At 42.0% G+C, this 47,330-nt stretch carries 45 protein-coding genes and 5 pseudogenes; 25 read left to right on the top strand and 25 right to left on the bottom strand.

Annotated elements, in window-relative coordinates; all coding sequences use genetic code 11:
• Window positions 1–837: ParM/StbA family protein (locus H6H03_RS32100; protein WP_190959080.1), on the bottom strand; the 837-nt coding region annotated here is incomplete at its 3' end.
• A 408-nt stretch (window positions 838–1,245) separates the two neighbouring features.
• Here H6H03_RS32100 and mobV point away from each other — a divergent pair.
• Complete coding sequence (gene mobV / locus H6H03_RS32095) at window positions 1,246–3,045, top strand: MobV family relaxase (RefSeq protein ID WP_190959079.1); 1,800 nt, start codon at window positions 1,246–1,248, stop codon at window positions 3,043–3,045.
• A 528-nt stretch (window positions 3,046–3,573) separates the two neighbouring features.
• On the opposite strand, the gene H6H03_RS42145 is transcribed toward mobV, so the two are convergent.
• Window positions 3,574–3,822 carry a hypothetical protein gene (locus H6H03_RS42145; RefSeq protein ID WP_390842911.1) on the bottom strand — a complete coding sequence of 83 codons (249 nt, stop codon included), beginning with the start codon at window positions 3,820–3,822 and terminating at the stop codon, window positions 3,574–3,576.
• Window positions 3,823–3,891: 69 nt separating this feature from the next.
• On the opposite strand from H6H03_RS42145, the gene H6H03_RS42280 reads away from it, so the two are divergent.
• The gene (locus H6H03_RS42280; RefSeq protein WP_449289995.1) at window positions 3,892–4,248 is read left to right on the top strand and encodes a tyrosine-type recombinase/integrase; all 357 of its coding nucleotides are present in this window, start codon (window positions 3,892–3,894) and stop codon (window positions 4,246–4,248) included.
• Between the two features lie 541 nt (window positions 4,249–4,789).
• Here H6H03_RS42280 and H6H03_RS42275 read toward each other — a convergent pair.
• From H6H03_RS42275 to H6H03_RS42265, 3 pseudogenes are all read right to left on the bottom strand, one after another.
• A pseudogene (locus tag H6H03_RS42275) lies at window positions 4,790–5,851 on the bottom strand (pentapeptide repeat-containing protein); the annotation flags it as partial.
• Window positions 5,821–5,901 (bottom strand): annotated as a pseudogene (locus tag H6H03_RS42270) (hypothetical protein); the annotation flags it as partial. The pseudogenes H6H03_RS42275 and H6H03_RS42270, both read right to left, overlap by 31 nt.
• Window positions 5,864–6,475 (bottom strand): annotated as a pseudogene (locus H6H03_RS42265) (pentapeptide repeat-containing protein); the annotation flags it as partial. The pseudogenes H6H03_RS42270 and H6H03_RS42265, both read right to left, overlap by 38 nt.
• A 322-nt stretch (window positions 6,476–6,797) precedes the next feature.
• Between H6H03_RS42265 and H6H03_RS32080 the strand changes: the two are divergent.
• The gene (locus H6H03_RS32080) at window positions 6,798–7,004 is read left to right on the top strand and encodes a hypothetical protein (protein WP_190959077.1); all 207 of its coding nucleotides are present in this window, start codon (window positions 6,798–6,800) and stop codon (window positions 7,002–7,004) included.
• Window positions 7,005–7,104: 100 nt separating this feature from the next.
• Entirely contained in the window at window positions 7,105–7,260 is a 156-nt protein-coding gene (locus tag H6H03_RS32075; protein ID WP_190959076.1) for a hypothetical protein, read from the top strand.
• Window positions 7,261–7,687: 427 nt separating this feature from the next.
• Here the strand turns inward: H6H03_RS32075 and H6H03_RS32070 are convergent, their stop codons facing one another.
• On the bottom strand, window positions 7,688–8,044 hold the full coding sequence (locus tag H6H03_RS32070; protein ID WP_190959075.1) for a hypothetical protein: 357 nt from the start codon (window positions 8,042–8,044) through the stop codon (window positions 7,688–7,690).
• A 758-nt stretch (window positions 8,045–8,802) separates the two neighbouring features.
• Window positions 8,803–8,868: pseudogene (locus H6H03_RS32065) on the bottom strand (photosystem I iron-sulfur center protein PsaC); the annotation flags it as partial.
• 174 nt (window positions 8,869–9,042) lie between these two features.
• Between H6H03_RS32065 and H6H03_RS32060 the strand changes: the two are divergent.
• Window positions 9,043–9,183, top strand: a complete 141-nt coding sequence (locus H6H03_RS32060) for a hypothetical protein (protein WP_190959074.1) — start codon at window positions 9,043–9,045, stop codon at window positions 9,181–9,183.
• Between the two features lie 39 nt (window positions 9,184–9,222).
• On the opposite strand, the gene H6H03_RS32055 is transcribed toward H6H03_RS32060, so the two are convergent.
• Window positions 9,223–10,356, bottom strand: coding sequence for a tetratricopeptide repeat protein (locus tag H6H03_RS32055; RefSeq protein WP_190959073.1), 1,134 nt, complete (start codon window positions 10,354–10,356; stop codon window positions 9,223–9,225).
• Window positions 10,357–10,361: 5 nt separating this feature from the next.
• Window positions 10,362–11,915, bottom strand: coding sequence for a tetratricopeptide repeat protein (locus H6H03_RS32050; protein ID WP_190959072.1), 1,554 nt, complete (start codon window positions 11,913–11,915; stop codon window positions 10,362–10,364).
• A 432-nt stretch (window positions 11,916–12,347) separates the two neighbouring features.
• Between H6H03_RS32050 and H6H03_RS32045 the strand changes: the two genes are divergently transcribed.
• The 3 genes from H6H03_RS32045 to H6H03_RS40725 all read left to right on the top strand — a co-directional run bounded on the left by H6H03_RS32045 (window position 12,348) and on the right by H6H03_RS40725 (window position 15,386).
• Window positions 12,348–12,845, top strand: a complete 498-nt coding sequence (locus H6H03_RS32045; protein WP_190959071.1) for a hypothetical protein — start codon at window positions 12,348–12,350, stop codon at window positions 12,843–12,845.
• 87 nt (window positions 12,846–12,932) lie between these two features.
• Window positions 12,933–13,973, top strand: coding sequence for an NB-ARC domain-containing protein (locus H6H03_RS40730; protein ID WP_313931977.1), 1,041 nt, complete (start codon window positions 12,933–12,935; stop codon window positions 13,971–13,973).
• 36 nt (window positions 13,974–14,009) lie between these two features.
• Window positions 14,010–15,386 carry a tetratricopeptide repeat protein gene (locus tag H6H03_RS40725; RefSeq protein ID WP_190959070.1) on the top strand — a complete coding sequence of 459 codons (1,377 nt, stop codon included), beginning with the start codon at window positions 14,010–14,012 and terminating at the stop codon, window positions 15,384–15,386.
• 141 nt (window positions 15,387–15,527) lie between these two features.
• On the opposite strand, the gene H6H03_RS32030 is transcribed toward H6H03_RS40725, so the two are convergent.
• From H6H03_RS32030 to H6H03_RS32010, 5 genes are all read right to left on the bottom strand, one after another.
• Window positions 15,528–16,559, bottom strand: coding sequence for an IS701 family transposase (locus H6H03_RS32030; RefSeq protein ID WP_190959084.1), 1,032 nt, complete (start codon window positions 16,557–16,559; stop codon window positions 15,528–15,530).
• A 131-nt stretch (window positions 16,560–16,690) separates the two neighbouring features.
• Window positions 16,691–19,924, bottom strand: coding sequence for a primase-like DNA-binding domain-containing protein (locus H6H03_RS32025; RefSeq protein WP_190959069.1), 3,234 nt, complete (start codon window positions 19,922–19,924; stop codon window positions 16,691–16,693).
• Window positions 19,924–20,163, bottom strand: coding sequence for a hypothetical protein (locus H6H03_RS32020; protein WP_190959068.1), 240 nt, complete (start codon window positions 20,161–20,163; stop codon window positions 19,924–19,926). Before H6H03_RS32020 ends, H6H03_RS32025 begins: the two co-directional genes overlap by 1 nt.
• 277 nt (window positions 20,164–20,440) lie before the next feature.
• Window positions 20,441–21,166 (bottom strand): hypothetical protein, encoded by a 726-nt coding sequence (locus tag H6H03_RS32015; RefSeq protein ID WP_190959067.1) that lies wholly within the window; start codon window positions 21,164–21,166, stop codon window positions 20,441–20,443.
• Between the two features lie 402 nt (window positions 21,167–21,568).
• Window positions 21,569–21,748, bottom strand: a complete 180-nt coding sequence (locus H6H03_RS32010) for a ribbon-helix-helix domain-containing protein (protein WP_190959066.1) — start codon at window positions 21,746–21,748, stop codon at window positions 21,569–21,571.
• Between the two features lie 276 nt (window positions 21,749–22,024).
• Between H6H03_RS32010 and H6H03_RS32005 the strand changes: the two genes are divergently transcribed.
• The 14 genes from H6H03_RS32005 (at window position 22,025) to H6H03_RS31930 (ending at window position 34,887) form a co-directional block, all read left to right on the top strand.
• Window positions 22,025–23,140 carry a ParM/StbA family protein gene (locus H6H03_RS32005; protein ID WP_190959065.1) on the top strand — a complete coding sequence of 372 codons (1,116 nt, stop codon included), beginning with the start codon at window positions 22,025–22,027 and terminating at the stop codon, window positions 23,138–23,140.
• A gap of 3 nt (window positions 23,141–23,143) precedes the next feature.
• Window positions 23,144–23,377, top strand: coding sequence for a hypothetical protein (locus H6H03_RS32000; protein WP_190959064.1), 234 nt, complete (start codon window positions 23,144–23,146; stop codon window positions 23,375–23,377).
• Window positions 23,374–23,598, top strand: coding sequence for a hypothetical protein (locus H6H03_RS31995; RefSeq protein ID WP_190959063.1), 225 nt, complete (start codon window positions 23,374–23,376; stop codon window positions 23,596–23,598). Before H6H03_RS32000 ends, H6H03_RS31995 begins: the two co-directional genes overlap by 4 nt.
• Window positions 23,595–23,870, top strand: coding sequence for a hypothetical protein (locus H6H03_RS31990; protein ID WP_190959062.1), 276 nt, complete (start codon window positions 23,595–23,597; stop codon window positions 23,868–23,870). The genes H6H03_RS31995 and H6H03_RS31990 overlap by 4 nt, the downstream gene beginning before the upstream one ends.
• 310 nt (window positions 23,871–24,180) lie before the next feature.
• On the top strand, window positions 24,181–24,378 hold the full coding sequence (locus tag H6H03_RS31985) for a hypothetical protein (protein WP_190959061.1): 198 nt from the start codon (window positions 24,181–24,183) through the stop codon (window positions 24,376–24,378).
• An 84-nt stretch (window positions 24,379–24,462) separates the two neighbouring features.
• Window positions 24,463–24,765 (top strand): hypothetical protein, encoded by a 303-nt coding sequence (locus H6H03_RS31980; protein ID WP_190959060.1) that lies wholly within the window; start codon window positions 24,463–24,465, stop codon window positions 24,763–24,765.
• Between the two features lie 13 nt (window positions 24,766–24,778).
• Window positions 24,779–25,495 carry a hypothetical protein gene (locus H6H03_RS31975; RefSeq protein ID WP_190959059.1) on the top strand — a complete coding sequence of 239 codons (717 nt, stop codon included), beginning with the start codon at window positions 24,779–24,781 and terminating at the stop codon, window positions 25,493–25,495.
• Between the two features lie 26 nt (window positions 25,496–25,521).
• Complete coding sequence (locus H6H03_RS31970) at window positions 25,522–26,058, top strand: hypothetical protein (RefSeq protein WP_190959058.1); 537 nt, start codon at window positions 25,522–25,524, stop codon at window positions 26,056–26,058.
• Window positions 26,055–27,899 carry a hypothetical protein gene (locus H6H03_RS31965; RefSeq protein WP_190959057.1) on the top strand — a complete coding sequence of 615 codons (1,845 nt, stop codon included), beginning with the start codon at window positions 26,055–26,057 and terminating at the stop codon, window positions 27,897–27,899. Before H6H03_RS31970 ends, H6H03_RS31965 begins: the two co-directional genes overlap by 4 nt.
• Before the next feature lie 225 nt (window positions 27,900–28,124).
• The gene (locus H6H03_RS31960) at window positions 28,125–28,796 is read left to right on the top strand and encodes a response regulator (protein ID WP_190959056.1); all 672 of its coding nucleotides are present in this window, start codon (window positions 28,125–28,127) and stop codon (window positions 28,794–28,796) included.
• Between the two features lie 149 nt (window positions 28,797–28,945).
• Window positions 28,946–31,036 (top strand): pentapeptide repeat-containing protein, encoded by a 2,091-nt coding sequence (locus H6H03_RS31955; RefSeq protein WP_190959083.1) that lies wholly within the window; start codon window positions 28,946–28,948, stop codon window positions 31,034–31,036.
• A gap of 9 nt (window positions 31,037–31,045) precedes the next feature.
• Window positions 31,046–33,349: an NACHT domain-containing protein gene (locus H6H03_RS42260; RefSeq protein ID WP_277926212.1), complete on the top strand. Its 2,304-nt coding sequence runs from the start codon at window positions 31,046–31,048 to the stop codon at window positions 33,347–33,349.
• Window positions 33,350–33,576: 227 nt separating this feature from the next.
• Entirely contained in the window at window positions 33,577–34,041 is a 465-nt protein-coding gene (locus H6H03_RS31935) for a hypothetical protein (protein ID WP_190959055.1), read from the top strand.
• Window positions 34,042–34,062: 21 nt separating this feature from the next.
• Entirely contained in the window at window positions 34,063–34,887 is an 825-nt protein-coding gene (locus H6H03_RS31930; protein ID WP_190959054.1) for a competence protein CoiA, read from the top strand.
• 201 nt (window positions 34,888–35,088) lie between these two features.
• Here the strand turns inward: H6H03_RS31930 and H6H03_RS31925 are convergent, their stop codons facing one another.
• Window positions 35,089–35,694 carry a hypothetical protein gene (locus H6H03_RS31925; protein WP_190959053.1) on the bottom strand — a complete coding sequence of 202 codons (606 nt, stop codon included), beginning with the start codon at window positions 35,692–35,694 and terminating at the stop codon, window positions 35,089–35,091.
• Between the two features lie 660 nt (window positions 35,695–36,354).
• Between H6H03_RS31925 and H6H03_RS31920 the strand changes: the two genes are divergently transcribed.
• Together H6H03_RS31920 and H6H03_RS31915 are read left to right on the top strand one after the other, a co-directional pair.
• Window positions 36,355–36,801, top strand: a complete 447-nt coding sequence (locus H6H03_RS31920) for a four helix bundle protein (RefSeq protein ID WP_190959052.1) — start codon at window positions 36,355–36,357, stop codon at window positions 36,799–36,801.
• A 58-nt stretch (window positions 36,802–36,859) separates the two neighbouring features.
• Window positions 36,860–37,852: a tyrosine-type recombinase/integrase gene (locus tag H6H03_RS31915; protein ID WP_190959051.1), complete on the top strand. Its 993-nt coding sequence runs from the start codon at window positions 36,860–36,862 to the stop codon at window positions 37,850–37,852.
• Between the two features lie 95 nt (window positions 37,853–37,947).
• Here the strand turns inward: H6H03_RS31915 and H6H03_RS31910 are convergent, their stop codons facing one another.
• On the bottom strand, window positions 37,948–39,348 hold the full coding sequence (locus H6H03_RS31910) for a GIY-YIG nuclease family protein (RefSeq protein WP_190959050.1): 1,401 nt from the start codon (window positions 39,346–39,348) through the stop codon (window positions 37,948–37,950).
• Window positions 39,349–39,583: 235 nt separating this feature from the next.
• On the opposite strand from H6H03_RS31910, the gene H6H03_RS31905 reads away from it, so the two are divergent.
• Window positions 39,584–40,651, top strand: coding sequence for a PDDEXK nuclease domain-containing protein (locus tag H6H03_RS31905; protein ID WP_313931975.1), 1,068 nt, complete (start codon window positions 39,584–39,586; stop codon window positions 40,649–40,651).
• An 88-nt stretch (window positions 40,652–40,739) separates the two neighbouring features.
• Here H6H03_RS31905 and H6H03_RS31900 read toward each other — a convergent pair whose 3' ends face one another.
• The 9 genes and pseudogenes from H6H03_RS31900 to H6H03_RS31860 all read right to left on the bottom strand — a co-directional run.
• On the bottom strand, window positions 40,740–40,967 hold the full coding sequence (locus H6H03_RS31900) for a hypothetical protein (RefSeq protein ID WP_096649161.1): 228 nt from the start codon (window positions 40,965–40,967) through the stop codon (window positions 40,740–40,742).
• Between the two features lie 83 nt (window positions 40,968–41,050).
• Window positions 41,051–42,001 (bottom strand): ParB/RepB/Spo0J family partition protein, encoded by a 951-nt coding sequence (locus H6H03_RS31895; RefSeq protein ID WP_190959049.1) that lies wholly within the window; start codon window positions 41,999–42,001, stop codon window positions 41,051–41,053.
• A 197-nt stretch (window positions 42,002–42,198) separates the two neighbouring features.
• Window positions 42,199–42,954, bottom strand: coding sequence for a ParA family protein (locus tag H6H03_RS31890; RefSeq protein ID WP_096649218.1), 756 nt, complete (start codon window positions 42,952–42,954; stop codon window positions 42,199–42,201).
• A 950-nt stretch (window positions 42,955–43,904) separates the two neighbouring features.
• Complete coding sequence (locus H6H03_RS31885; RefSeq protein WP_190959048.1) at window positions 43,905–44,171, bottom strand: hypothetical protein; 267 nt, start codon at window positions 44,169–44,171, stop codon at window positions 43,905–43,907.
• 213 nt (window positions 44,172–44,384) lie between these two features.
• Entirely contained in the window at window positions 44,385–44,693 is a 309-nt protein-coding gene (locus H6H03_RS31880) for a hypothetical protein (protein ID WP_190959047.1), read from the bottom strand.
• A gap of 435 nt (window positions 44,694–45,128) precedes the next feature.
• On the bottom strand, window positions 45,129–45,806 hold the full coding sequence (locus H6H03_RS31875) for a hypothetical protein (protein ID WP_190959046.1): 678 nt from the start codon (window positions 45,804–45,806) through the stop codon (window positions 45,129–45,131).
• 82 nt (window positions 45,807–45,888) lie between these two features.
• The gene (locus H6H03_RS31870) at window positions 45,889–46,551 is read right to left on the bottom strand and encodes a hypothetical protein (protein WP_190959045.1); all 663 of its coding nucleotides are present in this window, start codon (window positions 46,549–46,551) and stop codon (window positions 45,889–45,891) included.
• Between the two features lie 78 nt (window positions 46,552–46,629).
• Entirely contained in the window at window positions 46,630–47,094 is a 465-nt protein-coding gene (locus H6H03_RS31865; protein ID WP_190959044.1) for a hypothetical protein, read from the bottom strand.
• A pseudogene (locus H6H03_RS31860) lies at window positions 47,091–47,330 on the bottom strand (ParM/StbA family protein); the annotation flags it as partial. The pseudogene H6H03_RS31860 and the gene H6H03_RS31865, both read right to left, overlap by 4 nt.

Below are 47,330 nucleotides of genomic sequence, written 5' to 3'. Positions count from 1 at the left end.
ACTTGCTAGAGCTTGTATTTGGTCAAAAGTTATCCAATTAGGGCGTGCCGAGTGATTACGGTCTTTGCTGTAGACCTTATTAATAATCGTGTAGCGTGCATCAAATACAGCATTTGCTAAACGCTCTCGGTCTAAACCACTGGTCATATCCAGCACGATATCCAACATATTGGCAAAGCCCAACAGTGGACTATCGCCCAGCTTCAGTTGCCCCCGGTCAAAATAAAGTGCTGTCGTGTTCCTGTGACCGAACATTAATACAGCTAGTTGTTGATTGCGTAACCAGTCTACCCCCTGCTGTTTGATTCGCAGTGCTGCTAATCCCCCACCTTCAGGACGGCACAAGAAACGCTCTAGGTTCACCTTTAAATATTGTTTGCGTACCGTAAAATTAGCCAGCATCACCCGTAACTGTTCTTCAAAGCGACGGCGATCGCTGTACTCATTCCACGGCAGAAGTAACGCCAACTCTAAGTTAATTTGTTTTTTCGCCGTCACCTTAACTAAGCTGAGTTCAACAATTAAGCCAACAGCACTCAATACTTTCCACAAGGCATTCTCATATTTGAGTTCCTTGATCCGGTCAAGCGGATCAAAGTTAGCCGCGAACTCACCCAACACCACCACTCTGTTATTCCACTCAACCCACAGTTGTTGATCTGGTGAAGGGCTACCAATCCAGCCCAAGCGTTCCATGAAAAAATTGAGTTTATCCTTAGTAATCTCTTCTATCGCTGGTGGCAGCAGAACATAATTTGGTTTAGTCTGGTCATCCACTTGATAAATTATCTTAGTTTGTGACCCGCCAACGTCCACGCTAAGGTAAATGTCAGTCATGCAAATAGCTGGTTAAAGTAATGACTTTATGATGACGCATTTTTAGAGCAAGTTGGCACAGAACCAGTACACATTTATCACCAATCCTGCACAAACTGGCACACAAGACTGACCCCGACCCATGAGTGTCAGTGGTGATTTCGCCGTACTCAATTGTGCAGGTTTGCTCTAAAGCTGTGCTAAAAAGGCACTATTGTGTGCCAACTTGTGCCAATGGCTTTCGGTTGGTGGACGGTAGCCGCAGAATTTCGGTTAGGGGTACTAGTATGGTAGTGTACTCACTACACTTCCGCGCCCGCTGGGTGGGCTGCGCCCATCCTTCGCTCCGCTCAGGACGCAGAAGTTTCGTTCGCCCCTTCGGGGAGTTTGCACACCCTTGGCACAACTGTTGTAATCGAGAGTAAATCAATGGTGGCTTTGGCGATTCTGCGCGTTGAAAAACTCAAATCTTTCGGCAATGTCGGGGGTAGCGAGAAGCATACCGCCCGTTTACAAGATACCCCAAACGCCGACAACACTAAAAAAAATATCCGGTTGATTGGTACTGAGGACGGTACAGCACTGGAAGATTTAGTCAAAACCAAGATAGCCAGCACCACAAAGCACAAACCCCGCAAGGATGCCGTGCTGTGTAGTGAGATATTTTTATCGGCATCGCCCGAATATTTTCGCCCTCATGACCCATCTGTTGCTGGTGAGTGGGAACAAGACCGCATGGTACAGTTTGCTGGAGCTTCTAGACAATGGCTAATCAACAACTATGGTGATAAGTGTGTCCGGGCAGAATTACACTTGGATGAAGCTACTCCCCACATTCATGCTTACATCGTCCCCATCAACGACAAAACTAAACAGCTAAGTCACAAGGAAATGTTCGGCGGTGATGGTCGTGTTGGCAGCATTAAACTGTCCAAGCTGCAAGATAGTTATGCTGCTGCACTCGCTCCTTTGGGCATTGAACGGGGGGTTAAGGGCAGTAAGGCCACCCACACCAAAGTAAAGGAGTATTACCAAGCTGTTAACAGCGAACCATTCACCGCAGTCTGGGAGAATAACCAATTAGCACCCACACCCTTTGAATCAGCTAGGACTTACATTGCCCGGATTCAGCAGAGTGACGATTTCCAAGCGATTAATCACCAATTGGCTGACCGCGCTTTCATGCTTGAGCGATTATCCCGTGCTGAGCAACGGGCAAGAGCCAGTGAGAAGGAACGACAACGTTTAGAAAAAGAAGTGCGCTCACTTGAATTGAAAACCCAACAACTGCGGGACTTGGCCTTGGAGGATGTCGCCTGGGAGTTGGGGCTAAATTACGATCGCTCCAAGTGGAGGGGTCACAGTCACATCATTAATATAGATGGCTCAAAATTTTACGACTTCTCACCCCAAGAGCAGAAAGGCGGCGGCGGTGCGATTGATTTGGTGATGCACGTACAGGGGTGCAATTTTCGTTCTGCGATCGCTTGGCTGGGTGACCGCTTTGGTGAAGCTGGGGCACAAAGAGCAGCGATGGCTCATGCTAAAAAAGCAGCGGCTGACATTATCCAGACTGAACCACGTCCCCAATTCACTCCACCCGTTGAAGATAAAGCTAACTGGTCTGCTGTTGAACATTACCTTACCCAACAACGGGGCATCCCCGATGATTGTGTGCAAATGCTTCATAACCAGGGGCTAGTTTACGCTGATGACCAACAAAACGCTGTTTTTGTCATGCGGAATCTTGATGGTCAACGTAACGGTGCATTCCTACGGGGAACAAGGGGAGAGAACAACAGATTTCTTGGTTACTCTAAGGGTACTAAGCGCAGTGATAGCTGGTTTTACTTCAGTTTGGGGGGAAAGGCTAACGATAAAACCTCAACAGCGATTTTGTGCAAATCCCCCATCGATGCTATCTCAAGAGCCATGCTGGAATATCTTATAAGGGGAGATGCCCCACCCGAACGAACAGCTTATATAGCTATTGATGACATCAAGAGCTTACCACTTGAGCGATTGCAGAAAGTTCCTAATATACTGGTGGCGTTTGGTAACGATAAAACCACAGATGCGGTGGCACAGCGTGTATTAGAACTACTGCCACAGTCCCAAATCAAAAAATCTAAGGCACATGATTGGAATCAGCAGCTTATTGATTATGGGCGACAGTTACGGCAACAGCAGCAGCAACGGCAGCACGAAGAAGATGATTTGAGTCTTTAAAAGCTCTTTTGTAGTGCTAGTGTAGTTTTTTAGTAGTTATTTTTTCTATTACTCTTCCAATCAAATCAGTTTTCGCTCAAAAACTTTCCGCCAATTTTGGCGTACTGTGCGTCAAAATTCCCAAATTGGTCAAATTTTATTTTGTCAAAATTGGGCGCTGTTTAGTCACGAATAGTTTCAACTTGGCAACGATTTGGTCACTGACAGCCATTATTTTCTGAAAAAATTTTTTCACCTCTTGAAAAAACACGATTTGGCAACAGCTTGTTTGAATTTGGTAACAATTTGGCAACGATTTGGTCATCAAGCAACAGTTTGGTAATCATCGGGTTTTTCTTGGCTGATAATTAGTTTCTATTTGGCATTATTTGGTATTAATTTAATACCAAATTAGTGACCACGATCCTTGAATTAGTCGATGACAATGATGACGCTTAAAGCAGGAATTTCAGACAGAAAAATAATTTTTCGGTTCGCAAGTCATACAGCGGCCCACCAGGGCAAAGTTTCCCGGTGCTGTTGAGTGCGTTATTCACGCTTATTATTCTCTGTTAACAAAATAGTCACGCACCTACCTACATATATATAAGGTAAGTGCGTGACTAAATATCCTTGAATGCTACTCTCACCGCGATCGCACGAAAGTTCGGTGTCTGCCTCTTCAGTGCTTGCCGTATTCGTGAATGCTACACTCTGTTGACCCAAGATATTTACACACTCAAAAGGCAGGTCAGACCCCGGCTGATTATCAGGAAGGCGAACACTAAAGGGAAGCATACACACGCTCAATACCAGTGATTGAAGACTTGCGGCGATTGTTGGCTGAGTATTACCCGCTCTCCGGCGATGATTATCTGTTCCCTGGTCGTAGCGATGGGCATATCAGCGAAGACAAGCGCCGCTAGGATTTTGAGAGAAGCTTGCAAACAAGCCGGGATAATTGGCGTGAGTACCCACAGCTTTAGAAGGACTGCATTAACTCAGATGAGTAATGCTGGCATACCGTTGAGAGTGATTCAGGAGATATCAGGGCATCGGAATTTGGAGCAGTTGCAGAGATATTTGGAAGTGTCAGACGAGCAGGTGTTAGGTGCGGCTGCGAGTTTGGCGATGTTGTCGCCTGTGGGTAGAAGTGGTGTAGAACTGGGGGTTGATGAAAAGCTAGAAATTGATGCTTCAATCCCTAATAGGGATTTAGGTTAATTGCAATCGATTGCAGCCTTGACGATCGCCGCTTTTACTCTGTTTCAATCCCTAATAGGGATTTTGGTTAATTGCAATGTTCTGGATAGTGCGATCGCATAGCATCAGCCATGTTTCAATCCCTAATAGGGATTTAGGTTAATTGCAATAATTCTAATATCATTACAGTTAGTGCTGGGGATAACGAGTTTCAATCCCTAATAGGGATTTTGGTTAATTGCAATCGCAAACTTCCTACTGTACGAGCTACTCTGCACCTACAAGTTTCAATCCCTAATAGAGATTTTGGTTAATTACAATATTTTCAAACTCAATTACTTGATGAAATTCTCCCAAGTTTCAATCCCTAATAGGGATTTGTGTTAATTGCAGTGGCTTGCGGCTGGAAGCTTTACTTTATTTGGTTTTTCGAGGTTCGGTTGCGCGGATGGGTAAATCATAACACAACAGTTTCTAATTTGGCTAAATATGAATCCCTGAAAGGCAGACCCCATAAGGTGCGCGGATGGTTGAGAAGCAAGGTTGATAACAACCAACTCAGTTAACTACCTGGTTGTAGCCAAGCTTTAATAACTGCTTTTGCAACTTTAAGATACTTATTTTCTAAAATAAATTCATCAATCGCTGTTTCACCCCCTGCCTGGAATGCGCCAACAACACGGCGCTTGAAACTAGGTGTAGTTTCGTCATTAACGTAAGCAACTTTCTCAGCCTCAGTAGCAGTGGGGTTGGTTTCCTCTAATTGTTTGAGAAGTTTTTGAATTTCTGCTGCTGCTTCAGCAAGATTTTGCTTTTGGTCAGACGTGTAGTTAGTTATGTTTCCATGTATCTCTTGTGCATTAACTGCCTGAGCATCTATAAAAGCCCCACCAAACTGAGGATTATAAAAGTTATTATTAGAAACTTTTCCAGAGTTTTGTGCCATAGCTTTTTGCACTGTTTGTTGTTGATTAAGTAAGTAAAATAAGTTATTAATATTTTCTTGCTGTCTTTGAACTTGTTCGCCGTAATGTATTATTTGTAAATCTTTGCTGCTAATTTCTGCCTTGTATCTCTCTTCTAAAACTTTATGGGCAAACTCATATCCCTGTAAAAAATCGCTATGAATCTTTGGCTTATCTACACTAGCGGAGACATTGACCCTAATAACAACTACACCATCGCCTTTATTCTCAATACTTTGTATAGCTAACTCTTCGTCTGCATTTTCAACTTGAATTTTTCTAAATGAGTAAGCAAAGGCTTCCCAGTCAACTCCATTGCGAAAGATGAGGTCAATGGTATTCAAAGCTTTTTGAAATAGCTTGGTAAACTCTCCTGGTGCAAACTCTCCGCTACTTGGACGGCGTTCTTGATTGTCATTTTTCAAATAGACATACTGACAATCAATATTATCCAGCTTCGTAGCACTATTGATATTCCAGTCTTCCAAACAAGCACCCGTAAACTTTGCGTTTGTAAAATTTGTTCCTAATGCTTGAGTTTTACTTAAGTTAGCCTCGCTGATGTCAGCCCCGCTAAGGTCAAGTCCACTGAGGTCAAGTCTACTGAGGTTAGCCCCGCTGAGGTTAGCCTCGCTGAGGTCAAGTCTACTGAGGTTAGCCCCACTGAGGTCAGTCTGGCTGAGGTCAGCCTTAGTGAGGTTAGCCTCAGTGAGAATAGCTCCAGTGAGATTAGCCCCGCGGAGGTTAGCCTGGGTGAGGTTAGCCCCGTGGAGGTTAGCCTGCCTGAGGTTAGCCCCGCTAAGGTCAAGTCCGCTAAGGTCAAGTCCACTAAGGTCAAGTCCGCTGAGGTTAGCCTGGCTGAGGTTAGCCCCGTTGAGGTCAGCCTGGCTGAGGTCAGCCTCGCTGAGGTTAGCCCCGTGGAGGTTAGCCTGGCTGAGGTTAGCCCCGCTGAGGTTAGCCCCAATGAGGTCAGCCTGGGTGAGGTTAGCCCCGCCGAGGTTAGCCTGGGTGAGGTCAGCCACGCGGAGGTTAGCCCCGCCGAGGTTAGCCTGGCTGAGGTTAGCCCCGATGAGGTAAGCCAGGGTGAGGTTAGCCTGGCTGAGGTTAGCCTGGCTGAGGTCAGCCCCGTTGAGGTTAGCGTTACTGAGGTTAGCCTCGCTGAGGTAAGCCCCGATGAGGTAAGCCCCGATGAGGTCAAGATTTATATTTAAATTTTTATCTCTCCAGTTATTCCAAGCTTCCACACCTTCTTTTAGTCGTACATAATGCTTTTTATTAACCATTACAGATTCTCCTTATGTCCTGCCTTCAGAATCTTTAATGGGGCATAAATACAAAGATATAATTTTCAATGAATCTCATCGCATCTAAGCAGCAAGTTTGGTTTTGACTATAGCAGGTGTTGAAAGCGGCGGGCAAGCTTTGCTCCCCTGTCACCTTTTGTATGGGAGATGTCGGTTTATGGAGATATGACGACATTTTGTCTAAATCACCAAATAACCCACTTACAAGCGAAATTTGATAACTAAACAGTATTTGTTAGTTTCAAATTAAACATGGGAATACTTAGAAATAGAGAGTTTATTAGTATAGAGGAATACTGATATGTTCGGACTTGATAAAATTACCCCTGGAAAAGTATTAAAAGCTGGTGCTGTTGGTGTGGGTGTTTTTACGGTCGCTGCACTTGCACCAATCGGAGCCGTAGCCGTCACAGCACTTACTGTTGCAGGTGCTGGCGCAAGTTGGGCGGCTGACAGTATAGGTGATGAATTCAACGGAAACAATAAAGACGACAAAACAGAAAGCTAGTTAAACCACACAATAATGTAACAAATCCCGCTAACGACTATCAAAAGCGGGGTTTTGTTACTTGGAGATAAAATAAGACAAATAATCGAAAGACGATCTGATGTCAAAAACGCCAGCGCCTGGTTTTGTGATTCAGGATGTACCTGGAGTCAATGCTGAAATGGTTTCAAAGATAAAAATTGATTCTGTGAATGATTTTGATAGACTCAAATCATTGATTTTGCGATGCTATGAAATAGAAGCAGGAAAACACTAATCATACTTACTCAGTTAAATACAATTTTGTGAGTTTTTAGTGAAGATTGGCCATCACCCCACATCCCCAAGTCGATCGCGCGCTTGGGGATGTGGGGTGTGAGCTTATTGACACTATTATCAATAAATTTCTGCACTAAAACACGCACTGGTTAGGCAAAATTTGATATTATCAACGGTTATTAAGAAAATCAAACGTTATTGCTTTCACCCCAAGTTTTAAAGCAAGTTTACTATTGTCAAAACCACCAAATAACCTACGAAAAAGCGAAATTTGATAAGTAAATACTGTTTGATAGTTGCAATTAATCTAGCTCTGAACAAGCCTTATTGCTGCTAGCTACACTTAAAAAAATTATCGCTTATAAAGTATGACCAAAGTAGGGCAATACAAAAATAAGCATTATATCCAAGTAAAAAGAATATTGCTAATTTTGCTGCGGTTTTGTCTTGGGATGGCAACCTAAACAAATACCAGCAGCAGCACCCAACCCTCCCCTTAATGGATTATCGGGGGTTGTTAAACCACCAATTAATGCAGCACCTCCTGGTCTGACTACGTGATCGATAACAGTATCTTGGGAAGGAAGAAGCCTTCCAAGTTCGCTCACACCGGGGTTTACCATTATTCCTCCCGTGGTAGACCTTTCGATTTCTATACCAGGTAAATTATTTTGTCCGCCTAAAATCTTGTACGCTTGGAAGTCATCAAGTTCCTGAAGTAATTGTTCTGAAGCTTGCAGGTTTTGTATTTTTATCATTGCTTTGTCCTTGATTTTGTTCATCTTTATTGCTAGCTAAGTATGAACCGTTAATTTAACGGTTCATACTTTATATGTTAGTTTTGAATAAACTAAATATTCATCCCACTAGAAACTCCTTCACCACAAAGGACGACTACCCCCAGGTCGATGGCGGTGTGGGGTAATTACTCGCTGTAAAATTGAGATGCGATCGTAGGTTTGACGACCGCATCTTAGAAGGTATTGTTGAGTAAATAGAATAGACAACCTTAAACAAGGTTGTCTATTACCGAGAATTTCAGCTAATCTGAGAACAACATTTTAAATTACAAGTCTTCGGATAGTCTAACTATCTGGAGACATTTTTTATTTGAGCAAGTAACCCAAATACCCTGCTAGAAATAGCTTTGAGTACTCAAGTAATACAGATTGGGCTTGAGAATCAACCACGCTACGCATAGCTAAAACCACAAAAACCACTGCAAACATAGTAAACAGAATTGTTTCCTTGTTCATAAAAACCTATCTAGATTTTGTTCTAGACATCTTTACTACAATAGTAAATTTGTCTTAAGTGCATTATATTAGGCAGCACAAACTGGGTATTTCTCAAAGAGAAAAAGTATTGATTACGGTGTAGGGTGTACTGAAATAATGTGCTTTTACAGCTACTCTTGTATGGCTTGTTTATTAGAGTGTGGGGTGTAGGGTTTAGGGTGTAGCAAAAGAATATGCTTCCATACTGATTCTCGAAAAGAAGATATTTGAACTTCGGCGGCTCACCACTAGGTATGAGCTTTTTAGTAAGCTAGACCCATACTGCGAGTTGTTTTAGCGCCCAGGTAAACCCGGATGCTCAAAAAATCAACGTATCTGAGGTACAAAAGAACTCTCCTTGAACGTCTGATAAAGATTGTGCTTTTGCACTCATAGAAAATTGCCTCCACAATTATATTTAAAAAGAGAAATTAACCAATCAGAAATGCTTCCCTGAAGTAGGCGCACTTCTCCCCGTCTTTAGTCACTACGTTGATAGTGCCGTGTACTTTGCCGTAGCTGACCATCTCGCCAGCAAACTTCACCTTGCCACCGAGCGATCGCCATTGCTACGCGAACGGAGTTACAATACTTTTGGCTATGAATTGCACGAATTAGCCCATACGTGTAGCGCTACTAAGTAAGTTGGCAGATGGTGAGGCAGGAAGTAGAAACGGCGATCGCTAATGGGGAAGTAACGCCTGCGTGATTGGGTGGTTGGAAAGTTCAGCAACTCGGTTTTCATGCTGAACTAGTCCTAACATGACAGCGAAGTTTTCCCAAACGGATACGGTGGTAGAGTGATCGTTTCCTAGTGTTTTTATTAGGATGGATATAGCTTCTAGAAAGAGCAATTCGGCTTCACTGTAGCGCTTTTGTGAAAGGTAAAATGATGCTAAATTATTGAGGATTACTCCCAGATAGGGATCTGCATTGTTAAGATGCTGTTGGTAAATTTCCAGCGAACGCTGCCAAAGGGCTTCTGCTTCCAGGTTCTTTCCTTGAGAACCGCAGACTTTTGCCTCATTGTCAAGCTCCTTTGCAAGGCTTAGATGGTCAGCACCCTGTTGACGAAGGTTTTTTTCTACCAGTTGCACCCAGAAAAGAGCTTTTCCCCTATTTTCTCCTTGTGACAGGGTAAGCTTTCTGAGATCCTCACTATCTTGATAAGTTACAACCAAGGTACGTCTCTGGTTGGGTTGCTGTTCTTGAAAGTCTAACAATTCTTTCTCAAGTGCCGACTGCGTGAACGGATGATTAGAGAGTTCGCCAACCCTATTTTCTTGTACGGCTTGCTTTAAGAGATACCGAAAGTTTTGCAAAGCGTTTTGAGTATCAGGATGTTCATCCCCTAGTCGCTTCAATAAAAGAGGTATTGCCTTTAGATAGAAAGTTTCAGCTTCGCGGTAGTGTCCCTGCCGATGGTAGACTGCGGCTAAATCATTGAGATTTGTTCCTACTAAAGGATGCTCATCACCAAACAAGTGTTGCCAAATCTGCAATGATTTTTTCAAAAGAGGTTGAGTCTCACTGTAACGCTGTTGCGAACGGTAAAACGCCACCAACCCTTTAAGAGTAAACCCGATCACTAGCTTGTTGTCTTCATAGCAGCGTTGAGCAATATCAAGAGAACGCACCCATAAAGCTTCAGCTTCTAAGCTTTTCCCTTGTAAACAGAAAGCTTCTGCCATTTCAGTGAATTTCTGGATAATACTCGCATCATCGACACTTTGTTGCCGGAGTTGATTTTCTAGCGATCGCACCCAGAGGTCTGTTACTCTCCTTTGCTGCCCTTGTGTATAGTCGGGTTCTGTCATATTATTTAGGACTCCTGTGAATTCAAGGGTTTGTTGCTCAATTTGCCTTGTGAAATATTCAGTGATTGCTCAAACAAAGCTTCAGCATCGTCGTAACGTTCTTGAACATAGTAGAGTACTGCAAGGTTATGCAGGCTGGTTGCTATTCGTGGATCATCATCGTCTAGTTTTCGTTGCCAAATGCCTAATGCTTGCAGATAAAAAGCCTCAGCATCAGCGAAACGTCCTTGTGATTGGTAGATTTGTCCTAAATTGTTGAGGTCAACTGCCACTTCAGGATGGTCATCACCGTAGTAATCTCGGTAGACTTTTAGCGATAATTGATAGAAGATTTCAGCATCATTACAAAGGTTTAGTGAATTGCAAAGCACTGCCAAATTGTTAAGGACAGTTCGTCTTTGAAAGTCGAGTATTGCTTGTCCTTTAGATTGGTAGAATATTGCCAGTTCGTGGACGCTCATTACCACCTGGGGATGGTTGTCTCCTAGTTTTTGTCGCCAAATGCCTAATGCTTGTAGGTAGAGAGATTCAGCTTCACTGTAACGTCCCTGTGAAGAGTAAAGTACTGCTAAATTGTGGAAGCTTACTGCAACTTGGGGATGGTTATATCCGAATTTTCGCTGTTTAATATCTAATGCTTGCTGGGAGGGAAGTTCAGCTTCACTGTAACGCCCCTGTGAAGAGTAAAGTGATGCCAAGTTACTGAGGTCAGTTGCTATTTCGGGATGGTCATTTCCGTAGTAAGCTTGATCGATTTCTAGAGATAGTTGATAGAGAGTTTCAGCATCACTATAACGGTTTTGTGAATAGTAGAGTGTTGCCATTCCGCTGAGAATATTTGCCACCATAGGATGGTTACTACCGAATTCTCGCTGGGTTATTTCCAAAGATAGCCGATAGAGGGTTTCAGCTTCACTGTAACGTCTTTGCGATTTATAAAGTTGCGCCAAATTCTGGGCGGCAGTCGCAACATCAGGATGGTCATCACCGTAGCAATGCCGCCAAATTTTCAACGAACGCTCCAGGAGTGGTTCGGCTTCACTATCACGCCCTTGGTCTATGTAGAGTTTTCCTAGATTGTTGAGAGACCTTGCTACTTCGGGATCATAGTCACCAAGTTGTTCTTGTGCAATGTCCAGTGATTGCAAAAATAAAGATTCGGCTTGTTGGTAGCGTCCTTGCGAGTGGTAGAGTCTTGCTAAATTGTTGAGGGCAGTTGCCATCACAGGATGCTTTTCGCCTAAACGAGCTTTTGTCATTTGACAACAACGCTCATACCAAGATTCTGCCTCGGTATAAGCAGTCTGTCCTCGATAAAATCGAGCAATGCTTGTGGTGGATGCAATCAAGTCTTCCGTTGTTAGCCAAGGTTCCAAATTTGTTGCCGCTTCCATCAGATGCGGAATTACAGACTTAACTTGCTCAAGCATAGAGAGGGGAATGGAGATTATTGGCGTAGTTGCAACAATCTGTTTCCCCAATGTTCCCATCACCTGACAAAACGCCTGTTTTAGCTGCTCTGTCTCAGTATTTTGTTTAACCTCAACCAGCTCCGTCATACTCGATTTCCTCCAACTTACTCCTGAAAAACTCCTTAATCAGTGAATGTAAAAAACGGCTTTTTTCTCCGGTTACTTTTTTTATTCTGTTTTTGTTTTATTTAAATCTTTTTCCAATCAAACTTTCTTATGAAACTACCCAGTCTTTGGAAAATATTTTGGAGCAGACTGCTTGTTTAATACTAAGCTGCAAGGGTTTGAGAAACTTTTAGGAAAAGTTCTAAACTCTAAGCAGCAGCAAAAAATTACTGTTGAAAATGCAATTTAAAATACCTGTATCTGCATTACATGTATTAGCTCTTGTGTGTAATATTGCATAAATTATAAGCCTAAACAATAAGTTAACTAGAGATTTCTTCAACTAATTGCGTAATTGAGAATAGAAACAGTGTATTAATAGTAAAATTGTATGCCGCGCTTAAGAGGTAGTAGATGGAGCCATTAACTGCTGGTGCGATCGCACTTGTAACTTTGCTTTTAAATAAAACGTTTGAAAAAACAGGCGAAATCATTGTTGCTAAAGCATTTGAGCAAGCTGAAAAGGTGATTGAACTGCTTAAGCACAAATCGCGTGATACAGCAGATGCCCTAGAAGCAGCAGTGCAAAATGCAGTATTACCTCCAGGACAACGAGAGGATATTGGAGAAGCAGTTTTAGTAGAAAAGATAGAATCAGCAGCTAAGGTAGACTCAGAAATAAAAGCAGCAGTGGAAGCTTTTGCAAGTGACGCTATGGCAGCAGCGAAAGAAAACCCACAACTTGCCGTAGAAATTCAAAATTTGACAAAGGCAGTTCAGGCTAATCAATTGTTGAGCCAAAATCCTGCCAAATTAGCTGAAACAATTGGGATTAATACTCAGAATATTTCTGGCGGTGAAGTTTATCAAACTTTTGGTCAGGGTGGCATTAGTATTACCAAACAGTATTGACTACAGCCGCCCGAACGGGAACGGGTAAAGTTAAATCCCCCAAATAATGTTCCCCGTAGTGGGGTTGCTAAATTTATTGGGCGTGAAGTGGATCTGGAGAGACTACATACACAATTACAACAGGACAATCTGATTGCCATCTCTGCTGTTGAAGGAATGGGAGGTGTAGGTAAAACGGAACTAGCAATTCAGTATACTCAGCAGTATAAATCTGATTACGAGGGAGGTATTTGCTGGTTATTTGCCAGAGAATTTAATATTGGTACACAGGTGGTTGGTTTTGCCCAATCTCAACTGAATCTGAAAATCCCAGAGGGGCTGGAACTTCCCGACCAAGTTGCTTTTTGCTGGCGGAACTGGCGCGAGGGAAATGTTCTGGTGGTGTTGGACGATGTGGTCAACTACAGCCGTGATGTTGAGTCGTACTTGCCTCCTCCGGCATCAAATCGGTTTAAAGTCTTGATGACAACTCGGCTCAAGTTTGGGCCACCAATCCAGTCGATTTCTCTTGATGTTCTATCAGAAGAACAGTCCTTAGAACTGTTGATTGTTCTAATTGGGGAAGAACGAGTTCAGCAGGAGCTAGATATTGCGAAAACACTTTGTCAGTGGTTGGAGCATTTGCCATTAGGAATCGAGTTAGTTGGTCGCTATTTGCTCAAACGTACTGATTTATCGCTATCCACATTATTATTTAGACTAGAACAGAAAGCTCAGAAACGGCTTGCAATTAAGCATGATTCTCTCCAACTAGATGAAGCGACCCGTACATCGACAGCTAAGAGGGGAGTAGAAGCTGCGTTTGAGTTGAGTTGGGATGAGTTGAGTAAAACCGAGTTGGGTCAATACAGCCAGCATTTAGGTAAGTTGCTGAGTTTGTTTGCACCTGCACCTATTCCTTGGCATCTAGCCGAGTCGGTTGAGCAAAAGTACTGTGAGAACTCCGGCGATAGTAAGGAGTTTGATGTTGAAGAAGTGGAAAAAGCTAGAACTAAGCTACTAGATTTCCATTTACTTCAACTTTCACAGCAACAGGAACAAATTTACCGTCTACATTCGCTAATTCGAGAGTTCTTCAGAAGTAAGTTGGAAGGAGAACCTGATGTTACAACTTCAGGCTCAACATAATACGTTCGTTTTTCCAAGACAAGTTAGAGGAGTTAGATGCCAGTGACTAAAGTCAAGCAACTTACTGAAGCAGAGAAATTAAAATATGCTGTTGCTGCTGCAATGGTGGAAGTTGCACGAAAGATTCCTGATTCGCCAACCCGTAAGGATATTGAATCAGTCAAAGATACTATCCCACATTTAGCAGAGGTAGCACAGAATTTGACTGATGCAGTCAGTGATAAAAATTTAGCTTTGGTTTTTGCTGGCTTGGATAGATTTTATGAAGGACAGGGTTTGTATGCAAGTGCACAACCCTGGTTAGAGCGATGTGTATCAGTAGTACAAACCCGTTTGGGAGAAGAGCATTCTGATGTCGCCGCCGGTTACGACAGCTTAGCTTTACTCTACGGAAAACAAGGAAGGTACAGCGAAGCTGAACAAATATGCATTAAAGCATTGAAACTAAGGCAACGTTTGCTAGGACAAGAGCATCCCTATGTCGCCCAAAGTTACAACAACTTGGTTTCTATCTACAGTTCCCAAGGTAGGTACAGCGAAGCTGAAAAAATATGCATTAAAGCATTAAAACTAAGGCAACAGCAGTTGGGGCAAGAGCATCCCGACATCGCCGAAAGTTACAACAACTTGGCTAATATCTACAATTTCCAGGAAAAGTACAACGAAGCTGAACCACTCTACAATAAAGCATTGCAACTATGGCAACAGCAGTTGGGGCAAGAGCATCCCGATTTTGTCGGCATTTACAACAACTTAGCTCAACTCTACCTTGAGCAAAAAAGATACAGCGAAGCTGAACCACTGCTACAAAAAGCATTGGAGCTAAGGCAACGGCTGCTGGGAGAAGAGCATCCCGACATCGCCCAAAGTTACAACAACTTGGCTCGACTCTACTTTGAACAAAAAAGATACAGCGAAGCTGAACCACTGCTACAAAAAGCATTGGAGCTAAGGCAACGGCTGCTGGGAGAAGAGCATCCCTCTGTTGCCATCTGTTTCAACGGCTTAGCTCTAATCTACTTTGAACAAAAAAGATACAGCGAAGCTGAACCACTGCTACAAAAAGCATTGGAGCTAAGGCAACAGCAGCCGGGACAAGAGCATCCCTCTGTTGCCGGCATTTTCAACAACTTAGCTCAACTCTACGTTGAGCAAGAAAAATACAGCGAAGCTGAACCACTGCTACAAAAAGCATTGGAGCTAAAGCAACGGCTGCTGGGACAAGAGCATCCCTCTGTTGCTGGCACTTACAACAACCTCGGCGATCTTTACTATGAGCAAGAAAGGTACAGCGAAGCTGAACTATTTTACAATAAAGCATTGGAAATTACTGAAAAGGGCTTAGGGGTAGATCACTCGAACACAGTTTCTATCCGTGAAAATCTGAAATCCTTGCCCGATAATTACGCTTAACGCCATTAACAGCGCTCGGTTGTGCAGCAGTAAACGTATGAGCCAATACGTGGAATCCAACCCCTAAACTATTGATTCTTCGTTGAGTGCATCGAGACAAATTAACGCCCTTAGAACTTACGCATTGACAGAAAAATTATATTATGCAGTCAATGCCAACTTCTGCGATAGGTGTTCTAAAATAAAGTCACGAGCTACTTGAAGAGATAAATTTCTTTGGAGTTCATACCAATTTTCAATTAGCTCTTCTACCCGCATTAATTCTAATTGTGTAAAAGCTCGAATTGCACTAAAAAAGTGAGTTTTAATTGCCTCAGATGTCCTCACCATAAATCGACCAATACCACATACTTGTTTAATAGCTCTGTGGTAGCATTCAATCCCCCAATGAATTGAATGTAATGTGTTAAAATCTGTTCGATTAATTCCAAGTAGTGCATCTTCTTCAGCTATATATATCATGTAGTATCTGTGAGTTCCGTTTTTGAAACTTTTCCTAAATACTTTTACTTTTCCAAAATTTTTTAGATGCACTACTAAACCAATTTCGGGAATTTCTAGATTTTGAACTTGGGTAAAATTTTTACCATCAACTGAACATGAACGATTTTTCGCTATACCAGTTAAAAACGTCAATCCCTTGTCTTTAAAGAACTTTACGTTGTCTTTGCTAGAATACCAAGCATCGGTAGTTACTGTCTTAGGCTCCAATCCCCAACTCAAAATCTCAGCAATCATTTCTCGCAAATAACCATTCTTTGTCTTACCTTCTTGTTTGTTATAAATGCGATAATTTAGAGGGACAGACTTACCGGACAAATCGGTATAGTACAAAGTAATTAACTGAATCCCTTTGACTGTACGATGATGCCTTCCTGAATAATAGTAACCAATTAATTCTGTTAACTTTGGGTCACTATGAGGTTTATCAATTACCGTATCGTCTGCACTTAATGTGCCGCCTACTAAATTGATATGCAGTTTAACTTCATCAAATAAATCCTTCGGCTCATACTGCTCACGTAGCAAAAATCTGTTGACACTATCATGTGACAAATCTTTCATAATCTCTGCTAAACGTGTGCAACCTGGATACTTTGATTCTGCCAATAAAAACAGAGTGTAAGTGTTGAGGTCACACTTTGCAGTGGATGGCTTGGTAGTTACTCTGATTGTCCATGCCCTCAATAGAGACAGTGTAAATCATCTATCTTTTCAGTCCCCTACTGCTAGCGATCGCTTATTCTTTTCTCCCTCTCGCTACTACATTCTTTGTCTCATTTGTCAATGCGTAAGTTCTGGCCCTAATGCAGAAATTTGATCCAATCACTCCTGAAAATTTCTATGGAGCAGACTTTACCTTTAAAACCTCGATAGTCAATTGTTGCGCTACAAAAATATGTTTCCATTAGTTGAACGCTCTTAATGATTCCTACTTGCCACTTGCGAACACTGTCGTTGAAAAACTCAACTTTATCCCCAACTTTCCATTGTCCATGATCCAGGCTGACACCAATATTTGCCACCGATGCCGATTGAACTGAATTCGCAATGACTGGGGCCGAAGCAGTATCAGGGTTTACTTGTGTCCAAGCATCTTGTCGAGGAGAAAACCCAGTCACAGAGGGGCTGTCCAGGCTGTCCAAAGAGTTTTCGGCAAGATTAACTTGTTGGACAGGCTCAAACCCAGTCACAGTAGGACTGTCCAGGTTGTCCACAAAGTCATTGGGGACTGAAGGGTTATCAGTTAAATTGACAAATTGATTAACTCCAGTTTCAGAATTTTCTTCATCTTTTTTTTGCAATGCTAATTCTTGGGGGGGGACAATTGGACAGGGTGGACAGGTAGGCTGTGTAAGGGTTTCAGCCTGTCCAGGGTCAAGTCGAGGGGTATTTAGTGGTTGGACAGGGTGGACAGGGAAGCTGTGTAAGGGTTCTGGCGTTTTGGTCGGGTGAAAAAACTCTTCAAATTCCTCTATTCCCCCTTCAAGGCATTTATCTTTAAAGCAATACCAAAATTCCGAAGAGGATTGTGAAGAATCCGGTGGCCCCTCTGGTACTTTCATCTCAAAGACCCCAGCCAGTGGTTCAATGAATGCAAAGTGGGACTGAATTCTTTCACGCTTTCCGTTGACCGTGGGTGTCCAGCTACGTTCCTTGAAGTTGTGGGGTAAGACTGTTTTTAAATGGCTAATAAATTTGGACATCCCCAAAGGTGCATAACCATGTTCTCGGCAGTAAAGTACATACCAACTGTGTAAACGACTTTGTGGTATAAATGTTGCATTCGTTGAGGGGCGTAAGCACAAGTCCACAAAGGATTTGGTCGAGTCCCCGTACAAAGATGCCTCTAGCGCCAGATTCTTCGCTCGATCTGAAGAGGGAGGCGATAACAAAATGCGATCGCGCTCTGCTCGTGGCATTGCTAAAGCCCAAGAAATTATGTCGGACTTCACCTCTTGTAGCTTCAGCCACAAGTCTGGGTCAGGGGTTACATCTCGGTTTTTTACTGGGATTGGGTAAGCTCGACGCATCCAACCGTCGCCAGCATTTTCGATCTGTAGATGACTTACAGAGGCAATCCAAAACCGAATGTACCACTGGATTGAATAAGCCACTGGATTGAATAAAGCACGTCCGCTCATTGGCCCATTGTCAACTAATTCGTAAAAAGCTCGGACTCCTTCGGCATAACCTCCTACATCAGGGAATCCAAATATCCGCTTTCCACTTAAATATTGATGTCGTCCTTCCGGTGTAGAAATATCCGCAAATTGTGAAGCGCTACTAGAGCCGGATTCGCCAAATAAACTACTCCAAAACCTTCCTAGCGTCCCCTTGCCCCCACCACTTAAGCCAATTAAGTGGGGAAACCGACCATAAGGGGCAGTTGGGTCTAAAAACATACTTGTGAATGCCCGAATCACTTCAACCAATTCTGATCCAAAGCTCTCATTTAGAAATTTGAGAAAAACTTCTGGGCATGGTTTGTTGGCTTCATAATCGTGGGGAATAATATTAGTGAGGTAAAAATCTTTGCGATGAGGCATTTGTTCACCAGTTCGCAAATCAACAACACAATTGTTAAACCCTAATAAATGAGTATTGGTTGGCAGTGGTTCTGCTGGTTCTAAGCGACTGCGGCAATATTTAAAGGCAGATTCCTTGTGTGCGTTAGTTTCGTAAGGTTTGGTTATTCTCCAGCCAAATGTCTTTGTGTAAGAGAGTTTGTAAGCGGATTCTCCAGCGTCAGCGAGGAGCTTGTAAGCTTTATTATCATCTTGGTGTTGCCATTGGTTATTCTCTTGTGACCACTTGTAAAAGGATGAATTCAGTACCATCCATTCTGTTTGAGGAAAGATTTTTCGGTAAGCCCAGCCATCAAAAGTACCCGCCGTTACGCAGTTAGAGTAGGGTAAATTCATGGATTGGCAGACGGATTTGTAGAATGCCTCCGGGTCTGCTGGGTCAATATCTATACTGAAATTAGATAAATCCGTAACTTCTTTTTCAATAGTTTCAGATTCTGCCAACTCTTGCGATCGCTTACGCTCTTGTACTGCTGCGTGGATCTCCTCTTCTAGCTTGCGGATAAACTCTGGTACTTCCATTTGCCCCAAAATTTCTTTAATGTCGCTCGATTTATATGGTAAATCGGGGCAGATGCTATTGGGGCTAATTCCAATAAATGCAATTCCTACTTCGGCAGCACATTCAGAACACGTCTGGAGTTTTTTCAAGCCAGTGTCATCGGGGTCATGCAGAAAAACGATTAATCCTATGCCTGCTTCAATTGCGCGTTGATATTCAGGCGTGATAGTCTTTTTATCCCATCCACTGCCCTGAAACGTAATTCCAGCAAGACCATGCGAGCGACCAACTTCTACGCATCCCTCGCCTTCGTGCTGGAGTAGTGCCGGGGTTCCATTCACTGATTTAGCAGCAGCTAGAGCTTCATCAATGCGATATGCTCCCCAAGGCAAATCGCCTTTTTTCATTTGGGGTGTGCCATCCGAAAGCCTATGCCATTGCCGAAAGGTCTTGCTGTAACCTTTCTCCTTATTCGCATCTGGCCACTGATAGCGAACCACCCATTGCGACTCTGAGTAAGGATAAATTGTTTCGGTGGCACTGCCCTCAACATCTTTTGGTGGTCTACTCGTTAACTTTTGAGGTTGGGGAATATCTGTTGCCGCTTGGGTCAACATCACCAAACCTAATTCACCATCTGGAATTGGCGCACTTTTGGGCAAGATTCTCTTGGGCTTTGCTGCCAAACGGTTTAGGGATGGAGTGTAATTAGCCCCTGCCCTTAGAGCCACCACTTCAGCCCAGGGTTTAATCGCCTCCCGGATGTCTTTGCACTCACAACCGTTAAAGCATCTGTACTTCCCGGTTTCTGGGACAATAGATAAGTCATTCCCGCCACAAACTGGACAAATAAACTTATCTTTAGTTTTGGACGGCTCTAGCTGGTCTTGAAAATTTCGGATGTCGAAGGAGGCGAACGCCTGTTGATTGGGGAATTGTGCAACCATTACGCGATACCTCCTTGAACATTATTTAATTTTTGACAATTGCTTAATACATAAGTTGGCGATTGTTTAGGTTGACCCAGTGCATAGTTAGGCTGATGAAAGCGATCGCGGTTGCAAACTGTAAAACAACCTATTAAGCAGCACCAGTTTGGTTTCCCGCAGTGAGGGCAAGGGTTCGCTTTGGTTGCTTCTAGCAGCTTGTTGGTAGCTGAGTCCTGAAATAGCTGTTTTTGTGACACTTTACAAATCCTCCAGTATGTGTGTTGGAGGAATTGGAGCTATCCCGTGGCAGTAATCTTCTAGTACAAACGTTCAAAAATCACGCTTTGCTAAAATTCCTGAAACGCTGTTTACATCTGGTGAGCCAGTATTACATTGGCTTTACACCTAATCGTGTAAGATAAAATTACTATTAGGGATACTAATTAGGCTGCGAAACCCAATCCCCAATTCCAAGTGAATGAAAATCTGAAAACCTCGGTCTCCCAACGGGAAACGGGGTTTTCAACTTTTAGCCTACTTGTACTTGGATAACCAAGCCCTAACAAAGTTGTTGACTTCCGACTCTGTAATGACAAATGCACTGCCTTTCCTCCTGAGAACTAGAACTCTCATATCTCCTATCTCCGTATAAAGATGTTCCTTGTGATTTGCTGATGCCTTTGTGGGAGGGCATAAAAGCAAAACCTTTGCAGTGGGAGTCTTTTGAGCCTCACGGGAGGTCATCAAAAACTTATCTCTATTTTTTGTGAGCCACTTTTCATAATCTGCTAACTCTACCAGTGGGCAGGGTTTCCATATTTTCAATCCATTATTATCCTTGCGCTTGACCTGTAAAACCTCCCTTGCTTCGTTGTAGACAATTTCTCTATCTCCTTTCGACCGTATCGAGATAAACAGGTGAGTTGTTTGTGGAAATCTCACAAACAAGTCTATAGGATTGTTGTTCTCTACTGGTACTGTTGGATAAACTTGGACTCCTTCTTTTTCAAATTCACGAAAAATTGAAGTGCCTATTCTTTCTAACCGTGCCAGTTTTTGAGTTACTACCAATGGCTTGTAAGCCAATCCAAAAATTAACCAACCTACCGGATGGAACATACCACCCGTACCCATCGCCAAACCACCAGCCGTTAGAGCAAGGGTAGATTGATAGTCTATTGCTTCCCTAATTTTGTCAAAAGCTGCTTGGTTATAAAGCGGGGGTTGAAAATTTGTTGGTGGGTCTTTGAGGGTAGTCATTAGAGACTTTTTTGATTAATGATGAGTGAAATCAGCACGAATTGTACTGATCCTAATGCTTGGCATTACATTTTTGAACCAATAGCCATTTATTAGAGCCTTTATCCAGTGCTGGCAGTAGGCGAAAGTTAAATAGTCTGACCATACCTCTATACCGTACTGGGCAGCAAAATTAATTTCGAGAGCTTGAACTGTTCCCAAGATCGATCACCTATTGCCGTCAGCATAGGGATGATTGCAGTGATTGGTATTTGGGTCGCTGTTTCACTCATCATGGTAATCCTCAAAAATATAAATTATTGTTAAGGGTCGTCTTAAGATACGCCCGCTAACCAGTTCCTAGTTCCGTTACTGGGTCGATTTTCTCCTTGGAACGCTTTATGTCTAGCTGGCTTTCGTCAGTCATGGTGTACCTTTATCTTTTTTGTCCTTCGGTGCTGGTGTTTCACTTTGCCGAGATTTTACTGCTTCAGCGATTAGGATTGCTCCCATCTGACTAAGCGATCGCATTTCTGACTCTGCCATTTTCTCTACAACTTCTCCTATATCATCTGGCAGCACAACCGATATTCGTTTACTCATAATCTCATTCTGTGAACAATTCATAGAATACTACTTCCTCCCATTAGTTTATTTCTTGTTAGATGATAACGTCTTGCTACTTCGTAGCACTTGACGCAAAATGCATACATTGCTACTATAGCATCATCAAGCCAAAAACAGTCACCTAACAAAGGCAACAGAAGCCAGAAAGTGATGCTATGGCTTGCCACCAAGTGGATGTGTGGATTTAAGGTGATAAGCGCCTCTAAATTCTCCAAAGCCAGAGAAATCAAGACTTTAACAAACAACAGAACCATGACAACCACATACACCAATGCCAAAAATTGGCTGGTTCAAGCCGACTTATTCGCCAATTCGGGGCTAACTGACCTTACAGGAGGTAAGGACGCAGGAGCAGGATATGGCAAGGCAATCATCGGTGATTTTTCTATCATGATGCCAGCCGCATACTCACTAGTTCGCAACCGCAACCTCATGCACCACGAAACCATATCTAAAGATGGGGCATGGGTACGGTATGTCGAAGGAACCCGGCTTGACTTAAAAGACGTTCAATTCTTTTGGGGTAGTGCAGCTCTAGCACAGGCTGACCACACCCTACTTCATGACGACAAAGCCAAAAAAGCAGAACTGGCACTAGAAAGCATCCTTGCAGACTTGGCAGTTTTGAATATTCCCAATGGTGTCAAGCTTTCAATTAGTTTGAGCAATCACAACCCAGAACGCTGGGCAACTGAAATTAAACGCAGAGTGTCAGGAATTCACACCTTCCAACATCTGCATCCTGTAACTCGTTCCATTGTCACCAAGTCGGTTGACATAGAGGTTGCAGGCATTTACCCTGAAGGTTTTGGAAGCATTGCCCACTGCTTATTCGGTGAAGCATCTTTAGTACTAGACCCCTCGGAATTGGCGATCGCTCTCGATATCGGTTCATCCACTTGGCTTGTAACCGTATTCAACGGTAGTGGTGCAGTCATAGACCGTCATCTAATTGAGGGTGGAGCCGGTGAGTTGCACTCAATGATTGCAGAAGCTCTCGACAAACGAAACGACAGAGTAAGTCTGCTGTCTAAGGATGTGAAGCACTCACCCAGTCTCGTTAACCAGGGGATTCTTGAAGGCACTTTCACATACGGCGGTAACCACCTCACAGGCAAGAAGTTCGAGACAGAGTACAGCCAATGCCTTGAGGATTGGTGGAGTACCAGAATTGAGAAATTCGCCAATTTCGTGACTGCTGGCAATTATCTAGACCGCGCTAAATACCTTGTCGCCTGGGGTGGGGGTGTTTCCTTGCCAGTAGTGGATCAAAACCTTGCCTCTTTAGGTTTTGTGGTCTTGAAAAATCCCCAATTCATCAATGCATTGGGGTTGAAACTATTAAGTCAAATATCTCTAGGAGCCTAATTAATGAATTACGAATCTCGGCGTATAACTATCTCCTACCTAGCAGTAATTGAATTGTGCAAGATTTTTGATTTACCCCAAGACGCGCCGACACAAGCACTTTCGGCAGGCGTAGAGAAGCTGATTTTTCAACACGGTAATGTGCAAACAACGCCCAAAGTAGAAACACCGCAACCTACACAGCCCAATAAATCGGCACTTAGCGCAATGGTCACTAATTTTAAGGGAGCAGCATGACCAAATCCACATTAAGGAACACGCTTTTTGGCATTGGTTTAACAGCCTTTGCTATTGCATTGGGCTATTTCGGAGTGCAGTACATCAGTAAAAACAATATGTTCACTATCGCTGCTGCTGTGGGTGGTGCTGGTGCAATCAGCTATGTACTGCAAAAACCGACTCAACCAGAAGCCCCAACCACACCGATAAAAGCTCAAAGGAGAAGAAACAAGTCATGAGCGACCAACAAACTATACAGACACAACCATCACTAACAACAACCGAAATCATGACCATTCTCTTAGGTTGCGAACAGACTCTTAGATTTGTGCAAGCATCGCCAAATTACAAACTTCTTGAAGCATCTGAGCGTTTTAGTACATCAAATGACCTCCGCCTTGGTGATGCAATTCAAGCAATTTTAGAGATTCACGAAGCAATCTTAGATATCGAGTTTTACTCCCAAGTTGAGGGAGAAACTTATGCAATAAACAACAGCAAGAGTGCGTAATCAAAAGTACTCTTTTGGAGTCAATAGAGGCAGCAATGAATAATTTAAGCAGAGTCTATGACTCAACCCTACTCACCAATTCCAAGGTGTACCAGATTGATAGAACGCTCTATCAGTATCTCTATAAAACGGGTACAATCCAGCATCCAAAGTATCACTTTCGCCCCCTATCTGGACAACGAAAGAAGGCTGATTTACTGCTCAATCACAAGGCTTTGACTACTCGTTGTTACGAAGTGTCAGGGATGTCTACTAATGCTTCAGTTATTAGCTCTGAATCACTGCAATTATCAATTTTTTGAGGTGAATTATGAACACTCAACCACTACCAGAATTGATTGCACAAGCCCAACAATTGCTAACCCAAATTCGGCAGCATCCACAATATCAAAGCTTGCGATTCGATTGCGATGTAACCATTGGTGATGTCAGCCTATTTTTCAATACTCTGCAATGGGAGGCAGCAGCTTCTACTGTGGACGTTTCAAGAGAAGGCTTTTTTCAGTGATAAGAAGAGCGGTCGCTTGACTGGACACCGAGCGACCGCCCTGAATGGCATCTACGCATTATAGACACAAAAGGATTGTAAATCATGACGAAACCGCTTGGATACTACTGCGCTCTAACACCTGGAGATGGAACCTACTTGGACTGGTTGCAAGATACTTATGGTTCTTGTCTTGAAGGTATTAATCGCATCGAAAAACTGCATTTTTTGAAAGCAATAACTGAAAACTTAATCGCTGCTGAAATTGCTACACAAGGACAATATTTACTGTCAGAATCAGCCCAAACAATTCAAAAACTTCAAGAGGATTTGTATCAGTACACGCCAATAGGCGACCACTTGGGACTAGCAGAAGCTTTGGTCAATCAACTTAAATACCAACGCTAAGGAGAATAACGCAATGGATTTTGCAATACGTAATCCGGTAGTTGGTCATAGTTCGCACATTGACGAGAAAGCACAAACTTGGGGAGGCTTTGAAGCTGATATTCTGGGCTATCTTTCTGATATAAATAAGCTCGAACAGTTTGCGGATTATGCCAATAATGCCCAGGAATTATCAGACAGATTAGAGCCATTCTTAGACAACGCCAAGGTCGTCTTTGAGGCGATGGAGAAGCTGACTAAGGGACAGGTAACTTGGACAGAATTAAGAAAGCAATACGGCTCCCATGTTGCTACTGCCATCGCCAAAATTCGTAAACTTAATTCCGAATTTGATTCGGAGATGAGTAAAATAGATGCCCAAGATAGAGCAGACCTATTGCGAATTGACCAAAAGCGTCAACACGCTTTAGCTGAAGTTGCTGCACAATTACATCACGATTTACAAGCCGAATTGTGGAGACATGAAAATAAAATTAGCAGCATAGAAAATAGACAAACAGTGCAGGCTGAACGTCAAGCAATTACTACGGGATTAAGAGAGAAACGGCAACAACTTTTAGCCCGTGCAAGGTACGGCTCACGAGCATTAGAACCAAATCAAACACCCCAGGAAGTAATACCAATTCAATCCCAAAATCATGCACCAGCATCAAGTGTTTCTGCAACAGGAACAGTGAGAGGATGGGGCGCGATGTTGGGTAACTTGTGGAACAAATTGGGCGAGAGATAACTAATTGATTAATAAGGACTTGGCTGATGTTAGTTAGAAAAAGTGATTCATCAACTAACGTCAGCCCTTTTTCATTTGAAGGGCTGGCAGAAAAACCACAACAATCTAAGCAACCAGAACAACCACAACCACTTCCAGAAAACAACAGAGGTAGGACATTTAGACGTGCTGGTAATGCTTGTGAAATTGTCGCTGGCAGTTGTCTAAATTCGGCAGTGATTTTTACCTTTCATTTATTGCAGGTTCACCCTGTTGGAATGTTCTTAGCTGTGGGAACTGCACACCTGTATTTTACTGCCACTGCAACAGGTGAAGGATTCAACAATTTAGTCACTAATTTAATGACTGGTTGCAGTGCATCGTTAGCGTTATTGTGTGCGCTTAGTGAACCGATTAGTGAGTGGAATGAATCGATAACTTCTACACAAACAGCTAATACTTCAATTGAAAAGATGTATCAGCCCAAAACTGCGGATTATTCCAGTTGGGTGAATGGTGCTGGTGTGGCGATATTCGTAGCACTATTAATGATTTTTCTATTTGGTGGTAGTCAGAGGAAATGAATTATTTAACCGACAAACATAAACAGTTATCCGAGTCCCAACAATCGGGCTTAATGTTGTGGTTTGGTCGCCTACCAATGGACAAGAAAGCTGTTGCCATTGGATTGAGTTTGACTGTAGGTATTAGCTCGGCGGCGATGGCTTGGAAAGGGGAGTCAAGCGACCGCATTTATTTCTGCGTTCGGACTCCCCAGAAAAAATTAGTATGTCAGGATCAGAATAACAGACCATTCCGCATGACCCCCCATTACTGGGAGCAATGGAAACAAGAAGGAATGCCCCGGCAGGTTGTCAGAGATGCAGCAACCGGAGTTAACGGCTTAGTGAAAGCGACCAACCCATGCAAACCGTTTTGGGCGTTTGGGGGATTCCTGGGGTTTGCGCTTGCGGGGTGGATGCTCCGCCATTGCCAGTATGAGGAGAAACAGAGAGCAGTTTTTGAAGACATTGCCCAAAAGCGGGATGCTGCAAAAGCAGAGATGGCTGCACGTTCCGAGTTGTTGGAGAGTTACAGGGACGTTGCGATCGCAGAAGTTCAGTTACAAGCAGACTTGGATCTAATCGCTAATGATCGCACTGTTGATATCACCAAAGCCGAGATTTACGCCCACACGGAAATTGAAGTTACCCAAATGGAGGCAACTGACGCAATCTTTGAGGCGCAAACGGCTGGGATGACCGAGCAACAGAAGGCAGATTACATTAAGCAGTTGCGTGAGATGAAAACCCCTTATCTTCAAGGGAGTCAGACTTTACAGGGCACGATTGACCCCAACGATAAGGTTACTGGTTCTGAGGCTGGAGCGATTGCAGACGGCGACAAATATCGCTGGATCAAAAACACCATCGGCTACCCCACTTTGATATTTGGTGGCATGGGTGCGGGTAAATCATGGACTACCAGAGAGATTATTTGGGCAAAGCGTCAAGCCGGTTGGAATCAAATCTTTGTACTTGACCCACATGGTACTGAGGTTGAATGGCGAGGGGTAAACCTGATTACTGGTTACAGGGAAATAGCCGACTTTATGCAATGGTACATGGCGGAAATGCGCCGCCGTTACAAAGCCTATCGTGAAAGTGGAATGGTTGAGGAGCAATGGACGCAACACTTAAGAGACACAAACCAACATTTCTGTGTAGTCGCTGAGGAATTTACCACCTGGACAGATAACATAGTTGAACCAATGCCAGACGATTTTTCGGATGAAAAATGGAAGCCCGACCCTGATTTTATTGGTAAATGGTTTCGCTGTGCCATGACTGAATCTCGCAAACAATTAATGATTCCTTTGTTCGTGGCTCACGACCGCACAATGGAGATTTTAGCCAAAGCCAAAGGGTTATCAAAACTTCGAGATGCGGCACTGTTAGAAGTAGAACTAATCGCAACTATTGACCCAATCACCACAGAAGCTAAAGCTAGTGGTAAAGGAGCAATTAAATTACCTGGGCATGGGCAATGGATTGATATTGAATTGCCTAAACTTGACCGCAAACGAATTGATTTTAGGCTTGATAAACCTGTGACCATTAATGAACCGCCAACAATCGATAAAGCCACTTTAGAGCGGATTTATGAACTGGAATTCAATCTTGGTAACAAGGCGGCTGACACCCAAGATAAACCGAAGAAACTATCACCAATGGCGCAAAAGCTGTATGAATATCTCACCAGAACTGAACGAATCGAAGCTGACGTGAGGGAGTTTAAGGGCAACTTTAAAGTGAACGGTGAGAGATTTACTGTTGAGCAAATCAAGGGCTGGATGTATGAAATTGTTGGGGCTAACTTAGCAGACTGGATAGGCGAGGGTGTTATCAAGCTTAATCAAATTTGACTGCTCTCTATGTCTGGTGTCTCGCTCCTAAAATACCCCTTTTTTAGCGGACACTGGACACCGGACACCCCAGACACTAAAGCCTGAAACCCTTATAAAGTATAGACACCAGCAGACACCACCCCAGACACGACCGAGACACCAAGTGTCTATTACGTGTCCGCTAGACACCAATAATAAATCAGTCAATAAATAGCCATTTATTATTAGAAGATTATCAACATCATGCTGAGAATAGTAATTGTTGAACCAGAAACATTCACTCTTTTAGGCATCAAAGGTGCTATTTCACAATCTCCTGATATAGAAGTTACAGGGTCAGCCACCAGTGGAAAGCTAGGGTTTCAGTTAATTGAACAAGTAAATCCTGATGTTGTGTTAGTTGATTTACTCTTACCCGACATGAGTGGTTTAGAACTGACTCGCTCAATCAAAAGCAAAACTAATAGTAAAGTGGTGATTTTTACTAATCAGACTCATTCCGACTTTATTAAGTCAGCTTTCCGTCATGGGGCTGATTCTTATATGCTCAAAAGTGCTGATGTAGAATTGATTGAACTAGCCATCAAGAGAGCTTACTCTGATGAATGTCTACTTGACCCGAAGCTGGCTAAAAAACTGTTAAAAAGCCTTGATAAAAATAGATATATTGACCCCAACTCCGTTGACAAAAACTTGCTTGACTCTCCCACCGAGCGACAAATACAAGTCCTGCGTTTACTGGCTCAGGGTTTAGCTTTTGAACAGATTGCCAAAGAAATGTTTCTCTCTGTTAGTACAGTCAAACGTTATGCCAGTGATTTGTACAGTAAATGGCACGTCAAGAACAGTTATGAGGCTATCAAAAGAGGGGCGATGCTTGGTTATATCGACTATAACTTGATTGTGAATGAATGATGTATTGGTGATGAGAGCGAGAAAATTAAGTCCGGGATTGAAGCATAAAAACTGGCGTTAAGAAAAAAGAATCGCTTTAAAACTTTGTAATTACGAAATTGTTCATGGTATATCTGTATCCAAAAAGGAATTTGTATACAGCACCCGCCATGCCCCAGGACTTCTCCGGTCAAAATCTTCGTGGGCGCTCCTTCAAGGGTCAAAATCTTGAGGGTGCAAATTTTAGCAGTGCAGATATCCGAAGCGCAGATTTTACAGGGGCGAATTTGAGGAACGCAAACTTTAGTCATGCTCAAGCTGGGCTGCAAAAGCGTTGGGCAATTGGTTTAGTTCTTGTCTCGTTCTTATTGTCGGGACTCTCAGGATTTTTATGGGCTAACAATGGTTACTTGGTATTGTTAATATTTGATACTTCCAGCTTAGGGAATCAGATTGCGGGCTGCATTGCTTTAATCATATTGATTGCTTTGTTTGTTGTCATAATTCGCCAAGGAGTAACAGTTGGTTTAGGAGCCTTTGCCTTTTCCTTCGTCTTCGCTGGAGCCGTAGCCTTACCCGGATCTGTAGTTGGAGCCTTAGCCGTAGGCGGATCTGTAGCCGGAGCCGTAGCAGGAGTCTTCACCTTCGCTTTTGCATTCGCCGGAGCTTTCATCGTAGCTGGAGCCTTCGCCTTTGGCGGAGCCGTAGCTGTAGCCTTCACCGCAGGCTTCGCCGGAGCATTCACCAGAGCCGAAGCCTACGCCGGAGCATCAGTCTTCCCCGGAATGTTACTTAGTATTTACATCAGTTGGCAAGCGATGAAAGCAGACGAAAAATATTCCTTAATTCGTAATATTGGTATTGATTTTGCGGCAACAGGAGGCACTAATTTTAGTGGCGCTGACTTGACCAATGCTGATTTCTCCCAAGCTAGACTCAAAAGCACAGATTTCTGCAAAGCTATCCTTACTAATACCCGTTGGTATCAAGCCAAAATGCTTGACCGTGTTCGCTCTGGTAAAACCTATCTGCAAAACTCACAAGTACGCGAATTGCTAGTTACAAGACAAGGACAAGACAAAAACTTCGATGGTCAAAACCTGCGGGGTATCAATTTACAAAATGCTAACCTAGCAGATGCCAGTTTTATTGGTGCTGACCTTAGTGAAGCCAATTTACAAGATGCAGATTTATCTAGAGCAAAACTCAAACAAGTCCAACTAGACAGAACTAATTTAACAGGCGCTACTCTCACCGGGGCATACATTCAAGATTGGGGCATTACCACTGATACCAAATTTGATGGGGTGCGGTGCGAATATGTTTATATGCGACTGCCCACAAAAGAAAATCCTGACCCTCTTCGCAAACCTGATAATAACAAAGAGGTATTTGCAGATGGGGAGTTTGGTGATTTCATTAAACCAATTTTTGATACCCTTGACCTCTACCACAACCAAGGTGTTGACCCCAGAGCGATCGCAATTTCCTTTAAGCAATTAGCAGAGAATCACCCTGAAGCTGACCTGCGAATTGTCGGAATGGAAGTGCGGGGTGAAGATAAGTTTTTACTTCGTGCCAAAACCGCAGCAACGGCTGACAAGTCCCAACTGAGTGCAGAATATTTTGACACTTACAATGAGATAAAAGCCTTGCCGGAGCGAGAAATTAGATTACTATTAGCAGAAAAAGATAATCAAATTCTCAGACTAGAAAATATGGTGATGACGGCGCTTGAGCGCCCTAATTTTTATTCAAACACCCAAGTAGGACAGGTAGGTACTATGACTAACAACCCCGGTGGATTTTCAGTTGGTGGTTCAGTTGGCGGCGATATCAAAAACTTGCAAGGCGATAACAACCGCGCAACTCAAGGTGACAATAACCAAGGTGTGCTTGGTGATGGGAATCAAGTGACGCAACAAAATCAAGTGGGTGCAGACACCGGAGAATCGCTCACTAAGGAGGATGTTGTTAAGTTATTGGCTCAACTTGAAACTTTAATTAAAGGGGCAGAACTACCAGCAGATACCAAAGAAGAATTAGTTGAAGACTTGAGTGCAGCTAAGAAAGCAACGGATAAAGAAGAACCAAATAAGCAACGAGCATTAGAGCGTTTGGGATCTGTGGCAGAAACACTTGATAAAACAAGTAAGGGCGTGGAGGCTGGTCAGAAAGTCTGGACAATAGCCAAGCCGATTATTGCGAAAGTTGCAACTTGGTTAGGTGCGGCAGCAGGTTCTCACCTGTTGGGATTGTAAAACTGAATTATGAGTCAGCAGTCACCTGATAACTCAGATTCACAACAGCCTGATGCAAATTCAACGCAACAGGCTGATGGTTTCACACCTCAAAATGTAGTTCAGGGGAATCAAAACCGAGTAGTTCAAGGTGATAATAACAAATCTGTTTTCGGTGAGAGTAACACAGTAATTCAGGGTAATAACAACTTGATGCTAACCATCAAGGAGTTAATTCTTGGACAGCAGACAACACCAGTAGGCAACCCGGCTCGACCAAAGAATCAACGGATACTACTAGCCGCAGTTAAGGAAGAAGTAACAGCACGATTAAGGCAGTCTCTACACAATGCCGTGCTGATTAATTTGGGGAAGGAATCACAACCGCAACAGGTAAAACGCCCTTGGGATGCAGAGATAAAAATTGGCTTAAAGCCTGCTGAACCTCTCCCAGATACTACAACTACTTTAGAAGTTTTTGACTCGGAAGAAATTGCAGGTAAACTATTAATTTTAGGTGCGCCAGGGGCAGGAAAGACTACTACACAAATAGAATTGGCGCAAGCTTTAGTCAAACGTGCGGAAGAACACCCTGATTATCCCGTTCCAGTTTTATTTAACTTGTCCTCATGGAAAGATGACCGCCAACCTCTAACTGATTGGTTAGTTGCAGAACTTAAATCTAAGTATGGTGTTTCAATCAAACTTGGTAAAGAGTGGGTAAACAATCACCAATTACTACCATTGCTTGATGGTTTAGATGAACTTGAACCGCAGCGTCAAGAACCTTGTGTTAATGCAATTAATCAGTTTTTAGCAGGTGAAACTAGACCACTTTATCTAGTTGTTTGTAGTCGAATTGAAGAATATAGTAACTACACGACTCAATTACAACTCAACGGTGCTATCTACTTACAGCCTTTAACTAACAATCAAATTTGTGATTATTTAACAAGTATTAAATATATAGAACTGTGGTCAACCATCAATAACGACTTAGACTTGCTAGAGTTCGTTAAAACTCCTTTACTGCTCAGTATTACTGTTCTAGCATCTCAAGAAATATCTGTTGAAGAGTGGCAGCATTTGAATTCTACAGCAGACCGGATTCAGTATTTACTAGATGCCTATATAGGGCGTATGTTAACACGAGATATTAACAGTAGGGCATATTTGAAGAACAAAACTCCTAATGCTAGGAAAACGCGGATGTGGCTTGTTTGGTTAGCTCAACAAATGCAGCGAGAATCGAAAACGGAATTTTTGATTGAAGAAATGCAGCCTAGTCTGTTAACAACTAAAATACCCAAGCTTATTTATAATTTGATTGTCTGGGGAGTTATACAAATGTTGCTTGGTGGGCTGATTTATGGGCTGATTCATGGATTGTTTAATGGGCTGTTTAATGGGCTGATGGAAGGATTGTTTTATGGGCTGATTTATGGGCTGATTAATGGTTTATTTGGTGATGTAATAGAGTACAAGCTTGAAAAGATAGGTTTAATTAGGTCTAATAAAATTTTTAATAAAACTATCATAAAATGGCTACTTGGTGGGCTGGTTGGTGGGTTGATTTATGGGTTGATTTCTGGGTTGATTTCTGGGTTGCTTAGTGGGCTAATTTTTGAGTTGATTTCTGGGCTGCTTAGTGGGCTGATTTTGGGGCTGGTTTTTGGGCTGATTGGAGATAAAATTGAAGCAATTGAAACTTTAAAATTTTCTTATCATAATTTTTTAAATGGGCTGATTGTAGGGCTGATTGCAGGGCTGATTTTTGGGCTGATTATAGGGCTGATGCCTGATCTGATGTCTGAGCAGATTGGAGTACTAATTGTAGGGCTGATTGAAAGGCTGATTTATGGGCTGATTTATGGGCTGATTGTAGGGCTGATTGTAGGGCTGATTGCAGGGCTGATTTTTGGATTTCATGGGGTAGAGATAGAAAATAAAACTATTCCTAACCAAGGTATTTGGCAATCTGCTAAAAATACAGTCAAGTTATCATTCTTGTTTTTTTTACCTTCCACAATATTAATCTTTTTGATTCCACGAATTCTACAAAAGAATAGTTTAAATGAAGCTTTAATTTTTAGCTTGGTGTCTGGATTACTTTTGGGATTATTGGTGGCGATACCTAGAAGTGGAACACCCGTTATCAAACACTTCACCCTACGCCTGATTCTCTACCGCAACGGTTGCATCCCTTGGAACTACGCCCAATTCCTCGACTACTGCACCGAGCGATTATTCCTCCAGCGTGTTGGTGGCCGCTACCGCTTCATCCACAAACTGCTGCAAGACCACATCGCGCAAATGGAGTTCAAACGGAATTAGGAAGATACAATCACGCGCTTTTCAAGTCCATCAAACTGGTGTATGAAATAAAGGATATTTCCGAATGTAGCTTAGGTGTAGGTCAGCACAACTTTTGCACCAATATTATTTCAAATTACAGCAATGTTCTAACTACCTCAAACTCCAACAGAAAATTCCTCAGAATTACCGTAGTGATTAATAATACTAAATGTCATACTGGAGAAAGCGATTCTACTGCAAACCCTATGTCGATTCCACGATTTCTCACTGCGATTAATGGGATAGCCCAGTTATGGGCTGCTGACGGTCAATTCTTAGGGTTGCTATCGAGCGATCAATCTGACCCAAACTCAATCAGCAATTTTTATGGAAACTACGGCAGTTCTTGTGGAATCTACAGCATCCGTAACTCTGCTGGATTGTATGGTAGTGAATCCGGTATATACAGCCCTTACAATACTTGCTGCCTGAATCCTCCCATCACCTTTTACCAAGGTCAGCCAGTGCTAATGGTCACAAGGAATCCTTATGTTCAAACCAATGGTTTACCAGTTATTGACCCTGATTTTCTACTAGGTGTATACGCACAACTCAGCAACTCACCAAACCTTTTTTATTCTGACCCAATGGAGCAGTTGAATCAGGCTAGGCGAGATTATATGCAAGCTTTAAACACACAATCAGCCATGATTGCTTCCATGTTCCATTGATTCTATGGTGTTCATAGTTAAATGAAATACGCATTGGTTAATGGAATAAGGCAAGAAGCTACACCCAAAACAAAAGGCATTTGCATTTGTTGTGGTAGTCTAACTATTTCAAAATGCGGTAATCAAAAGGTTTGGCATTGGGCGCATGATTCTAAAAAGATATGTGATTCTTGGTGGGAGAATGAGACTGAGTGGCATAGGCTATGGAAAAGTTATTTTCCCGAAAATAATCAAGAAGTTATTCAAGTCGATGCTTTAACTGGAGAAAAGCATATAGCAGATGTAAAAACTGATAATGGAGTTGTTCTGGAATTTCAAAATTCACAAATAAGTGAACAAGAGCTTTCTTCAAGAGAAGATTTTTATAAGGAAATGATTTGGATAGTAAATGGGGAAAAATTTTTAAAGAACTTTACGATTTCATCCCGTGTTCCGAATCCATCGAGTGAATTGGTTCAAGATATTCTTATTTTACAAGCAAATAAAACTCACTATGCCCATAATGATATAGATGCCTTTTGGTTCTTAAAAAAATCTGAAAATCCTGATTATATTAATTATATTAAAACTGGAAAACCTTATTCCAAGATGGGAGAAATTTATTATTCCTTAGAAACAATTAATCAGGAAGTAAACGAAAATTACATCGGACATCATTTATTTCATTGGAAAAACCCAAGAACTATATGGTATCAGTCAAAGAAATCTGTCTTTATTGATTTTGGAGGAACTCTATTATGGTTGCTACAAAAATATGATGAAAGTGGTTTAATGTGTATAAAGAAAATTAATAAAGCAGATTTCATACGAGAAAATGGAGGAGTGTACACAAATATTAATGATTAATTATTAATTTTTATTCACTAGGAATCCTTCAACATACCGGTTAATAATTCCGACATTTCCCACAGGTCTTTATTCCGGTTATCGTCATAAATCATTAACGTTCGAGGGTCAGCATGACGGCTCAACTTCTGCACCTTTCTAATATTCCCATCAGTAGCATCAAGCCCCGTCGTAATCGCCTACAGTGTCTTTATATTTACTCTAATGGTATTTATCTTCTTCCTTCCCCAGAATTTCCCATAGTTCGAGTAGATTCAATACGCTTGAAAAATTTATGGGTTCTTGGATGATTTCGATGAGTGGATTAATAACATCTATCATATTTAACGCAATCTTATTCATAACCTTAGAGGAATTAAGCCCACCTCCTATTTTTTCGTAATCTGTCATCATACACTTTTTGATATTTGTCTTTTGCTGTTCAGTAAGAGCGTCTGCTGCCGATTTAATAGCTTGAATTAATGATGGGATACCCCACACTATGAACTCTAGTGTTTGCGTTTGTGTAGCTACTTCAATTTTCTTTATTAGTAATTGTGATGTGTCACGCACACTTTGTACTGTGGGAAGAAAAATACTGAACTTGCCCGTAACACGATTAAGCGTGTGAGATTTGAATAACAAGCGGTAGTTTGTCAAATATAACATCCCACCAATTGCTTCTTTGTTTTTGAAATCAGCAAGCGACATCAATTGATCGTATGGAAGACGCTTCAATTCATGAGTATTGATTTTAATGACGGCATTAGCAGCTTTGCTGAGAAGTAGTGTTTCATCATTGAGAAGATCCTGTTGGTCGATATTCATGGTCTGCTAATTGTAGAGAAATACTTTGTTAAGTTGATTAAAAATATGAACTAACAGTTCATCTCTTGCCTGTTGTACAAGGAGAGATTGCTTATCACTAATCAAAAACTCCAGAATCGTCCAAGCATAAGCCTAAAAGGTTAAGTGAAAAATATTCTGGCAACAATATCTTTCCCCTATTGCTGCTTGAACTAACTGAGGTATGCTTTCAAGGTTCTTTGACCAGAAACCAACTCAATTCACCTTCAGTTGCACTCCTTCCTGCCCTGTGCAGGTTAAGCAGGTGCGTCGGAAGCTGTAGCTAAAAGTTGATATCACGAACTTGATATCAACTATTTTCATTTCTACCTCTTTTCAAGACGCGCTCTTATACCCAAACCCCTATATACGGATGATGGTGTTCGTTACTGTCACCACCCTATTCTTTGACCGTCAGATCACGTACAGAGATCGTCAATCCTTACACTTTCATCGCAGAAAATTTCTCTTTATCGCCCTCCCTGACTGTCAATCATCTGACAATAACTGACCAAACCCCCCTGGCAGCTCCTTCCACAAATAGTGCGACAATATACCTTTTCACACCACTGAGAGTAATAAACACCGCCGAAACCATTAAGATGGGAAGCAGGGGGGCAGAGGAGCAGAGGGGCTCTTGAGATGGAAAGAGAAGCAATTAGGAATCACAAGGATTTAAGGGTTTATCAAACGGCTTTTGATGCGGCAATGAAAATATTTGAGGTGTCGAAAAAGTTTCCTGTTGAGGAACGCTATTCATTGACCAAACCTTGCAGGGGAGCAGAGGTGCAGAGGTGCAGGGGAGAAATGAGTACGCCAATCTCCCTTGCTCCCTTAAAGCTGGTAATCGGTTTCAAGCAAGACGAAACTTCAGTAGGGTTGCTCCCCTGCCCCCCTGCCCCTCTGCTCCCCTGCCTCTTCTGTGAAGCGGAAGCTGCTGAAACTCAGACATGGATAGAGTTTGCTGTTAAATGCAATTATTTAGAGGTTAGTACGGGTCGAGAACTTTATGGAATTTACAACCAAGTTCTAGGTAGTTTAGTCAACATGATTAACAACCCATCCCCCTGGCTGATGAAGAAAAATTAAACCTCTTCTCCCCCCTGCTCCTCTGCCCCTCTGCCCCTCTGCCCCCCTGCTTAAAACCATGAACCCGATCCACCCCGAAAATCTGAGTGTTTTAGAAAATTCCTTGGCGTTGGCGATCGGCGAGGACTTTTCTTTAGAGAATGACCCGGACGTTATTCAGCAGCTGATTGGTGATAAGCGATCTCTGAATACCAAGCGCGAATACCAGAAAGACTTGAAAGATTTTTTCTTATTCGTCGCCAAAAAAGAACCCAGCCGGGATTTAGTGTTAGAGTTCCTTCACCTGGAACAGCGTCACGCCGTTGCTGTGGTTCTCAAGTACAAAGCGCACCTCATCAAGAAAAAACTGGCTGAAGCTACGGTGAATCGTCGGCTCAGTGCTATCAAGTCGATGGTGGAAATGGGGCGACGGTTGGGGGTCTGCAATTTCTCTTTGGATGATGTCAAAGGTGAAAGGGTTGAAACCTACCGGGACACTACGGGGATTTCCGCTACTGATTATGCTAAGGTAATCGCCCTGGTTGACCAGAATACTTTGAAGGGCAAACGTGACTATGCCATTCTGCGGTTACTTTGGGATAATGGCTTGCGCCGCAATGAGATTGTCAATTTAAATGTGCATGACTTTAACCCGAAGGAGAAAACGCTCTCTATTCTAGGTAAAGGCAAGGGTAGCCAGAAGGATATTCTTGACCTATCGGATAAAACGGCAACGGCGATCGCCAGTTGGATAAAAGCTTCTAAGAAAAAACGTGGCGATGACCCGCTTTTTACGGTGCTGGCCTATCACAAAAATGGAGCGAGATTAACCGGGGAAGCAATCAGGCGATTGGTGGATGGTCTTTGTAAGCAAGCTGGAATCACTAAGAAGATGTCGCCGCATCGTGTTCGTCACAGTGCGATTACTACAGTATTGGATCTTAATAATGGCAACTACCGGGCAACTCAGCGATTCAGCAGACACGCCCAGGTGCAGACGGTGTTGAAATATGATGATAACCGCCAGCGTTTGCAAAAGCAGATGAGCGACTCGATATCGGAATTGATTTAGGAAATAAGGGTAAAGTTAGAATTTAAAGAATTATTAATAGTCGCCTGTGCAAGTTTAATTCCAGCACTCGAATAGCCATCGCTATTTTGCTTAAACTATTCACTTTTAAATGGTCTTTCTAATGCTAATAAAAAATCTTCTAAATCTACTCCTGTTTCTGGTTCCCAAAATTCTTCACTATAAATATCTTCGGGTGCAAATACATTAACAATAGGTACATCAAAAATTAGAGGTTCTTTTACAGTAATACCCCAAGCATTATAGCCTTCATAACCGCAGTCACTTTGATATTTAGCAAGGCTTTCTCCTAACAGATGCAAATCTTTATCGGCAGCGAAACTTTGTTCATCATATTTAAAAATTTTTTCAAAAATTACCCAACCTTGGATTGCATTTATAGGAAACGTTTCTTCATCTAATCCACAAGAAATTAGAAAATCCTTTTCGGATTCTGGATTATAGTAATCTAGTGTATGAACTAATAAAGTATTCCCTTCGTAGTTTAATACTTTGTTGCTTGGCTCAAATATTACTAATGTTGTACAAATTTGCCAAAGTAATAAAACTGCATCTTGAGGATGTAGGGAAATAGCTAAATGTTGTGCAAAACCTCGTTTATGATATGCAGAAAGTTCTTGAGGATTAATACGTGTAACTTCCGTATAGAAATTTTTTATATAGTGTGAAAAATTGAATTTTGTTTGAACTGGCTTATGTTTTTCTCCTATTTCTTTTAAGGTGTCTAAATATATTGAGCCTTCACCTGACTCTTTGATACGCATAAAACCAAAACCAAAGTTACCGCAATATTTTTTAAACTCATTAAACTCTTTTGAATTTAATAGTTGAGGGCTATCTAGTAAATGACCAGAACCAAAAGCACTATAAGACAAAAGATTTTCATTTTCTTGGATGTTGATTTCTTCACATATAAATTTAGACCACAGGTAGTATTGTTTTGGCTTTTCACCTATGCCTACTATTAAAAAAACAGTATCACCTACTGTGTTCAAAACTGAGCGTTTATTCGTTCCTATACCAGTCAAAGCTTCGTCATAGTCAATTTCTTCTACTAAATATTCATCAATTATATACTCAGCAGGTAAGTAACCCAGTGCATTGTAGTTATGATATTGAACCCAAAACTTTGGTTCAGAATCAATTTGTTTTTTCTTTCGAGCAGGTGTCCAAATATTGCAGTTATATTCTGGATCAATTTTATTTATCCAGAATCTTTCTCTTTCAAGCAGTTTATCTTCTGTGCATTCTTCAATAATTTTAAAATCAAATAACCCTGTTAACCCTGGTGTAGTCACTACCTGTTTTAGCTCATATTTTAAAAAGGCATATCTAAGGGGATAACTTCCTATTTCTAAAACATTCGGCTTATCTAAGCCTCTTGTGTGTTGCTTCCATCTCCTGTATATATTTCGAGATTGCCCAATGTAAGATTTGCCATTAACAGTATTTAAAATTTGATAAATGCCACAAACCATGTTTATTCTCTTTTCTCAGAAGTTGGAACAGTGATAGGAGTTACAGATAATCCCTATAGTTAAAATGCCCAATTAAACCAAGAAAATTAATCTACTCTTTAAGCCGAACCAGTACCAGAAAGCGCGATCGCCATCAAAGTTTTAAGTGTTGAACACGTATAAATGATTTCCTATTTCACACAGTCGGTTACTACGTTAATGTAAAATACAGTAACCGCCCGATAAGTTCTTCACTGTGACCGATTCCCTTTTTCCCGAACTGACCAACTATGACGCTTTTCTAAACATGCTTAAACAGCGCGTTCGCAGCGCGCAAATGCGGGCGGCACTTGCTGTTAACCAAGAGTTAGTGCTGCTTTATTGGCAAATCGGCAGGGAGATTTTACAACGCCAGCAGGATGAAGGGTGGGGCACTAAAGTAATTGAGCGCCTAGCCAAAGACTTGAAACGAGAGTTCCCGGACATAAAGGGGTTCTCCCGTACAAACCTGCTCTATATGCGGGCTTTTGCGTCAGCCTACCCGGAGGAGTCATTTGTCCACCAGCTTGGTGGACAAATTCCTTGGCGGCATAACTGTGTCTTGCTGGATCGCGTAAAAGTCCTAGAGCAGCGGGTTTGGTACATCCAGCAAACCATTGAAAACGGCTGGAGCCGCGCCATCCTGGAGATGCAGATTGAGAGCCGTCTTTATGAACGCCAGGGTCGTGCAGTCACCAACTTTAGCCAGACCTTGCCTAAACCCCAATCCGATTTGGCGCAGCAACTTATTAAAGACCCGTATAATTTTGATTTCCTGACGTTGGGCAAAGAAGCGCAGGAAAGGGATTTAGAGCGGGCGCTCGTAGATCGCATTCGTGACTTTCTCTTGGAGCTGGGAGCAGGTTTCTCATTTGTGGGAAGCCAGTATCCTATTGAGGTCAGCTCCCAGGAATACCGGCTTGACCTCCTGTTTTATCACCTCAAGCTGCGCTGCTTTGTCATCATCGACCTAAAAATGGTGGAATTTCAGCCGGAATTTTCTGGAAAAATGAATTTTTATGTGTCGGCAGTGAACGCTATTCTGCGCCATCCTGATGATCAGCCCACCATCGGCATCATCCTTTGCAAGTCTAAAAACAAGACTGTTGCCGAGCTTGCATTACAAGGGATGACACAACCTATCGGCGTTTCTACACACAAGATAGGAAAAGACGTTCCAGAACAGCTTAAAGGTATCCTGCCTACGGTTGAACAACTGGAGATGGAGCTAGATACGGCTGCTGCCGAACTTGAAAGCCAGAAGTATGGCTCCTTAAACACTTAAAGTTCAACTCATTGCCCGCCAAAACAATCTGCAATTAATTATCAATGTACCTTTACCGTTGGTTTGAGTTTTAGCTATTGGGTATAAGTTAGATTCCGTTGTCTTCTAAATATTTTTTGATGGCTGCTTCTAGGTCTTGGAATGCAGCTTCTAAACTTGAATAGTTGGGTTTTCCTTCGTAGACAGTACCACCTAAATCATAAGCTCTAGCAAAGGAATTAACATATTCGCTTTCCCCAATTTCTATCCAACCAATTTCATTAACAAAGCGGGTTAGATGAGGGTAATTTTCTGCAAATGTTTTGATTTTTGGCATCAGGTAGTTGAGTGTTTATTTAAACATAATAACTAAGAAATAGTCAGGACTTATGCTGTCAACCACAAAGGCGAAATCGAATTTCAGCTATCATTGCTCTCTTCAACTATTAAGGCTTCTAGTTCTGCCAGTAATTTTTGCAATCGCTTTTGCTTCTTGGGATTATCCCAAACCTTTGATTTTTTTACTTTAGTATAAGCTTCATCGATCTGCTTTTTTATGTCAGGAGATTTTTTCGCTAAAACTCCAGTTGTCTCTGCTTTAATTACAGCTAGACGTTCTTTGATTTGACTCAAGGATAAGTCGTTTTGGATGGCATCGTCTAGCAATGATGCACGTAAAGATTCATCCTTCACTCGCGCAATTACTTTTGCTTTAGTATACTCAATCATTCCTGACCGTAGTGCTTCCATAATATCTTGAGGAAGTTTCAGGAGTGGCAACCGATTGGTTCTAAAACTTTCAGGGGAGAATTTCCCGATTGAGTTAAATACCTCAAGCAGAGTCTGCCATTCTGGGCTGTGGATAACGTTATCCACAGCTTCTCGTTCTGGATGAGCAGCTGAAGCAAGTAAAGCAATCACTGACTCTGTGGTTTGATTGAGTTTTAATGCTACAAGTGCAACAATTCCCTCGGTTTCCTCAACAGGATTTAAATCTTCTCTTTGCAGATTCTCAGAAAGTGCGAGTTCAAATGCCTCAACATCAGTCATCTGCCGAATCACAGCCGGAACAGATTCTAGTTGAACAGTTTTAGCAGCTTGGAAACGTCGTTCCCCCGCAACTAATTCATACTTCCCATCCTTTTGTGGACGAACGAGAAGGGGTTGAAGAATTCCATGCTGTTTAATTGACTCTACTAAATCATGCATGGATTGAGGAGCAAAGTACCGACGAGGTTGCTGCTGTGGCAAAACAATTTGTTCAATTGAAATAAGTACAGCAGCGCTCTCGTTTCTTGGCTCGTCAGAACCAAATAGAGCATCAACTCCTTTGATTTGATAAGGCTGAGTAGTACGCTTTTTTGAATTCATGATAGCGCTGACAAACTTTGAGCAATCTGTTTGAGGATATTAACAGATGAATGCTTAAAGAGCATAGAGTGTCAATGGCAGATGCTCTTGGCTTGCATTAACACAAATTAAGTTAAAAACTTCTAGCAAAATCCGCTCTTCTTTTTTGTGGATAACGTTATCCACAGCTTCTCGTTCTCTTGGTGAGCAGACGTTAATTATGGTAATACTGACAAACTTTGAGCAATTTGTTTAAGGATACTAACAGATGGATGTTTAGAATTATAGAGTGCCAATGGCAGATGTTCTTGGGCTGCATCAGCAAATCCTACTGACCGAGGTATAGGTGGATAAATTGTACCAATCTTAGACAAAGAATTAGTAATTGACTGTAAGCTCTGAGATCCTTGTCCAGTTCGATTATCATACATCGTTGGAACCACTCCCGCAATTTGTAATTTTCGATTAGCACGAGAACGGACACGAGCAATCGTTGTTAACAATAGTTCTGTTCCTTTCAAAGCTTTGTACTCGGTCTGAATAGGGATAAGTACGTGTGTAGCGGCAACCAAGCTGATATAGCTAAGAATACCAAGGCTTGGTGGACAATCAATGAAAATGAAACCGTATTGTGTGAGAACTGGTTCAAGTGCCTCTTTCAAGCGCATATCTCGCATATCTGCTACGACAAGTTCCAATTCTGCACCACTTAAGTTGATATTGGCAGGTGCCAAATCCATACTATGAATATTCTGATGAATTGGTAATGGTTCGTCTCCAAGGAGAGCTTCATAAACTGTCTTATCTAATTCAGATGGCTCTAATCCCATAAAAGCAGTCAGCGAAGCTTGGGGGTCCATGTCCACTAACAAAACTTTTTGCTTCTTTTGAGCTAAGTGGTAGCCTAAATTCATCGTCAAAGTGGATTTACTAACACCACCCGACTGATTGAAAACCGCAATAACCTTGGTCATTGACTGAACAATAACAATAAAGACCTCAACTTAAGAATATCGGTATCAGCGCTTTATTTGCACTTTATGGCGGTAGTTTATGAGAGAAGCCAAAATAATACATAGATTCTATTCTAGGTAGAATCATGATTATGAGTAATTTCTTTATGGAATTTAGTAGCAGTAAGAAAAAATTAAGCAAGGATAATTATTACTTGCTTCAAAGCTATAGATATCAACAATTATAGGAGCCAATGTCTCGCACCTTTCTTGCGAAGTCGAAGGGGAGCAAGCTCTTGGATCTGGGTAGGTTGGGGTAGTTCTTGGAGATAAAAAGCAATAGGAAGCTTCCTGTAACTAATGGAGATACACAAAGGGATGGCGTTTTACGCACGCTCAATAAAAAATTCCCACCAGGCTTTCTGGAGGGGAAGGCATGTATCTTATTGGCATGGAGCCGAGATCCCTGCAAATTCGGAAATAGAGGCTGAAAACCCTTGCTAATTCTAGGTTTCAAAGATTTCGGTAGTTAAAGAAATTGCAGCTTCAAATGGTCGCCTAATATGTGGCATCAAGACTACATAATTGCTGTAATCCTTGGTATATCTGGTATTTAGCGACTGTTAGTTCAAGCGCGATCGCAGATGTTTTCGCGGAATTTATGCTATTGATTTTAACTTTTACCAACTTTCGATGATTGAATAGTTTCTTTCTTCATACCTAGAACCACTAAAAAATCAATGTTACTTTGCTGTCAAATACCAACTTTCACCCAAATGTTGGTATTTGAGAACCTAAAAACAATATTTATTAGTAACTGTGTACTAAATTTAGCTTGACTGTATTTGGGTGAAACTGGAGGTGGACAAGAAGCTGAAAGCTATATATAACAGGACTTTTCAGCCTCTATTTCCGAATTTGCAGACATCTCGGCTCAATGCCTTATTGGACTATTGGTTCAATACTAATACTCAAGCCCTGTTAATTGCATCAACCATTTTCTTACCTAGAGATAGACCCAAATAGCTAGCTGCGCCGAGAGCTACAACCGCAGGTAATGAGACAGTTACAGCACTTGCACCAACAGTCATTATAGCTACTTGACCAATACCCATAGCACTAGCCTGTGTGGCTAGTGTTGTAAGAGTCCCCGCAGCGCCCAATTCTGTAATTACTTTACTAAGATTGGAATCAGAATTGGATGGATTACTGGATGGATTAGCAGAAGTACTACTCAAGGTTATTCCCCTTTTGATCAGTATGCTAACAATATAATTCTTAACAAAATAACCGTCAAGACAGCAAAACTCTTTAACGTCTGTTTTGTTACTTTTCGTTATATTTTTCTTGCTTAAGTTGGCGTATGGGGTATTGCAACGATTCCTGAAAAGGGTAGCCACCGAGATACCGATACTGTTGGCGAAAGTGTTACAAACTCATAAACAAAGGTGTTACAAATAAAAGCTGCAACGGCAAATTGAAGGTTTTAGCTTACGTAATACTTGAAAATACAAATATGTATTACATTCGCCAACAGTATCCTCGCTACTTTTACCCCCTGTAGCAGTCAAAGGAACAGCACCAACGCTCAAGCCAGTACCTTTTGCAAGTATCCCTATTTTGCCAAGGGATGCACCTGCTACGCCTCCTAGTACCGCTAATGCTACAGCGTCTTCATAGTTATCTGTGCTGATTTCGCTCTTAGAATAGTTAAGTTCTGCCTTGACGAGTCGCTTAATTCGACCAAACAGTTGTCCCATAGCACTGTATTTCCTTCCACTGGTTGTGCATTTGGAAAGTAGTCTGCACCGTCTCAGCTTAAACTAAGTAAATTTTTTCTACTTCGTAAGAATCAATGAAAACTTCCTGACTCTTCTTAAAGAGTGTATAAAGTAAAACTTTTGTTCTCTTATACGAAGTTTGGACGCTTTTAATTTTGGAGTTGAGTTAGATTCCAAGTCAGGATAAAACGCGCCTATCGCTACCACAAAAAAATCACCCCAACTAGTGCATCTAGTTGGGGTAAATGATGTCCTTCATGTTTCCAAAGGACACAAGAGATTAGTTGTGCTTCAGTATAAGGCTTTCTGTATATACGCCCATATTACAATGAGCATATCTCGATGTCTTGAGTAATTACCGACTTTTCAAAATAGCTTCATAACAACTTATCAATCAGTTCCCTATTTACCCCGTTAGCTAGTACTTACTCCCGTTGAAAGCTTTTTCAAATCCTCAATCCGACAGCACCCCCGCTTCCATAGCTGCCTTTGGGTTTTATCGTCAGGATGATAATAAGCCCAAATACTTCCATCTGGGGCTTGATACAATGATATAATCAAAACCTTTTGTATACCAAAGTTACCCGTACTTACCTCAATTTTTTCTTTGACAGTAAAAGTCTGTCCATCCCTATTAGTTGCTGTCTCTAATTTTTTATAAGCTGCTTTTTTCTCTAATTGCGGTTGCTCTAAATCTAATTCCGATTGCTCATCTTCAGAGGATATACTTTCAATACTTGCAGTTGATTCTGATAAATTAACTGCTGCTGTCTGTTGAGTTTGAGGTAAATCCAACTGTTCATTCTCTACTTTTATTGTTTGAGGCACAGCTTCAGAAGTTAAGACAGGGTTGCTACTGTTCGGTTCTGAAACTTCAATGCTTTGACTGTGGTTATTATTTACTTCTAATTCCGCCTCAACTGGCTGATTTTCCGTTGGTAATGCAGTTGATTCTGAGCCAGATTGTGCAGAGTTATTATCGTCAGTGGCAGTATTATTCTGTTTAACGACACGTAAAATAGCAGGTTGATTTGGCGTGGCTTCTTCTTTTGATGCTGAACTATTCGTTTTAGGGGATTTACGTTTAGGCATAATAAATTCTTGGCAGCAATGCACTAAAAAATGTTGATGAAATCAGCAATTAACAAAGAATAACTACACTTTTTCTGTCGGTTTAGCTCTCAGTTAGCTCAGTAGCATCAACTAGTGTATTGGTTGAGATATCTTCAGTTAATAATTGCTCACGAAGAGGAGATTTAATACACTCCCCTGATTGAATTACTAAGCTAGTCCCCACTCGCCGCACGTAAAAATTCCAGAATTTCTTCATCGAATTTGGTGGTAAAAATCCTCGGAGCTTCAGTTGAAAATCTTTAGGTGGCTCAAAATTACTCCGAGGTTTTCTGTGAATTTTGACTTCGACTATCCCTTGTTCCAAGTCTTGATGTACAACTACTCCTTGTACAGAAAAGTTATCAGCTAGTAATTGCAATTCGGCTTTTACTGAGTCGGTATATTCTTTAGGTGTGCGAACATTTATTAAACTTACCCTTAGTTTGGTCAGAGAATCTTCTAATAATGTTCTTGGGTAAGCAGTCCACAGATATTCTTGTGACAAATCAATCCGAGCGTTTTGAACTAGTATTGATGCTCTCTTAGCAAGGTTTGTCTCAAGCATTGCACCGTCAGCAGTTATTAGTTGCCCAATATAAATAAGATCCTCACTTGGAATATACCTCCCCCAGAGCCGACCAATTGCACGATATTCTAATGGCTCTGTCGGTCTTATAGGTTGATTATTGACTAATAACTGCTGTGTATCGGTATTAATGCTCATGCAGACAATGTGAGAATGTGTAATTTTTTGAACGCTATGAATGATTGTAAACTGCGGCTAGAGCTAAATATTCTTCGCTCAATCTCCTCCAAAAATTGCATCCAATTCTTGCGATGAAGCCTGACCCGGAACTAGAGTTGCTGGTCTGATTGAATCAGCCGCTTCCCCCTCAAGCTCAGGCGACTCTAAAGCATTACTCATGTAAGAAGGGGCATTGACCGCTACAACTGGTGCAGGCAACGCAGGCTGTGACAGCACAAACTGCGGTTGTTCCACCGACAGTGCCAAACGCATATAACTACCGTGTTTATTCAATGAATCCTGCGCTTCCCAACAAGCAAAACGGATCTGCTCTGGCGTAAAATTACTGCTCTGAAATCGCGCCACTGGCAAGAAAGCAGCCACCAAGATATCAGCCACCTTGCGCTGTGCCTCATCCTTGGGCAACGAGTTCAAGTAATCAACCACCTCCGCTAAAACATCACCCTCATAAGGTTGAAGCCGCAAACTCAGAGACTTGCGTTTCTTTTTGCTTTGGTTCATTGACTTGTCTCCATCCCCAACAAATAATCAAACATCCCAAAGCAGTCCACCAAACGCGCTGATGTACTATACCTATATGTTTGCTCTTCATTTAAATTAAAAGTTTCTTGCACCTGAGTTATAAAACCGCTACCCCAAACCATCGGTATCATTGGCAATTTGTCGTCTTTGGGGATGTATTCACCAGTTCTTTCGTAAACACTGCTATACTTATCTATTTTCTGGAGTTCCCATGC

It is taken from the genome of Nostoc paludosum FACHB-159, assembly GCF_014698835.1.
GTDB lineage: Bacteria > Cyanobacteriota > Cyanobacteriia > Cyanobacteriales > Nostocaceae > Nostoc > Nostoc paludosum.
Note: the sequence above shows the minus strand (reverse complement) of the source record. Positions and strands in the feature narration are given on the sequence as shown.

Bases quoted from the DNA above. Each gene is read 5' to 3' on its own strand.
- H6H03_RS31910 (WP_190959050.1), bottom strand. From the start codon at position 39,348: ATGGTTTGTGGCATTTATCAAATTTTAAATACTGTTAATGGCAAATCT.
- H6H03_RS31895 (WP_190959049.1), bottom strand. From the start codon at position 42,001: ATGAATTCAAAAAAGCGTACTACTCAGCCTTATCAAATCAAAGGAGTT.
- H6H03_RS31890 (WP_096649218.1), bottom strand. From the start codon at position 42,954: ATGACCAAGGTTATTGCGGTTTTCAATCAGTCGGGTGGTGTTAGTAAA.
- H6H03_RS32000 (WP_190959064.1), top strand. From the start codon at position 23,144: ATGAATTACGAATCTCGGCGTATAACTATCTCCTACCTAGCAGTAATT.
- H6H03_RS31935 (WP_190959055.1), top strand. From the start codon at position 33,577: ATGTCGATTCCACGATTTCTCACTGCGATTAATGGGATAGCCCAGTTA.
- H6H03_RS42280 (WP_449289995.1), top strand. From the start codon at position 3,892: ATGATTATCTGTTCCCTGGTCGTAGCGATGGGCATATCAGCGAAGACA.
- H6H03_RS31865 (WP_190959044.1), bottom strand. From the start codon at position 47,094: ATGAACCAAAGCAAAAAGAAACGCAAGTCTCTGAGTTTGCGGCTTCAA.
- H6H03_RS40725 (WP_190959070.1), top strand. From the start codon at position 14,010: ATGCCAGTGACTAAAGTCAAGCAACTTACTGAAGCAGAGAAATTAAAA.
- H6H03_RS32025 (WP_190959069.1), bottom strand. From the start codon at position 19,924: ATGGTTGCACAATTCCCCAATCAACAGGCGTTCGCCTCCTTCGACATC.
- H6H03_RS31970 (WP_190959058.1), top strand. From the start codon at position 25,522: ATGTTAGTTAGAAAAAGTGATTCATCAACTAACGTCAGCCCTTTTTCA.
- H6H03_RS32005 (WP_190959065.1), top strand. From the start codon at position 22,025: ATGACAACCACATACACCAATGCCAAAAATTGGCTGGTTCAAGCCGAC.
- H6H03_RS42260 (WP_277926212.1), top strand. From the start codon at position 31,046: ATGAGTCAGCAGTCACCTGATAACTCAGATTCACAACAGCCTGATGCA.
- H6H03_RS31930 (WP_190959054.1), top strand. From the start codon at position 34,063: ATGAAATACGCATTGGTTAATGGAATAAGGCAAGAAGCTACACCCAAA.
- H6H03_RS31990 (WP_190959062.1), top strand. From the start codon at position 23,595: ATGAGCGACCAACAAACTATACAGACACAACCATCACTAACAACAACC.
- H6H03_RS32080 (WP_190959077.1), top strand. From the start codon at position 6,798: ATGTTCGGACTTGATAAAATTACCCCTGGAAAAGTATTAAAAGCTGGT.
- H6H03_RS32055 (WP_190959073.1), bottom strand. From the start codon at position 10,356: ATGACAGAACCCGACTATACACAAGGGCAGCAAAGGAGAGTAACAGAC.
- mobV (WP_190959079.1), top strand. From the start codon at position 1,246: ATGGTGGCTTTGGCGATTCTGCGCGTTGAAAAACTCAAATCTTTCGGC.
- H6H03_RS31925 (WP_190959053.1), bottom strand. From the start codon at position 35,694: ATGAATATCGACCAACAGGATCTTCTCAATGATGAAACACTACTTCTC.
- H6H03_RS31965 (WP_190959057.1), top strand. From the start codon at position 26,055: ATGAATTATTTAACCGACAAACATAAACAGTTATCCGAGTCCCAACAA.
- H6H03_RS31955 (WP_190959083.1), top strand. From the start codon at position 28,946: ATGCCCCAGGACTTCTCCGGTCAAAATCTTCGTGGGCGCTCCTTCAAG.
- H6H03_RS32045 (WP_190959071.1), top strand. From the start codon at position 12,348: ATGGAGCCATTAACTGCTGGTGCGATCGCACTTGTAACTTTGCTTTTA.
- H6H03_RS31960 (WP_190959056.1), top strand. From the start codon at position 28,125: ATGCTGAGAATAGTAATTGTTGAACCAGAAACATTCACTCTTTTAGGC.
- H6H03_RS32075 (WP_190959076.1), top strand. From the start codon at position 7,105: ATGTCAAAAACGCCAGCGCCTGGTTTTGTGATTCAGGATGTACCTGGA.
- H6H03_RS31920 (WP_190959052.1), top strand. From the start codon at position 36,355: ATGGAAAGAGAAGCAATTAGGAATCACAAGGATTTAAGGGTTTATCAA.
- H6H03_RS32015 (WP_190959067.1), bottom strand. From the start codon at position 21,166: ATGACTACCCTCAAAGACCCACCAACAAATTTTCAACCCCCGCTTTAT.
- H6H03_RS31985 (WP_190959061.1), top strand. From the start codon at position 24,181: ATGAACACTCAACCACTACCAGAATTGATTGCACAAGCCCAACAATTG.
- H6H03_RS42145 (WP_390842911.1), bottom strand. From the start codon at position 3,822: ATGCTTCCCTTTAGTGTTCGCCTTCCTGATAATCAGCCGGGGTCTGAC.
- H6H03_RS32010 (WP_190959066.1), bottom strand. From the start codon at position 21,748: ATGAGTAAACGAATATCGGTTGTGCTGCCAGATGATATAGGAGAAGTT.
- H6H03_RS31880 (WP_190959047.1), bottom strand. From the start codon at position 44,693: ATGGGACAACTGTTTGGTCGAATTAAGCGACTCGTCAAGGCAGAACTT.
- H6H03_RS31900 (WP_096649161.1), bottom strand. From the start codon at position 40,967: ATGCCAAAAATCAAAACATTTGCAGAAAATTACCCTCATCTAACCCGC.
- H6H03_RS32050 (WP_190959072.1), bottom strand. From the start codon at position 11,915: ATGACGGAGCTGGTTGAGGTTAAACAAAATACTGAGACAGAGCAGCTA.
- H6H03_RS31995 (WP_190959063.1), top strand. From the start codon at position 23,374: ATGACCAAATCCACATTAAGGAACACGCTTTTTGGCATTGGTTTAACA.
- H6H03_RS31975 (WP_190959059.1), top strand. From the start codon at position 24,779: ATGGATTTTGCAATACGTAATCCGGTAGTTGGTCATAGTTCGCACATT.
- H6H03_RS31875 (WP_190959046.1), bottom strand. From the start codon at position 45,806: ATGCCTAAACGTAAATCCCCTAAAACGAATAGTTCAGCATCAAAAGAA.
- H6H03_RS32070 (WP_190959075.1), bottom strand. From the start codon at position 8,044: ATGAACAAAATCAAGGACAAAGCAATGATAAAAATACAAAACCTGCAA.
- H6H03_RS31870 (WP_190959045.1), bottom strand. From the start codon at position 46,551: ATGAGCATTAATACCGATACACAGCAGTTATTAGTCAATAATCAACCT.
- H6H03_RS31915 (WP_190959051.1), top strand. From the start codon at position 36,860: ATGAACCCGATCCACCCCGAAAATCTGAGTGTTTTAGAAAATTCCTTG.
- H6H03_RS31980 (WP_190959060.1), top strand. From the start codon at position 24,463: ATGACGAAACCGCTTGGATACTACTGCGCTCTAACACCTGGAGATGGA.